We start from the raw sequence: 57671 nt of genomic DNA, 5'->3' as shown, positions 1-57671 counted from the left end.
CAAAAATTGTCATAAATTCTAACGAAATTATCATAGAGATAAAATCGCCTGAAAATAAGCAAATGAGAGATGAAAGGCAATATAAACTACCAATTAAACTTTCAAGTTTTCTATTTTGAGAAATCGCATATAAATTTGCAATAGCGGTGATTAGTAAAAATGCTACCGCTATTAATTGGTTTTGCGTGCTAAAGTCGAACACTAGCTCAAAATTAGCAAGAAAAAATGATAGTTTAGTGTTTTGAAACATTTTAATCTTTAAGTGCTGATGTCATTTTGTATGATTCCTATGTCATTCTTGTGTTAGGTTTGCGTACATAGATTAAAAAGCATCGTTGGTGTCATCCCGTGGCTTGTCCACGGGATCCAGTAAAAAATACAAATATAAAAGCTCGATTTATCTCGCTTTATTCTGGATCTAGTTCCCAAGCCACGGGATGACACTGATACTTAAGTTGGCACCTATATGCTTTTGCAACGATGACATAAAATTATTTTTTGATATTTTGTCTTGTACTTTTTCTTATTTCATTAACATCTTTTATATAATCATCAATATCATCGGCATCTAATATAGGTGCATGTTCAAAAAGCTCTTTCAAAGTTTTTTTAGGTTTATCAATTGGATGAGCAGGAGTAATCCTTGCCACAATATTATTACCTTTTTGAATATCAAAGCTTTCGCCTTTATAATAAACACGGTTAATAATATCGGAAAATGAACGTACAACTTCTGTTGCTCTAACAATCTGTGCCATATCTATATCCTAATAAAATTATCATACTTTATGTATTATACTATTTTATGTAATGTATGTAAATTATATTATGTCATCTAGTTGCTTGTCCACGGTAGTAACGCCAGTTTAGGATAAGAGTGTAAGGAATAAAGATAATAAAGCAGGGTATTTACAAGAGAGGAGTGTTGAGTTACATAGATTTTGAATCAAAAAAATATGCACTCAACAATGAAAAGATGTATCATAACTCTATTTTGTATAATAGATAATTATTGTAAAGTTTACGAAGAATGGGAAGAAAGCAAATTAATACCCAGCGTTAGGAAGCGTAGGAGATCAGGGAGTTTAAGGCTTTCAGAACTATATAACTATAGTATTATATTTTTATATATCTCCATGCAAAGATTTTAAGAATTATTATTTATATCATCTATCATGTAAATATAGAGGATATTTTAGTCTTCCTAGTTACAGTCGGATAATCCAGTTGTGGCCAAGATTAGTATTACCTTTAACTATAATGTTACAATTATTTACAGGAGATGAGACTGGTATATATTTTGTTGATTCAACCAAATTATCGATATGTCATGCAAAACGTACAAATAATAATAAAGTGTTTAGTGGCATTGCTAAAATAGGTATGAGTAGTTACGGATGGTTTATGGGATTTAAATTACATATTGTAATTAATAATAAAGGTCAGATTATGGCAATTAAAATAACAAAGGGTAATGCTAGTGATTTATCTGCTGTAGACTCAATTACCAAAGGATTATGGGGTAAATTATTTGGAGACAAGGCTTATATTTCTAAGGAAATGTCCGCTAAATTATTTAGTCGTGGGCTACGGTTATTTACTGGGATTCGCAAGGATATGAAAAATCATTTATTAGATATAGAAGATAAAATACTCTTAAAAAGCAGATCAATAATTGAATCAGTATTTAATGTACTAAAAAACAGCATGAACCTTGAACATTCAAGACATCGCTCCCCTATTAATTTCTTAGTTCATATACTTTCTTGCGTAAATGCTTTTAATTTCAATAAATCTAAAAAATTTCTAACACTACTTGCTTATCCTCAGACCTCCTTATCCTAAACTGGCGTTAGTAGAATAATGTGTAGTATAAAGACGTGCAGTTTCTCTTAAAGAACTAAGAACAGTAGGATTTAATGGCAAATGCAGTATTTCAGCTTTAACAGCTTCAATACGCATTAATGAGTTCATAACTTGAGGAGTTATTTTATAGTTTGGTTTAAATTTTAGATTTATCTGCATAATAACGGCATTTTATCTGCATAGTTCATTATTACATTATGCAGATAAAGTACAGATAAATCAAATATTTATTTCTCTAAAACCTTTAGCCCCTCTTTCAAACCATGTTTTATAAATGTAATTTTAGCTTGTTTACCATCAGCCGTTATAAACTCTAAATAATTATCATTTGATAAAATCATTTCAATATCATCTTGTGTAATAGTAGCTATAGCTTGGCAACTATTTATCGTACAATTTATATATATTCCTGGTGCAATATTTTTCTCGCCACTATTAATAGCTGTGCCGGCAGGAATTTGAACATTTGGCGGTAGTACTTTAATTAGCTTTAATTCTTTTTTGCTTTGATCACTATTGAAATAACCAATATGGTACATTGCTAATATTTCTGTCTCTTTATCTTTTTCGGTATTATTAATTTGTTGTGATAAAAAGCAAATTTGTTTTTGTTCATTATTAAGATTACAATTTAAATTCCAAGCTCCATATTTTTTAGGTGCTGTTGATGCATTAACATTTTCCACCCTAAATAATACAAAAACCCCAGCTATTACAAATAACCCGCTACAAACAAATATAATTTTCTTTATGTAATTTTTCATTTTACTTTTAACCTTTTTAAAATATTTTCTTTCCCTAAAATTTCAGCAATTTCAAATATGCTAGGTGAGCCAACCATACCCGTAATTAAAGCTCTCACAGGCTTCATAACTTCATTTAGCTTTAAACTATTTTCTGTTGCTATTTTCTTAAATTCAGACTGTACTGATTCTTTATCAAACTGCTCAAGTTTTTCTAGGCTTTCTATAACATTGCTAAGCAAATTTTTATCGCAATTTTCTATAATTTCCTTTGCATCATTTTCATAAGCAATAGGAGTATCTATTAAATAAATTTTTGCAAGATTTGCTAAATCTAGTAAGGTTTCGCTTCTAACTAATAAACCTTGTAGACCACATTTTATATAATTTACTTCCTGCTCGCTGACCTTATAATTTCGATTTAATATCTCTAAAATTTTAGTAATTAAACTATCTTCATCAAGCATTCTTAAATAATGGCTATTTAAACTATTCATTTTAGTAAAATCAAGTTTTGCAGGTGATTTACCAAGTGAATCTAGGTTAAACCATTCGATAGCTTGATCTATCTGGATAATCTCATCATCCCCATGACTCCAACCAAGACGCAATAGATAATTACATAAGCTTTCCGGCAAATACCCCATATCCTTATAAGCTTCAACACCTAAAGCCCCATGCCTTTTAGACAATTTAGCACCATCTGCTCCATGAATTAGCGGTATATGAGTCATGCTTGGAACGTGGTAACCAAAAGCGTTATATATAGCGATTTGCCTTGCAGCATTCGTTAAATGATCATCACCTCTAATAATATGAGTTATGCCCATATCGTGATCATCGACCACCACGGCTAACATGTAAGTAGCAGTGCCATCACTACGCAGCAGTACCATATCATCAATGTGAGAGTTCTCAATTACTACGTCACCCTGCAAAGTATCATTAATTGTTATACTGCCTGTGCGAGGAGTTTTTAAACGTATAACTGGCTTTATATCTTTGGGGTAAGTATCAGGAGTTTTATCTCGCCACCTACTATTAAAAATAAAATGCTGCTTATTTTCTAGAGCTTCTTGTCTTTGCTTTTCTATTTCTTCCTGAGGCGTAAAACAATAATATGCCTTACCCTCTGCAAGCAACTTTAATGCTGCTTCCTTATAAAGATCATTGCGTTTAGATTGGAATACAACTTCATCATCCCAATTAAGCCCTAGCCATTTCAGTCCTGAAAATATGGCTTCTACCGCTGCTTCTGTTGATCTTTCTTTATCAGTATCTTCAATACGTAATAGAAATTTGCTGTTATTATGCTTAGCAAATAAATAATTGAATAAAGCCGTTCTTGCTGAACCTATATGTAAAAACCCCGTCGGTGACGGAGCAAATCTAGTAATCACGTTGTTAGTCATTTTTTTATACATAGATGTCATTGCGAGAAGAAACTATAAGTTTTGTACGCGTGCAATCTAGGGATGTTTAATGAGATTGCTTCGTCGCTACGCTCCTCGCAATGACGGGTTATCATTTTTCTTCAAATACATAAAATAATTTACGTCTATATCATCGTCACTTAATACCCATTTGTCTTCTGCCATGTTATACACCAAGCCTTTTATTTCCTCAATTTCTATATTGGTATTTTCTAGCATCTCATAAATTTCAGATGGTTTTAGAAACTTACTATAATCATGGGTATTTTTCGGCACCCATCCAAGTATATACTCAGCTGCTATTATCCCAAGTAAATAAGCTTTTTTGGTGCGGTTAATCGTAGAAATTATAGCCATACCTTTTGGCTTAATACGCTTTACCAAATTAAGCATAAATTCTTGAACATTTTCCACATGCTCGATAACTTCAAGGCAAATCACTACATCATATTGCTTATCGTTTTCTAATTCTTCTATAGTGCTTTTTAAATAATTTACCTTAATATTATTTTCCGTCGCATAAGCCAAAGCAGTATCGATATTACTTTGCAAAGCATCAATAGCCGTAACCTTAAAACCTTGCATTGCAAGATTAGTAGCAATTAAACCGCCACCACAACCTACATCTAATATTTCCAAATCAGAAATATCGTTGTAATGCGATTTTATCTTCTCTATTATATAGTTAAGGCGAATAGGATTTATGCGGTGTAAAATACCGAACTCCCCATCCTTATTCCACCAACTATGAGAGATTTTCTCAAATTTTTCTAATTCGTTTTTATTAACTGAAGACATAGCTATAATATACTTATATGGTACTAATAATACTAGCCCTAATTTTAATTAGCTGCATATTTGCTCCCATTGGCTGCATAGCATTATGGAAAAGATACGTTTACTTTGGCGATGGGCTTGCTCATAGTAGCTTTCTTGCAGTCAGCATTAGTATTATCGCTCATTTTCCGTTAATATATTCAGGATTAATTGTTGCAATTCTTTTTTCAATTTTTGTATTTATCTTCCAAAATAATTCTGAAAAAAATGCAGTTATTAATTTAATTTCTAGCTCTATGCTGGCTATTGCTTTAATTATTAATTATTTTTCTTCTGCTCAAAACAATATAGTAAATTTACTGTTTGGCGATATTTTATCTGTAGCTTTTGATGATTTAATTGTGCTAGCAATAATGCTTATAGCTATTATATGCTTTATTGCATATTTTTATAATAAAATTCTTCTTATAATTATTAACAGAGATATTGCCGTAATTAAAGGCGTAAAAGTTAATATTATAGAACTACTATTTTTACTTATTTTATCTATCTCAGTATTTTCTGCAATTAAAATAGTTGGGGTTCTTATGGTGACAGCTGTGTTACTTATTCCTGCTATGATTGCAAGATTTATGGTAGGCAGCCCTGCTATGATGATTACAATATCAATTTTTATTTCGCTATTTATTAATTTCTGTGCTGCTACTGCCTCTTTTTATTTTGATCTACCTCTAACACCATTAGTTATAATAATTGGCTCGTTGATTTATGGAGGGGTGTATTTCTCTGTCATTGCGAGGAAAAGCTGCAAGCTTTGACGAAGCAATCCAGTTTAAAATACCGATAAATTAGTATTTTTTATTATTTTTTCTGGATTGCCATGCTCATTTCATTCGCTCGCAATGACGTTACACATAACAAAAAAGGCAAGCTATTTAACAATAACTTGCCTTTCATTTTATTTGAAACTAATTAGAAATTTTAATCTTCGTACATTCTTTTACGAGCAAACTTTCTTTTTCTTCGTACAGCTTCTTGTGCTTTACGAACACGCTTTACTGACTTCGGTTCGTAGTAACGCTGTTCTTTCATCTTACGAAAATAAAGCTCTCTTTGTAGCTTTTTCTTAAAATTCTTAAGCGTATTATCACAATTACCGGCGTGAACATTTACTAGTATCACTAAAATTACTCTCCTTAAAATAAATATATATTGGTAACAAGCTATATTATCTATATAATAAGTTATAATGTCAAGGTTAAAAATATGAATATTCAAGAAGAACACTACACAAAGAAAATAAGCTTCATGCAATCATTGCTAGAATTATTACCATTTAATGAATGGAATGACAAAATAATTAATGAAGCAGAAGAAAAATGTGGCTTTGCTAAGGGCTATAGTTTAATACTTTTTCCAGATGGATTAGCCGAAATAATAAAATTTTTTGAAAGCTATCTAGATAATATTACGTTAGAAAGTTTAAATGAGCAGAAAGTACCAAATAAAATTAGAGAAAAAATATCCTTAGCAGTAAAAACTAGAATTAAAGCTGTGTTACCTATTATTCATAGCAAGAATGCTGCATATTTCGCATTAAATCCTGTTCAAGGTACAGAAGTTGCATTCCACAGCTGTGATATTATTTGGCAATATGCTGGTGATAAATCGATTGATTATAATTATTATACTAAACGAGGCTTACTACTTTCAGTTTATGTATCATCTATTCTTTTTTATATTCAAGATGACTCAGAAAATTATATTAATACCGATAAATTTATTGATAGTTCTGTAGAAAATATTGTGCAAGCTTTCACGCAAATGAAAAAACTACTCGATCCTTCAAATATTCCAATAGTTAGGATGTTTACATAGAGGATATAATGAGAATTTATTTTATAACTATTATAGCTATATTACTAACAAACTGCACTTTACCATACAATCCATTAACCTCCAATATCATACTACGGCTTGTACCTTAGGTATCCTTTAGATACGAATTGCAACATAAAACCCTGCTACAACGCCACCATGTGGGGACATTGCCCGCATGGATCAGCTTTTCCGTCATTGCGAGCGAATAAAATGAGCGTGGCAATCCAGAAAAAATAATAAAAAATGCTATAAGTCAGCATTTTTTAGCTGGATTGCGTATGTACAATTACTTCGTAATTTCCTTAGCTCAGACGGAAAAACCGATCCATGTAACAAAGCCGGACAAGCACTTAGATGAGAGGAACGGAAATGATCCTCCCAACAATTATAATTACATTAAGCTTTAAAGTAATAAAATTTTATTTCATTATCTTTAAAAGCATCTCTTTTATTTTTGAAACCCTTTTTTAATGAGCCAGAAGAAAAGTTACTTGTACCAGCTTGTGCAATATCAGGACCTTCTAATTTTATCTTTTCTATATCTTTACTACTTGGAATAACAACTGCAATATGCCCTGCTCTTTTTGGGTTAGCATTCTTATATACCGATACAACAAAATGTCCTTGGTTAGCAAATTTTTGTGCTTGAACAAAACTATCATCACGATTTGCAGTCTTAATATAACTCCATCCATTTTTTACCCCTTCTGTTTCAAGCCATTCAGCTTGTTTATTTGACAAAGCAGGTATAAACTCCTTATCACCCTCAGGGTGAGGAAGTAGTGACTTATTCGGAAGACCTAATGCCTTAGAGGCAGCATATGCAAAACAACTACAATGTGATAAACGCTTTAACTTGGGAGAGTCGTATTTTTCTGTTTCTTCTAATAAAGTTTCACCTGTCCTACAGTTTATTACGCTACCTTTCTGCCATTTTCTTTCAACATTTAAGGAGTTAATTATCTCTAGATTCTTTTTGGCAGTTTCCGACATATTTTCAGCTTGTGCAGTAATATTAATACCAAGCAAACAAACTATACTTAGCTTAAAAATTTTATGCATTTTCTTTCTCTTATTAATTATGAAACTCTATATACAATATCTAAAATAGTAATTCAACTATTAATTGTAATTATTTTTATATTTTATTGTTTTTTAAGAAATGGAATTATAACATATATTCTTAATAAATGAAAAGTCAGTGGAGGAAGTTTTATTTGGAAAGATTGGGTATAAATCGTTAACCTGAAGTGTTTCTTGACAAACTATAAGCTTTTATATATGCTTCTTTAGGATTTAGCACCCGTAGCTCAATTGGATAGAGTATATGACTACGGATCATAAGGTTAGGGGTTCGACTCCTCTCGGGTGCGCCACTCTTCAGTTTTTGCTATCTGTACGAACGTATTGAACGGCGAACGCAAGGTATAATCAAGGTTTTGAGGTTTTAGCGTCAGGTTAGCAAATTTACTTCTTACTTTTATTTGAACACCTAATTATGCTGAATAAGGTATATCTCCAGTAAGCTTATATTCACTATCATCAACAGTATATATATGTATTTTATCAGATGTATTATTACTTAGTTCAATTTCAGGTTCTATAATTACTCTAGCATGCGGTTCTAAAATTATCTCGGATACATTTTCTTTCATACGCTGATGTATTCTAAGCTTATCATTTATTTTAACTTTGACTTTATATTTTATAGGTTCATCATCGCTTGTGTGTTGCATAATAAATTCTTTTAAATAGATTAGAAAATTAAAAATGTACTAATATATAAACATATAGAATAAATCAATCTAAAATTTAATAATAATTTTTCTATTTTGCACTGCTATAGTAGAAATAAGTGCCAGAATTATACTTACTACAAAGAAAATACCTAATATTAAAGGAGATTGATATTTCTGTAATAAATAGGAAACTATGATTGGAATAAAGCTTGCTACTGAATAAGCACTATTATAAATTAACGCTGTAGCCGTATAACGCATTTTAGTAGCAAATAAACGTGATAATATAGGCATATAACTAGTAAAAATTCACTTGAAGAACAGAATCTTTAACTTAATTATTCAATTCTAACGCCTAATCTTTTAAATATTGAAATATTAAATTTGATCCTATTTTCTTCTTCTATTTCTAATTTTGGCAATAACTTTGATTCATATGGATCATTAACATCTAATAATTTAGAAGAGCATTCAAAATGCACCCCCGAAAGAATAGCTATTCCTTTATCGCACTTAATTTCCACGATCGCCGGTAGATAATTATTATCTTTTTCAATATGATAATATGCTAATACATTTACATCTTTATAAGAATCAGCATTATAAAAGTATCCTCCTCCATTATAATAAACACTTATATTAGTGAAGTCATTATCATCAGGCATGTTTACTTTGAGTAGTGCCGCTCTAGCTCCACTATTTGTTTTATAGTCATATTTAGCAAGAATAGGACCGACAGATTTATCAGGGAAAAATGCTAACTCCCTTTCACCCAGAATCTCTAATGCACCATTTTTATCAAACTCAACAAAATTAGAACCATAATATGCTCCTGCACAAAATCCTAAATAACTTCCACCATTTTCTACATATTCTTTAATAATTTTATTTCCCTCACCATTAAGTTTTTTAGTATAAGGTATATCTGCACCACCAGGTATTACTAATAAAACAGCATTTTTAGCCCACTCTTTAGCTAAAATATCTTGTGCATTTATAAAACTAATTTTATAAGCAGTAGCGATTTTTGCTAAGGTATCAAGAACATACTTTATGGAATTTTCACCCGCCCCCTCATCATTATATATGTATATAATATTTGGCGTATATTCTGTATTATTTAAAACCGTTTGTTCTTGCTGCCTCGTGGCTTCTGGTTCTAACATAACTCATCATATTTATAGATACGACTTATAAAATATAAAATTCTGTTCAATAATTCAATTTGAATAAAATTTATACTTACTATATTTGCATCCTAATAAAAATCCTTTTTAATATTAAAGTTAATATAGTTAAAATATGTTGTTATAATTATAGATAGAAATTATTACTCATTATTAAAACTCTCTATTATTTCCTTTTATTCCTTATTAATCCTTATATTTCTCAAATTATACTTAGATTATTAATTTATATCTTTAGTTAAATTTCTATTGCATTCTTAAATCTTCTTATCTAGATTCTTTCCATAGCTCATTTTTAACAAAATATTAAAAATTATAGAATTTGATAGAGGATGTAATTCATGTTTACCCAATTAATAGAAGCAATAAATAAATATTATAATCCACTAAATAAAATAGAGGAAATAGAAAATCTAATCTCTCAAATGAGTGCTGCGGAATTAGATAAAGTTGATGGTAATAAATGTACGGCATTGCATTTAGCAGTTATTAGAGGGCAAGAAAAAAATTGTGAATTATTAATATCTAAAATGTCTGATGAAGCTATTAATGCTGTTGATAAAGACGGTTATACAGCTCTGCATTTAGCAGTTATTAGAGGGCAAGAAAAAAAATTGCGAACCATTACTATCCAAAATGTCTAAAGAAGCTATTAATGCTGTTGATGAATACGGTTATACAGCTTTGCATTACGTAGCTAGTAATGGAAATGAAAAAATTTGCAAATTATTACTATCCAACATGTCTAAAGAAGCTATTAATTCTATTGATGACGCAGGTCATACAGCTCTACATTTTGCAGCTATTAACCCACCAATTAAATACCTGACTTAAGAGGCATATTTAACATCATCGGCTTGGAACAATTTTTGTATATGTTTAGGATTGTTCTGTAAGCAACGTAAATAAGATTTAAGATTGTATTTTAACTCATCTTTTGTAAGAGGTATATGTTTTCTATTTACATTTCTTTTTAAGTCATTATTTAAGTATTCATCTGGATTATGTTGTGGAGTATAAGGAGGCAAAAAAAACAAAGAAATTTTATCTTTATGCTTATTTGTCCAGCTGTATACTTTTTTACTATGATGTACTTTTAAATTGTCTAATATTAAAAAGATCTTCCTTCTTGCAGATTTCACTAATCTTCTTAGAAATTCTATAAATATATCTGTTTTTAGTGTATCTTCATATAACATGAACCTTAGTTTACCATTGTTCGTAACAGTTGATATCATATTTATAGTAAATCGTTTTGATTTATGAATAACTACGGGTGTTTTGCCTTTTAAAGAATAGCTCTGTAACACCTGACATTCTGATTTTATACCCACTTCATCACACCAGTGTATTTCAGCTTGTTCCATTTGTGCTTGTTTTACTATTGCGGGATATTCTTCATCTAGCCATACTTGAACTTGTTTTGGCTGTTGCTCATAAGCTAATTTCTTTGGTTTTTGTGCAGTATATCCCCATCTTCTTAAATATTCTCCAATCGTACTTAATGGCAAAAAGAAACCACAGCATTTTTTAATCAGGGCATTAATAGCTTTTCTTGACCATAGTGCAGATTTGATATTGTGATCTTCTGGTCTAGAGTGATTTATATAGCTAACGCGACTAGCATTATTCCTTAGAATCATATAAGATAAAGCTTTTAATTATGGTAGAGATGAAAGCATACAGTCAGGATTTAAGAGATAGGGTAATCAGTCTGCACAATACTTCTAAATATAGAATAAAAGCAATATCAGACTTATTGGGTATAGAGCGTCATACGATATCAAATTGGATTAGACGTTATAAAGAAAATGGAGACTACAGCTCAAGACAACATATGCAAAGTGGACGTGATGCTAGGTTTACTAATAAGGAGCATATAATTGAATTTTTAGCAAAGAATCCTGATAGCCGAGCTATAGATATAAGAGATGTAGTAGCACCCGAGCTACCAATGAGCACATTTTATGACACGCTTCATAGAATGAAGATTACATATAAAAAAAAGAGCCAAAATACAAAGGCAGGAATGAAGAAGCCAGAAAACAATTTGTAGAATATATTGATAAAATAGCATCTGACAAACTTGTGTATTGTGATGAAATGGGGGTAAGTAATAATATAACCATGTTGTACGGATGGTCAGAGAGAGGAGCCAGATCTTACGCAGAGCAAGGAGGTTTTGCTACTGAGAGAGTAAATATAGTTGCTGGTTATAATGAGGGCACCAAAGAATTAATTGCTCCATTAGAGCATTCCGGTTATATTGATAAGCAATTATTTAATCAGTGGGTAGGTGAGCTATTATGCCCATCACTCAAACCTGGACAATTTGTAATAATGGATAATGCGAGTATTCATAAGTCACTGTTGGTAAAGGAATTAATAGAAAAAGCGGGTTGTACTCTTATTTATCTACCGGTCTATTCTCCAGATTTAAATTCTATCGAACACTGTTGGGCTAATTTTAAAAATTACCTGAGAAAAATTATTAAAAACTTTAAAGATTTTCGTGATGCAATAACAGCAGCAATGGTACAAACCTTCCCGTGTTAGCTATATAATCTTGTATTTTTTTACCCAGCATTTCATTTATTATTCTTTTCTCTCCTGTCTTTCTTCCTCTAGACTTGCCAGTTATTGCATATTTATCACCTCTTCTTCTTTTGTTAACCCAGTTACTAATAGTCTGACGTGTTACTCCTATAAGATTTGATACATCTGATTGTTTGAGGTGGTACCCTTTGTCTAGACAAATTTTTTAAATTTTAGAGGTGTAATTCTCCTGTATTAATGTATTGGTTTTTCAAAGTAAAGTTTGCATTTTCTATGTCATATAGCCTCTTGATAATTTTCTAGTTTTTCTGCAAAATGTATCATTTCAGGTGTCTTATATTCAAGCGATTGATGAGGTCTTTGCTGATTATAAAATTCTATATAATCTCTGATAGCTATCTTTGCTTCACGTACCGTTTCAAGATCAAAACGATAAATCTTCTCTTGTTTCAAAGATCGCCAAAAACGTTCAATAAATACATTATCTAAGGCTCTATCTTTGCCGTCCATACTAATAGCTATGCCTTGTTGCTCAAGTATTTGAGTAAAATCTTTTGATGTAAATTGTACTCCTTGATCCGTATTAAAAATGTCAGGCTTGCCATGTATAGATATTGCTTCATTTAGAGCTTCAATACAAAAATCATTTTCTAAACTAATCGACACCCGCCAACTCAAAATATAACGACTATACCAATCCATTATAGCAACCAAATATACAAAACCTTGCTTTAATCTTATGTAAGTAATATCTGCACAGTAAACTTGATTGGAGCAAACCACCTCTATATTATTTAATAGATATGGGTATACTTTATGAGCCTGATTCCTACGGCTTAAATTAATCTTTGGGTATACTGCTTCAATACCAAGTATTTTATAATATTTTCTTATCATCTTACGACTAACATTTAACCCTTCGGATTTTAGGACATGAGACATTCTTCTAGTACCATAATAGGGATGCTCTGTAAAAATCTCATCAATTCTGTTCAGTACTCTATACTCCTTATCATCTAAGGTATTCCTAGCTCGGTAGTAGTAACTTGAGCGGTTTAAATCTAAAAGTTTGCATTGTCTTGCTATGGTTAAATTTGAAGCATAACTTATCATTTTTTTCCTAACCTCTAAATCCAAAGATACTAGATTTTTTTTTAAGCCAGTCTCTTTCAACTGTTAACTGGCCTATTTGCTCAAATAATGATTTAATTAAATCTTCTTGGCCGGTATCTTGTTGTTTAGATTTCGATTTAAATCCAGAAACCATAAAATCTAAAGCTTCTTTCTTCCATTTATAAATCTGATTAGCGTGAACACCATATTTGCTGGTAATTTGAGCTATAGTCATTTCTCCAGATATTGCTTCAATTGCTATTTTTGCTTTTTCTTCTGCACTATATTTTTTAACTTGTTTTTTCATTTTTTGCTCCTTTTCCTAGGAGATATTATACCTACTTTTCTCTATTTTCTTGTCTAGTTTTTGGGTACCATTATAGATTTAATTAAATCATTATTTGAGCAAATAGGCCAGTTAACAGTTGAAAGAGACTGGCTTAAAAAAAAATCTAGTATCTTTGGATTTAGAGGTTAGGAAAAAAATGATAAGTTATGCTTCAAATTTAACCATAGCAAGACAATGCAAACTTTTAGATTTAAACCGCTCAAGTTACTACTACCGAGCTAGGAATACCTTAGATGATAAGGAGTATAGAGTACTGAACAGAATTGATGAGATTTTTACAGAGCATCCCTATTATGGTACTAGAAGAATGTCTCATGTCCTAAAATCCGAAGGGTTAAATGTTAGTCGTAAGATGATAAGAAAATATTATAAAATACTTGGTATTGAAGCAGTATACCCAAAGATTAATTTAAGCCGTAGGAATCAGGCTCATAAAGTATACCCATATCTATTAAATAATATAGAGGTGGTTTGCTCCAATCAAGTTTACTGTGCAGATATTACTTACATAAGATTAAAGCAAGGTTTTGTATATTTGGTTGCTATAATGGATTGGTATAGTCGTTATATTTTGAGTTGGCGGGTGTCGATTAGTTTAGAAAATGATTTTTGTATTGAAGCTCTAAATGAAGCAATATCTATACATGGCAAGCCTGACATTTTTAATACGGATCAAGGAGTACAATTTACATCAAAAGATTTTACTCAAATACTTGAGCAACAAGGCATAGCTATTAGTATGGACGGCAAAGATAGAGCCTTAGATAATGTATTTATTGAACGTTTTTGGCGATCTTTGAAACAAGAGAAGATTTATCGTTTTGATCTTGAAACGGTACGTGAAGCAAAGATAGCTATCAGAGATTATATAGAATTTTATAATCAGCAAAGACCTCATCAATCGCTTGAATATAAGACACCTGAAATGATACATTTTGCAGAAAAACTAGAAAATTATCAAGAGGCTATATGACATAGAAAATGCAAACTTTACTTTGAAAAACCAATACATTAATACAGGAGAATTACACCTCTAAAATTTAAAAAATTTGTCTAGACAAAGGGTACCACCTCAGGATTTGAGGCGTTAGTAAATGCTCCTGATAATAAAATCACTGATCTTAGTTTGTATAATTGTAGAGAAATAACAGGGGCTACAGTAGTGTTATGCTTTGAAAAGTCATCATTTAAAAATATTGAGTTTTCCCTATCAAAGGAACAAAAGCTTTATAATGCTTTAGTTAAAATAAGAGATAGTAAGGATAAACCAAACTTTAAAATAGAAAATACTGTAAAAGATTTGGTATTTGATTTAGCACCAGCTGATGAAGAAGGTAATGTAATCAGATATATAATAGAAAATTCAGCAAAATTTCCTTTTGCAATCAATTCAACAAGTACAGATGGTTATGATTTGGCACTTTTCTATACTCATTCTCCTAAGATGCAGGAGTTTCTGTTTAAACATGGCATGATTCCTCCAGAAATGAAAGATCAAACTTTAGAAGAGATAGCAAGAGATAATCAATCTGTGCATCAAAGTGAAGCTGTAAAGAAGACTAATTTTATAACAAATGAATTAATGGAATCGACCCAGTTACCGCCTGATAAACTCAAAGAAAGTGCTAAAGAATACCAAAATAAAATACTTCCTGAGCTATATAAAGATAATAACCCTCTAGCTATTAAACTTCTTGAATTAACTGACGGCGAAAAACACAGCGTAATGAAGAGGGTTTTAGGAAATAATAAAGCTCCAGATGATCAAAATTTTATTAAGGAGGTGAAAGAAAAATCAGAAAATATATTAAAAAATGAATATTTAAACGAAAACAGTTCCAAATATAAGGCTTTGATCCAATATGATTGGAGAGAGGGATCAGAAAAGAAAACTACTATTCCTGAATCAATTGGTCTAGTAAGTGAATTAATAGATAAAGCAGCTATCCCCACTAGGGATAAACAAGAATTATGTGTTACTCTTTTAGCAAAAAATCCTAAATTGACTGAAGCAAAATTTACTGAGGTTAAAAAAATCTTAAATGATCCAAATCTTACTTTAGAACAATTAAGTAGTAGAGAAAATCTTCATAAATTATTGAATAATATAGGTGATGATAAATTAAATAACTTATTTAACAATGTAAGTGGGTTTAATATAGATGAAATTTGGAAAGAACAAAAAAACTTTACTTTAGCTAAACAGCTCTACGTAGCAGCAACAACTTATGGAGAGAATACTAGTGCTTGTATTCAAGGAACATATTCACAAATTATAGATAGTGCTTCAGAAATAGACACAACATTACTTACTAAATTTGCAGATTATAAAGAAGAAGAAAAAAAACAAGCAAATAAAATAGGAGCTATTAACGACAATAACATTGCACCTTTTATAGAGACAGTGGTGAATAAATTAAAAGAAGATGAAACTATCATGAAAGATGCAGCATTAAAAGATGCTTTGGAGCGTTTAGATAGTGGGATGATAGATGTTAATGCTCCTAATAATATTACTATAGCTGAGCAAAAAATATTAGCAAAAATAAATCAGGAATTTGTTAATCATATAAAAGACTATATCCCTAATTATAAAGGAACAAATGAAAATTTAGTACCTACACGTGAAGACTATAAAGCGATTATGTATGGAATGTTTGATAAACTAGAACCAGTACAAACTACTCAGATAGGGCAGCCTCAAAAAAATGTAGATATACAAAAGGATACAAAGCAAAATATTATAAGTAATACAAAATCAGCTGATAATAAATCATTTGCTGACCGTGTTCAAAATAGTAGATCATCATCTCCTCAAGGTCGAGGTTTATAAAATATGATTCTAAAAAACAATAAAAAATTTAAAAAAAGATCCGTCATGGCAAGAAAGTTATGTAATAACTGACGAAGTACTCTAGTAAAAAAATACTAAAATCAGTACTTTTTTACTATTTTTTCTGGATTGCCACACTCACTTTGCTCGCTCGCAATGACGAGTTAGTATCTATACAGAACTCAAAAATTTCTCGGCTTCAAGGGCAGCCATACAGCCAGTACCTGCTGCGGTTATAGCCTGCCTATAGATTTTATCCTGAACATCACCAGCAGCAAAAACACCTTCTATATTAGTTTTAGTGCTATCAGGTGCAGTAATAATATAATTATCGCTGTCCATTGTAACTTGTCCTGCAAATAAAGCAGTATTTGGTTTATGCCCAATAGCTACAAATACGCCGTTACAATTTACTAAGCTTGTTTCTTTAGTATGAACATTTTGAATTTTAACTCCAATAACAGATTTTGGGTTATTATTACCAACTATCTCTTCTACTACATGATCCCAAATCACAGATATTTTAGGATTTTTAAATAGCCGCTCTTGTAATATTTTCTCAGCTCTAAAACTATCTCGTCTATGTACTATAGTAACTTTGCTTGCATGATTGGTCAGATATAAAGCCTCTTCAACAGCACTATTACCCCCACCAACTACTACTACTTCCTGATTCTTGAAAAAGAAACCATCACAAGTAGCACAAGCTGACACCCCAAATCCCATAAATTCTTGCTCTGTAGGAATACCAAGCCATCTTGCTTCCGCACCAGTACAAATAATTATGCTTTCAGCTTCGTACTCTGTCCTAGATCCTGTAGACACTTTAAAAGGTCTTTGTGACAAATCCACTTTCTCAACATAATCATTAACAATTTTAGTGCCGACATTTTCAGCCTGCATACGCATCTGTTCCATTAGCCAAGGTCCTTGTACGCTTTCTGCAAATCCTGGATAATTCTCAACATCGGTAGTAATAGTAAGCTGACCGCCAGGCTGAATACCATTAATTAATATTGGATTTAAAGACGCCCTTGCTGCATAAATAGCCGCACTTAAACCGGCAGGACCTGAGCCGATTATCAGTACTTTAGTAGTAATTTTCATAATTTAATTTATTTTTTTATAATTTTTCTAACCAAGATTTTATATGTTCAATTTCATTAGAATTTGTTAAGGAGGGAGTATGACCTGCATATTTAATTTCGTAAAGATCAAAATCTTTTGTTTTTTGCATTTTTTCAACAGTAGATTTTGTTAGAACTTGAGATTTAATGCCGTGAATCAGTAATATTTTACATTCTATTTTATTCCATACAGACCATAAATCTACATCTTTTTGGCTTTTGACATTTCTTATGCCTTTTGTTATAGCAGGATCATAATTCATTTTATATTTTCCGCCAAACGTAGAAATGACACTATACTTTGTTAAATAATCCCAATCTTCTTCATTTTTAATCCCTGATTGTCCATAAATAAGCTTTAAATGCTCTTTTGCACTTTCTAGATCATCTAATATGACAGTTTTTTTAGCATAAGCTGCAATTTTGACTAAAGTAGCAGAATCTATAAACGCCCCTATATCATTTAATATTAAACCTTTAAAAATATTTTTAAATTTACTGGCAAGAACCATACCTATAATTCCGCCCATTGAAGTACCTAGCCAAATAGGTTTTTTTATCTTTAACTTATTTAAAAACAGCAACGTATCTTTAATATCAAGTAGTATAGTTATAATTGCTGGTTTTTTTAAAATTTTCACTATCCCCGCGTCCGGGATAGCTTAGAGAAATTACTCTATAATCTTTACTTAATTCCTTAGCTATTTTATCAAAATCATGAGCATTTCTTGTTAAGCCATGAGCACATATTACTACGTTTTTATTTTGGGGATCACCAAATTCTACATAAGAAATTTTATGTTCTGGTATATATTGAAGAGGAAGAAAGTTAATATATGGACCAACTTTAATTGAGTTAATTTTCATATAAACCTACTAATTTAAATCACTTAAAAATATACTGACCATTGTCGGCATATATACTACTACAAAAAGTAGCGATAAAAACACGGTGGCAGCGACCTTTTCAGGATAAAATTTTTGTAAATTTGCTATAACTATGGTATTTGCAGCTAAGGGAGCTGTAGAAAGTAGCTTTAACGCATTATAATAATCATTATTATACCATTTTGTTACAAAATGATCAAACATGATAAATAGCCCTACCCCTAAAGGATAAAATAAGAATTTAGCAGCAAAAGTAGCAAGAGTAAATTTTATATCCACTTCAAATTTTTGAAGTGATGAAAGAGCAAGTCCTACCATAACCATACCAAGTATAGAAAAAGAACCTTTCATATTATATATAAAATCATCCAAGAAATCAGGTAAAGTAAAACCACAAAAACTAAATAAGCAACCTAGAAAAAATGCATTTAAAATTGGCAATTTTACTACTTTCAATATACTATCAGTAGTATTTGCAAAGCTTCGCATGCAAATATAAAAGCCTACCGAACACTCGTAAATATTAACGCCTATCACTGCCATCATATAAATACTTAGCGTATAATCATCAAAAAGTGCAGCAGCTATAGGCAACATGAAATATCCCCCATTTGCTGTACCAGCAGACAAAGCTATAATATTACGTGTATGATCCTGCCAAAATTTACCGAAAAAATAGTAAGAAAATAATGACAACAATGTCGCAATTACAAAGGTTACAACTGTAACACTTAATGCTGAAAATGTCAAAGTTGTGCTAGCAGGAATAGTAAAGAATACTATAGGTGATATAAAATAGAATAATAAAGAAGAGATACTGTCCCTTTCAACATTTGAGTATTTACCCGCTAAAAACCCGATTACTACACTTAATAACACTGAAACGGTTTTAAAAAAAACTATACTAAAAATTACCATGTAATGAGCTAAAGATATAATTATCTATAATATATTAGATTTTATCTTTTTTCACTAAATTTTGTAAAGATTTTTAATATTAAGTTTTAAGAGGATTTTATTTAACTTTTAATTGAAAAATTATAAATATTATGATATTAATAATGTACGGATATCAATTTATAAAAAATAATCTTACCTATTCCCTCCCCGATCTAATTCACTAAGGTTTTCATATGTTTATAAAAAACTTATTATACTTTATTATCGTATTTTTATCCTTAAACTCTTACTCTAACCCTACTCCGCTTGGGCTTGAGCTAAATAAAGCTACCACTTCAGATTTAATAAAAAAATATAAAATTACTGGAGAGGAACTTAATTATTGGCAAGGGCATAATTATTTTATAGAACCTAATGAAAAATACATATCTAAAGCTTTAGTAATATGTAATGATTTTAATATAATAGAAGCAGTAATTTTAACTATAGATAAAAATAAATTTGAAGAATTTTATGAGATTTTGAAAGATAAATATATTTTGGTAGATAATGTAATAGAACAAGAAAGTGGAAAAATGGCTACTTTTAGAAATGATGATTGCTTAGTAATACTTGAATCATCTGAAGATAACTCGAACATGGAGCTAGTATATGTTACGAATAATTTCTATAAGGATTTTTTAAATAAGCTAGAAAAAGAAGAAAAATTAGAACAAACCCAAATAAAAAATTTATTGTGATGTATACCTTTGATACTTCAAAATTTGGTACGTCGAACTTCGGGATTTGCCTTTGCTAACCTAGTTATCTACTACCACTTATTTGACTTCCAGCTTTTAAAGTATCTGTAGTATACTACAAATAAATGAGAAATTTGGAATGGTGGAAGCAAGTAGTAAGATTTGCTAACCAATACCACTCACAGAAGCCAAATTAGTGACGCTTTTTTTATGCAACAAAATTCACAAGCAGCATAAGAATTTAAGGGAACAAATTATCCCCTTTTTTATTCGTTATTTCCTGCAACTTTAACTTCACATCCCCAAGGCGTATCATCTAAATAAGATACTATATGATCTAATATTTCGGGATATAAGTCAGAGATATGTTTAACATCACCAGAAATGCTGGACGTTAATTTTTTACATACACCTTTAATAGTAAAAATGTTTGTTTTAATAAAATTATTTAGTTCTTGCAGCTTATCTTCAATATCATCAACCTCAGGTCTCATAGGATTATCACTTACCTTTTTCATCAAATCCTTTTTTAATAATTGTTTGTTAACTATTTGATAATATTTATGAGCATTTAAAACTTTAAAAATTTTATTACTATCATTTTTAAAAAAATAATCGTATAATAACGAACTGAATTTTTTAAATAACTTACAATTTAATTCAATTTTTTTTGTTATTTCCTCAATGCCTATTGGATTTACTTCATAAGTATAGTTACTTTCATAGTCGTGTTCTATGCGATAAATATGAAGCGAAGTAATAGTAGAATTATCCTTTAATCCTCTAGCGATTCCTGTCGCAAATTCTATATTATTTTCACTAAGATCAAGAGAAGTAAGAGAATTATTATTTACTAGATATTCACCGATTTTTGTTGCTCCATCATCTGCTATAAAATTGCCTCTAAGTGTAAGAGAAGTAAGGGAAGTATTACCATTTAGAGCTTCAACAATTATTGCGGATCCTGTATCTGTTATAGAATTGTTATCAAGACTAAGCGACTTAAGAGTATTAAGCTTTAGAAATTCACCGATTTTTGCTACTCCTTCCTCTGTAATATTATTACTACTAAGGTCAAGAGAAGCAAGGGTATTATTACCATTTAAAGCTTTAATTTTTAAAACTTTAATAACTTCTTCAATTTCTATGTTCCCTATATCGTTCCTTATAATATTGAGAGAGGTAATAGTATTATTATTTTTTAAAGCTTTAGTAAAATTTTTTATGTTTTTATTATATAGTACTGTTTCGCTATCATCAGGACCACCATTAACGTTAAGAGTAGTTAAACGGTTAACTTCTTCGATAAACTTATGCTTTTTTAAAAATTCTATTAATTCTTCTATATTGTCTTTTTGATAAAATTTTTCAATATTAAGGTTAAGGGGGGCAGTTAAACGATTAACTTCTTCCTTAACTTCTTCAATAGATTCGTGTTTTTTTAAAAACCCTATTAATTCTTTCATACATTTACTCCTTAATTAAATTCTATAATTTTTAATATTTTGTTAAAAATGAGCTATGAAAAAAATCTAGATAAAAAGATTTAATAATGCAATAGAAATTTAACCAAGGATATAAATTAATAACTTAGGAATAATTTGTGAAATATAAATATTAGTAAGGGATACATGGAAATAATAAGAAGTTTAATAATTAGCAATGATTACTACTTGTGATTATAACAGAATATTTAAAGAATTTTTATTAAGATGTAAATGTAGAGAGTATTTTAGGCAGAACTAACAACCGCTGCTGTAGCTGCTTCACTCAAAAACAAAGACCGCTCTATTTCTCTACGTTTAACGAGTCCTTGCAGCTTCACACCGCCTTTAGCTTTTACCCATCTAAGGAGCTCATCGGCGGCATTATCGTATTCACTTCGGTTAAGTTTCTGCCGCAAGGTTGATGCTTGAAATGCCCCGTAACAGCAGTTGAAGATAAATGAAATTAAAATGGATTATTGGCTTTAGTTAATAGTAAGTTAGTACTATTAAGAAATATATCATCTCAATATTAAAATTAAGTATTTTGGAACATATAAGGAACATATGTTTTTTTAGAAGATTTAAGAAAGGCTAAAAAGCCTTAAAGTAACTGGTGGAGCCAGGGGGAATCGAACCCCCGACCTTTTGAATGCCATTCAAACGCTCTACCAACTGAGCTATGACCCCTAATAGAAAGATAATTGTTTATACTCTAATAATAGTATTAAATCTATAAGTTTTTTTATGTGTTGTGTTAAGATACTGTCATTGCGAGGAGATTCGGGAGTTGTCGCATGGCTCGTTTATGTCATTGAGAACGAATAAAATGAGTGCGGCAATCCAGAAAAAATACTAATATTATTAGTATTTTTAACTGGATCCCGTGAATAAATCTATAGTACCGGACTTAATTATTATATGTCATTCTTAGCAATGGCGGGAATCCAGTAAAATAAACATAAAAGCAGCAAGTTTTTTAAATTAAAAGCTCGATTTATCTCGCTTTATGCTGGATTCCCGCCATTGCTAAGAATGACATATAAGGTCACCTATACCTGAAAAAAATATAATATTTTTTTTAAACTGTCCGGTACTATAGAATAAATCACGGGATGACAATTGGAAAACCGATCCACGCAACAACTTCGGAGATGCAAAGCATTGACACGGCAATCTCGTCAAACATCCTAAGATTGCTTCGTCGAAACTTTCATCTCCTCGCAATGAAGATTTGCTACTGGCTTTATTCCTTATCTTTTAATAACTTAATATCTCTGTGCGTAATTATTTTGTCGATTATGCCGAATTTTTTTGCTTCTTCAGGTGACATAAAATTATCACGCTCCATACTTTTCTCAACATATTTCACATCTTGCCCAGTATGTTTACTATATAAGCTATTAAGGATTTTTTTGATTTTCAATGTTTCTTGAGCATGAATTTCTATATCTGTTGCCTGACCTCGATAACCTCCGGATGGTTGGTGGATCATAACACGGCTATGCGGCAGGCTGTATCTCATTCCTTTTTCACCACCACAAAGTAAAAATGACCCCATAGAACAAGCTTGACCGATACAAAGAGTAGCTACTTTAGGCTTGATATATTGCATCGTGTCATAAATTGCAAGACCAGCTGTTACGACTCCTCCAGGAGAATTTATATACATATATATATCTTTTTCCGGATTTTCTGCCTCAAGGAACAATAATTGAGCAGTAATCAAATTTGCCATATGGTCTTCAATAGGACCACATACAAAGATTATGCGTTCTTTTAATAACCTTGAATATATATCATAAGCACGCTCACCCCTAGAGGTTTGTTCAATTACTATCGGTACGTAGGACATTGGATATTTTTCCTTAAAGTTTTTGTTGGAAGGATATGTGTCACCCCGTGGTGGCATTGCCCGCGTGGATTAGTTTTTCGGTCATTGCAAGGAAATTACGAAGTAATTGACGAAGCAATCCAGTATAAAAATGCTAACTTATAGCATTTTTATTATTTTTTCTGGATTGCCACGCTCATTTCATTCGCTCGCAATGACGACTTAGTATCCACGCAACAATGCATCCCGTGGATAAGCCACGGGATGACACACCGAGGAGATTGACTAACAATCCTACTTCTTACTATCTTCTAAAGCATTAGCAAGTATGTCACCCATATTGGTTGTATTATCGCTAGAGCCATATTCTTTAAGAGCTTTTTGACGCTCTGCTATTTTATGGGCTTTTATTGATAATAAAATTTTATTGGTTGACTTTTCGATAGAAACAACTTTTGCTTCGATTTCTTGATCTACTGCAAACATTTCAGGCTTTTGTTCTTCTTTTTCATCTGATAAATCAGATTTTTTAACAAATCCTGCGGCTTTATCGTTTACTAATACTTCCAATCCATCGTCTTTGATTGCTGTCACAACAGCTTTAACTACTGTTCCTTTTTTATATTCATCAGCAATTCCTTGATATGGATTAGGAGTTAATTGCTTGATACCTAGACTAATTTGTTCTTTTTCAATATTGATTGTTAGAACTTTACAATCTACTTCGTCACCTTTTTTGTATGTTTTGAGTAACTCATTGCCATTATCTTCCCAAGTAATATCACCCTCATGAATCATACCGTCTAAATTGTCGCTAAGTGCAACAAAGATTCCAAAATCAGTAATGTTTCTAATTGGAGCTTTAATCACTGTTCCAACAGGATTAGTTTCAGCAAATTTTATTAAAGGATTTTGCTGGCATTGCTTAATACTTAAAGAAACACGATGTTTTTCTGTATCAACTTCTAACACCATGAATTCTACTTCTTGACCTATGGTCAGAGTCTTTCTAGGATTTTGATTAGATTTAAGCCAACTAATTTCACTTGAGTGGACAAGCCCTTCTAAACCATCCTTTAATTCAATAAACACACCATAATCAGCAAAATTTGTGACTTTTCCAGTCATTTTTTTACCGACAGGGAATTCTTCTTTAATTTTTTCCCATGGGTTATAATCAAGTTGTTTCATACCAAGAGATATTCTTTTTGTCTCTTCGTTAAACTTAATAACCATTACTTTAACTTTCTGATTAAATTCTAGCACTTCTGATGGGTGGTTAACTCTACCCCAAGAAATATCAGTTAAGTGTAATAAGCCGTCAACACTACCAAGATCAATGAATGCACCATAATCTGTAATATTCTTTACTGTTCCCTCAAGGATCATTCCTTCTTTGATTTTAGATAGCATCTCGTCTCTAGCTTCAGAACGTGATTCTTCTAATATAGCTCTTCTTGAAACAACTATATTACCAAGCTTTTTATCCATGCTTAGGATCTTAAATGGCTGTCTAATATTCATTATAGAGCTAGGATCTTTGATTGGTCTAACATCAACTTGGCTTCCTGGTAAAAACGCTACAACACCGGATAAATCAACAGTGAACCCACCTTTTACACGACCAAAAATTGTACCATCAACAAACTCACCTTTGCTACACATGAGTTCTAACTGACCCCATAATTCTTCTTTTATCGCTTTCTCACGGCTTAGGGTTTTGCCGCTATGTCCTTCAGTTTTTTCAATATAAACATCAACTAAATCACCAATCTCAGGTAATTTATGTGCCGGTGATAATAAAAATTCAGATTTAGGTATTCTACCTTCATTTTTTAATCCAACGTCAACAACCACTACTTCATTAATATCAACTACTTGACCTTTTACTACTGTTCCAGGTTTTATATGACTCGTATCAACAGTTTCAAGCATTTTAGAAAAATCATCTTCAAATTCATGATTAACTGCTGCAAGTTGTGGAACGAATCTTTGTTTTAATTTTGTTGTCATATTTTTCTCGTAAATATTAGCAGTGCTGAACTAATAGATAATCTTTTTAAAGGGTTAATAAAAAAGATATTTTCCAAATATCACTGTCATCCCGTGGTGGCATTGCCTGGGTGGATCAGTTTTTCCGTCATTGCGAGGAAATTACGAAGTAATTGACGAAGCAATCCAGTAAAAAATGCTAACTTATAGCATTTTTTATTATTTTTTCTGGATTGCCACGTTCATTTCATTCGCGTAGCTCAGACGACTCTCGATCCACGCGGGCAATCTCTCCCGTGGTCAAGCAACTAGATGACATTTCTATCTATAAGCGAGTTTGGAAAAATATCCTCTAAATAAAATAAACTATAAGCACCAAGTTATTTTATTCTTTTAATATAAATTGCGTTATTTGTTCTACAACCGATAAGGGTGAAAGCTTGGAAGTATCAATAATTAAAGCATCCAAAGCCGGTAATAAAGGTGCTACTTCTCGCTCTTTATCTCTTTTATCACGCAGAATTATCTGTTGTAAAATCTCGTCAAGTATACATGCTTTCCCTTTAGCTTGCAACTGTTTATATCGCCTCTCAGCTCTAACCTTAGGGTTTGCGGTTATAAATATTTTAAAATCGGCATTAGGTGCAACTATTGTCCCTATATCTCTACCCTCCATAAGAATTCGAGGTGTAATATTAATTAACTTTACTAAATGCTTATTTAGATTATCTCTTACCTCAGCTATTACGGCAATTTGCGAAGCAACGCCTCCTATATTTTCATCCTCTAAGTCAAACTTATCTGTAATATCTATTTCTTTAGATAAGGAGATTACTTTATTGATATCTGTAATGTCTATTTTTTCTTTAATACAATTAAAAGCAAGCTGCCTATAAACAATACTAGATTGAACATATTTTAAAGAAAATTTTTCAGCAAGCATAAGCCCAATAGTACCTTTACCGGAAGCAGCAGGACCATCAAGTGCAATAACAAAATTTTGTGAAAAGTCTAAAGCTTTAGATTTTAAGTTTGTCATAAAAAATTTGTAGAATAGATAATAAAATAATGTAAATAAAGCTTGAAATCTACTATATTATACAATAAATATAGAACTTAATATTTATAAGGGTGATTAGCTCAGTTGGTTAGAGCATTACGTTGACATCGTAAAGGTCGGGGGTTCAACTCCCCCATCGCCCACCACCTTACCTCCTAGCTTTTCTTAATCTGCTAATTTTATCTCCATACTCCGTATGCTGCTTATATGCTCCTCGCATTTTTAAAAATGGTGTTATTATCCCCTTGATTGCCTCTTCTAAACTGATGTTTAAGTTGAGGTCTTATGCACACTATATGCTGCTCACATTTCACTCCTGATTGTGTAATCCATAATGAGAGTGATAATAATCCCACTATCTTCTACAATTTTGTCGGTAATTTTATTCCACCTGAATGGAGTACTCTTTCCTCTCGTAATGGTAAAATTTTAAGTAAAACCTCAAGACAACTCCTATCTCTTATAGTCTTCCGCTTGCAAATCTACTATAACAACAGTATTGACGAACTTCAGGAAACCTATCATTTCTTTGAGGATTCTCTAGGAGTATGTCAAGAGCGTGTAAGACAATGCTTACTTGAATTAAAAAAGAGTGGCTTTATCGAATTTTATAAAGCAACAATAGTTAAATATGGCATTAAATGCCGTAATACTCCTTGTATTAAGCTGGCTAGAAATTTCCAACCTACTTCTAGCAAAATACCATCTGAAAATGAAAAAAATTTTACATCAACTCCAAAAAACTTTGGGGTCAAACCCAAAGAAATTTTGCCTCAACCCCAAAAAAGTTTGGATGAGACAATATATATAGATAATAATAAAAATATATCTAATAAATCTAGATATAGCGAATCTATCCTTTTTCAAAATGAACAAAATGAAACTGTTCAAAATCAGCAATTATTACAATATTCACAAAAACAAAATCTTGCACAAGAGTTAAAATTTGTAACAACAAGATCAGCAAATAATCAGCAAGAGAGTGAAAATGATAAAACATCTGAAAGTAATTTTATCATTGATCCATTACGGGTTAATAAGGCATTGCAAGCAGTTCTTGATAAGGTTGATAAGGCAAGATGTCAGCAAATAGTATCATCAGCTGATAATGCTTCAGCAGTAAAATCTGTGAAGAATCAAGGCTGGTTCAAAAGAAAAAAATTAACAGATTTCCATCCCTTAACCCAAGAAGAGGCTGATTTATTACAGGTAAAATCAAATCGAGAATTTAATCTCACTTTTATTAACAAGCTCTTATTGAAATTAGCAGCACAATACCCAGAACATCATTTTGGTCATAAAAAAGTGTTTTTAAATTACATGGCTAAAGCTTTAGCTCATGAGTTACGTGAAACTACTAAAGCTAATAATGCTACATTTCAGTTTAAATCTAGTGACTTAAACAACACTAAAGAGCGATATCTAGATAAGATAGAAAGTAGCATTGATACTAGCAAACAAGCTCAGATAAAACGTAAAATCATTGGTATTTTTGATCCTGATTCAGCTTATGAATTACTAAGCTCCTGCTTATTTATTGGGGTAGTAGGTAATAGTTATCAAATAAAACTGCTTAAAAATATTACGCTTTCAGAAAATGTACAAGATAAAATACTACAGCAAGTACAAATGATCTATGGCAGTAGTATTAAGAAGTTGAAAATCATACAATTTGCTGAGCTTGAAGCGAAGCAGAATAATACTGAAGATGAAAAACAAGATTATTTACGGCAATTAAGTAAACAATTAAATCCTGATTCAGTATGGTATAAAGTGAGGAAATTTCTTATTGAACGTTATAACCAATATATTGATTTTGGGGTATTAAATAAATTAGTAGTGGTAGAGGAAGATATAGTCAACAAAAAGGTAATCCTTAAATCAACAACGGCTTTTAATGATTACTATATTAGAAATCGTCATATGCAAGATCTAGAAGAAGCTTTTAAGACGCAAGATTATTGCTTTGAATTAATCAAGTTTGAATATAACTAAGCTATTAACCCACCAATTAAATACCTGACTTAAGAGGCATATTTAACATCATCGGCTTGGAACAATTTTTGTATATGTTTAGGATTGTTCTGTAAGCAACGTAAATAAGATTTAAGATTGTATTTTAACTCATCTTTTGTAAGAGGTATATGTTTTCTATTTACATTTCTTTTTAAGTCATTATTTAAGTATTCATCTGGATTATGTTGTGGAGTATAAGGAGGCAAAAAAAACAAAGAAATTTTATCTTTATGCTTATTTGTCCAGCTGTATACTTTTTTACTATGATGTACTTTTAAATTGTCTAATATTAAAAAGATCTTCCTTCTTGCAGATTTCACTAATCTTCTTAGAAATTCTATAAATATATCTGTTTTTAGTGTATCTTCATATAACATGAACCTTAGTTTACCATTGTTCGTAACAGTTGATATCATATTTATAGTAAATCGTTTTGATTTATGAATAACTACGGGTGTTTTGCCTTTTAAAGAATAGCTCTGTAACACCTGACATTCTGATTTTATACCCACTTCATCACACCAGTGTATTTCAGCTTGTTCCATTTGTGCTTGTTTTACTATTGCGGGATATTCTTCATCTAGCCATACTTGAACTTGTTTTGGCTGTTGCTCATAAGCTAATTTCTTTGGTTTTTGTGCAGTATATCCCCATCTTCTTAAATATTCTCCAATCGTACTTAATGGCAAAAAGAAACCACAGCATTTTTTAATCAGGGCATTAATAGCTTTTCTTGACCATAGTGCAGATTTGATATTGTGATCTTCTGGTCTAGAGTGATTTATATAATCTTGTATTTTTTTACCCAGCATTTCATTTATTATTCTTTTCTCTCCTGTCTTTCTTCCTCTAGACTTGCCAGTTATTGCATATTTATCACCTCTTCTTCTTTTGTTAACCCAGTTACTAATAGTCTGACGTGTTACTCCTATAAGATTTGATACATCTGATTGTTTTTCTCCTTTATCAATTGCTCTTAATGCAACTTTTCTTAAAGCTGCTTGTGCACTCGTTGATAATGTCCTAAAATCTTCTTTTTTTAGCATTATTTCATTCTAACATTATATTTTAGTATTTGCAACTATTATGTCAGGTATTTAATTGGTGGGTTAATATTGTGGTAATTGATAATTTGTAATAACTACTTCATCAGATATTTTATTGTGCTCGGGCATGGAATATTTAACCTTAATAATACTAATATTAAAATTTTTGTATAAGTTTCTAATAAAGGGAGTATTACTATTAGAAATCATCATTTTAACATTTTTATCATTGAGTTCTGTAGCAAAATCTTTAAGTCTCGTTTGCTCATTTTCATCAAAGGGTAATCTGGTATAAAATTTCTCACCTGATTTATGATAAGGAGGATCAAAATAAACAAAATCACCTTTTTGTGGTTCAATGAAAGAAAAATCCATAGCATAAATAGATGTGCCAGCTAAAAGCTGACTACACTGTTTTAATCTAAAGGCAAAATCAGATTTACTATAATTCCTACCAGAGAAAGTTTGAGCTGGTTTGCCATCAATATTAATCCGGTAAATGCCTTTAAATGAATATCTATTAAGATAGATAAATCTTGCAGTAATCTTTGCTGGGTCGTTACTGTCATTATTACTTCTAACTTGATAATAATGTTCTTTAGAGTGTTTTTCTTTATGAGAGTCTAATAGTTTACTGACCTTATCTGGATTCTTCTTTATTGCGTTATAGCTAGTTACTAGCTCTAGATTAATATCAGATAGGAAGCAATGTTTAAATTTATCTCTAATTTGAAAAAATAAAGCCCCACCACCAAGGAATGGTTCATAGTAGTTATTCAGTGTTGATGGAAGAAACTTAATTAATTGATCGGCAATTTTTCTTTTACCACCAACCCATTGTAGGAATGGTTGTGGTTTATCTGAGTTCTTTACTGACATGAAATTATTATTAAAATATTTATACTAAATTATAGTATAAAATAGGCTTAAATGCCAGCAAAATACTGTATTACAAGGGATTTTCAAGGAATTCTTGATGTTTTCTGTAGCATCATTAATACTAGTTTTGATTTGTGTTTAATAGACAAAGAGCTGAGCTAACACACAATAGAAATTTAGCGGTGTCTCATTTATGCAGCTCTTTGCCTAATGGTGCAAAAATCTGTCAAAAAAGCTCTTAAATCCTCTGTACTTCGTAGAATTGTGGTGATATCTGTCCTTGTTAAGAGCGGCCATGGTGCAACTCTAGTTCAGAGGTTAAATTAAAATCGACAAAATTTTTGCACTTTAACCTCTGAGCTGTTTTCTTAACTTTAACAGCAAGGAAATGCTATGACAATTAATAATCAAAATCAACCAAAAGATAATCATAATATTACTAAAACAAATTGGAATCTTCAATTATCTCCCATATCTGTCACATTAATACCATATCAGCAAGAAGAGAATATCATTAACTCGACGATCACAAATTATACTGATATAATTAAATATAAATTAGAATTACAAGAAGCAAATAATAAATTGAAAGAATCTGGGTTATTTAAAAGAGATGTGGTGCAAAATATGGTACATGGATTAAAGATTCCATGTAATGGGATTTTTTCATTAGTAACAGCTCTTTATGAAATAGAAGATAATCCTGAAAAAAAGGATTATCTAGCTAGTGTAGTAAATTGTGCTGAAGAATTACTAGATTATTATAATAATATACTTAGTTATCTACAGAATAATTCTGGATTACCTCCTATAGTTTTAAATAAGTTTGATCCAAAACAGTTGGTAAATAAGATTATTGATAAAGCGATGCCAATAGCTCAACGTAAGGGATTAAATTTATCTTGTAATTTTCAGTATGATTTAACAAATGCTATAATTAGTGATACTTATCGAATAGGAGTAATATTAGAGCAGTTAATAGATAATTCTATTAACTTTACTAAAGAAGGTAAAGTTGTGGTAACAGTGAACATGTTTGCTATTAGTCCAGCCGTTTCAGAATCAGAACAACAACACAGAGAAATGGTATTCCAATTTATGGTGCATGATAGTGGTGTTGGTTTGTCTAAAGAAATCAGGCAACATCTTCATGAAAAGATTGATAAATTTGATGTTGCTATGCAATATAAGGGACTTGGATCAGGATTAAGTTTTGTAAAACGTCTAATTGGTGAGCTAAATGGAGAGATTGAAGTAACAAGTGAAAAAGGTAAAAGTACTACTATCGTCTGTAATATACCAATTAAGTTACCTCTTCTTGATGATCTGATTTATGATACATAATGTTGATATTGATAAGGTTTTGATTATTATGCATTAACTAATAATGATGATTTTCTTGATTATTGTGCTTCACTTGTTACACTTAAGTAAATTATAGTAAGGAAGGATATATGGCAAGAAGTCAAGAAAATCATCAAAAAACTATAGATCCTATTATAGGAAAGTTAAATTTACCTAAAGGTATAGATCTTGAGCTAGACAAAATAAAAATTACAGATCTATCAAATTGTCGATATAGTAAAAGGCTATTAACGAAGATCATGCTTATTAATAAGATTTCTAGAAACAAAGTTGATCTTAATAAAATTAAAAAAGCAATTTATTTTGCTAAAAAATATCATGGCAGGCAAAGAAGAGAAACAGGAGAATTTTATTATTCACATCCTTTAGAAGTAGCATATATGGTTTCTGATTATTTATTTAGAACAGATATCATAGTAACCAGCATATTGCACGATTGTATTGAAGATACATTACTTACTAAAGAAATGATTATACAAGAATTCGGTCATAAAATTGCCAATCAGGTTGAAGATTTAACACGAGTTAAAAATGATAAAAAAATTAATTCAGCAGAAATAGTTAAAATATTATATCAGCAGAAGAAAAAAGAGTTGCTATTAATTAAATTATGTGACCGATTACATAATATACAAACAGTAGGAGCTAAAATTCCTGAGAAAGGATGTAGAATAATTTTAGAAACTTTACAATCTTTCCTGACTATTGCTACTTACTTAAAGATACCAAGAGTTGCAAGACAATTACACGCACATTGTTTTAATATAACTACAAATTACAAAAAATCAAATTTATATAATAACACAGTACCATTTTCTTCTCTTACTGATCATTTTAATAGATTATTATTAATAAGTACGTATTACTAAATTAGATAAATATTTTTTACTTTACGTAAAATGATAATACTCCTTTATTATTTTCGTTTGACTTAATTAAGTTAACCATCTTTAATAAATAATCTAAACTTCTACCTACAATGCAAGAAATGCTGAAGAACAAAAATTTAAGAAAGCTTATAGAGTGGATGTTTAATTTAATTGAGCAAAATGGTCACAATAAAACGTTAGTGGTCATAGCATTATTGGTAATGCAAATAGTAAATTAATATAAGTTCAATTATTCCCTTAATTTAAAAGATATTTTAGCTTCAAAAAGCCTAATATATCATCAAAACTTACGCTATGTTTTATGATAAATGGCTTACTGGGGTTATCCTCTAATATGAATAAACAGCTTACAGTCAAGCTTTTTAGTTACATTTGAGATAACATAGCATAAGTTTTGTCATAAAAAAATAAATGAAGATTATTATGCAAACGGAAAAAAGTTTCACAAATAAAACTCGTAAGAGAAAAGGAAATTTTACTGGAAATGAAGAATTATCCAAAAAACCCCGCAAGGATATAGATAACAAAACTCATACTCCAGTTAATAACAGTAATCAATCAGAAAATTATAATGATGTTTTTGAAGATAAGAATATATTAAATGTTAACAATAATAGTGATACTAGTAGCGATGATTGTGAAATCGTATCCGTTTCATTGAATAATAATGGTCAATTATTACCTAATAAGTATAGAAAAATTGATGTACCAGGTGATGACAGTTGTTTATTTTGGGCTGTTGCTTTAGCTTATTTAACTCCTGTTAAAGATGACCACAATGTATTTAAAACAAGATTTAGAAAATTATTTGGACATCAAAATCAATTGAGTACAATACAAAAGTGCATACAAAAATATGATCATAATATACCAAACAATGACATTTTTAAAAACTTAATGTCATCCTTAGTAACTCAAGATTTTCGTAAAATGGTATGTGATTACATATCGGACAATAAGAAAAGGTTCAACTTTCAAGATCCATTATTTAATAAAAGTAGTAATGACGAACTCAATTATAAAGAGCTTGAATCTCACATACAGCAGATGAGAAAGACAACAACATGGGGTACTTGTCTTGAACAAGAAGCAATGGCTTTAATGTTAGCATGTAATATTCACACATATTCTCATGCTCAAACTCCCCAAGTTTATCCAATAGTGAATAAAAATACATACGGTGATAAATTAATATTACATTTTGTTAATGCAGAGACTAAAAATTATGATACTAAATCTGCTAATCATTTTATGTTTAGCCTACTAAATAATAGTTATGTATTAGAACATATTAATGATAATAGCGATGATGCTGTATCAAGTGTTATTGAAGTGGATTTAGAAAGTAGTAATAGTGAAATAAAGAGTCAGTTAGGTAATGATAATGAATCTAAAGCAAGTAATATAGTCCCACTGTTGTTTCCAGAACCCACAAATGAATGTGATGTGTTTGATATACACAATCATAGTATATTTAAATATTATTCAAAACTAGCTATCAATGCTAAAGTTAGTAATCTTAGTAGTCTTGGTACTACTTCTAGACCTTACTACTCTAAAGATTATATTACATTAATTAAGCATTATTTAAAGCTAGGTTTTTTAGATAGTGCTTTTGAATTATACTCGGTATTAGGAAAATATTATACTGACTTTAATTCAGAAGACATCGAGCTCAGCATTGGTAAAATGTATGCACGTATAGGTAAGTATTCTAAAGCACGAGAGTGTTACAGTAAAATCACAAATTCTGATCTTATTGATAAAGCTAGAATCCTTATAGGCAATAGTTTTTTTCAAGAAGGTAAATATGATGCAGCTATAGAATATTATAAGCAAGTATCAGAATTATGCGGCATATCACAATCCATGTTAGATTTAAAACGTTACTGTCAAAGTCGTCTCAATATAGGAAACTCCTATCTTAAAAAAGCTAATTATAAAGCAGCTAGATATTATTATGATATAGTATCGGATATGCTAGAAGAAGATTATTATTATAATATGTATAATAAAGCTCAAATAGGAATTGCATATACATGGTTAAAAGAAGGTCAAAATGACAGATCTGAAACCCATTATAATAAAATAAAACAAATAGATTGCGATGATACTAATAAAGTATTTGTTGGAAATATCTTAATAAAAAATAAGGAATATGCACAAGCCAAAAAATGGTTAGAACAAATTAATAAATATAGTCCTTATTATTCGCAATCTCAAATATGCATAGGTAATATCTGTTGTCATGAAGGTAAATATTCTGAGGCTAGAGAACATTATAACAAGGTAAGAGAAGAAAGAAAAGGAGCATATTATTATAGTATGGCTCAAATTAATATAGGGCATAGTTTTAGAAAAGAGGCTAAAAAACATTATAATAATATAGATGAAAATAGTTACTTTTATGAATTAACTTCAGGTTATGAAAGTAGTGAAGTGCTTGATATTGGTAGATCAGACTATGAGTCATATTGCATATTTAGATCTTACAAAAAAGAAATCAAGAATAAATTATTATGTGATCAAGTAGTAGAGTTTATAAAGAGGGATAAGAGTAATGACATAGGAGGTATGAGTGATAGTAGTGATAAGATATATGATAATTATGCATCATTACATTATGCAGAAAATAATGGTCAAAAAGAAGTAGAATTATTCAATGATCAAGCAATTGTCGCAGAAAAATCTAAAAGAAGAATATTAAAATTTAAAGAGGAATTAGCAGTTAATAAAACTACTTATCTTACGGAATCATCAGAAAAAATAGAAAATAATTTAAAGCAAGATATAAATTCTGTTACTATTAATGGTAATAGTAATACAACTTCTAACATAGATAAATCCCATACTATAAGTAGTATACAGAATGATTATAAATTATCTTCTGATAATTTAACACAGCAAGAATGTAAACTACAACCTAGCACAAAGTTTAATGTACCTGATGATGGTCATTGTTTATTTTGGGCTGTTGCTTTAGCTTATTTAATACCTTCAATTAAAAATGAGAATGAATTTATAAATAAATTTAAAAAATTGTTTGGCGAAAATAACAGTGATAATATTAAATTAAAAGAACAATTAATAAGAAACGCCCGCACCTTAGATTATAGTTCCTTAAAGCAGAATGCTAAAATTAGCAAATTAATCAAGTGCTGGGTTAAGTGTGTCACCAAAGAATATGATCATAATGATGCTGTTAAGGTACTTTTGAGTCCTGAAAAAGCAAAAAATACACAAAAAATACAAGAATATGCAACACAAATTCAAGATGGAAAAATATGGGGTGGTAGTGCTGAAATTAAGGCCATGTCTTCGATCTTAGACATTAACATTGTGGTATATAGAAATGATAATAATTCTCCAGAACTATATTCAACAGAAAAAGATATAAGAAGTGATGATAAAATTGTATTACATTATATCAATAGTATAACTAAAGAATATTGTGACGCTAACCACTATATGTTTAGTATAAATGATAATATATCACTGCATGATGAATTAAGTACTGATCAAGAAAATCATTTAGATCAAATTATTTCTGAAGATTATATTCAATCTTCAGAAGACATAATAAGCAATATAGATAGTGAATTAGAAAGCGATTATGATCCGTCTCCTGATGATTTAGATAGCAACAGTGATAAGCGTTCTCAAGTTCAGACACGGTCATATATACAAAATTCAACACAGCAAGATCAAGAAAAAGATATTAATATAATAGAAACGTATAGAAGAGATAGATTTAATATCTCAGTTGAAGTAGCACATGATGGTAGTAAAAATACTTTAGATGACTATAAAATAACTGATATAGTTATTAAAAGACATTCACAATACAATAATAATCACACTGTTCCTTTATCTTTTTTTTCTTATTCTTTGAGCTACTTGTTAGTAGATACGTCCATACCTAATGCTATAAGTGATATAGATCAAAAATATATTAATCAAGATCGATATGACAATAATGTATTTGATAAATATTGGTATAGATTATTAAAACAATATAATGATCACAAATCGGAATGGGAAAAATGTAACTCTAATAGAATATGTAAAGACTCAATCCAGGTATTTTTTCAGGAAAAAATTGTGCCTTATATTGTATATCGTTGGAATACAAGGATAATGTCGGTATTTAAAGAAAAAAGATTACCTTCAGAATATGGTAAAGAAGGTAGTAAAATCAAAAAGTTTATTAAGAAAATTTTTTCTGAATCAAAAAAAGAACCAGAAAATATATTGAATGATGATGATAACTTAACAGAGATTGAAAATAACATCCAAAATCTATTGAAGGAGTTTCTGCAGTGTATAGATCTTCCTAAGGATTCAACGGAAGGCATTGCTATTATATTAAGTGATGCTAGGGAGCTATTTTCTATATTATTATTTATTATAGAAAGATCATCAAGTAATGGTAATATATACAATAATGAAGGTATTTTTACAAATGAATATGAACAGTTACGTAACACTATTCTTGATAAAAAGAATTTTGAACAAAAGTTTAGAATAATTGTAGATAAATATAATTATTCTTCAGAAAAATTACAACATGAATTGAAAATATTCTTAATGCCAAAATCATTGAGTATTATTACTAAATTTACTGATACTACCCCTTCTTCTGATCCAGAACTATTTTCTCCTAATACTCAAATTTCTTCTAACGTAGCTGAAGAACCAAAAAATATTGATTATATTGCTAAGGCAGAAGATAATCAGAATGACAATCTTAATGAGATACAATACAGTTATTATGATAATATAAACTTAAAATATCTTTTATTAGAAGAAGAGGTATTTCATATTACCCATGTAACTATAGATACTGATAAAAAGTTGGGTTCACAATTAAATCATATTTTTAATGATTGGAAACTACAAAACCAAGTAATCTCGTATGTCCTGATAGGAAGGGGCACTAATTTTATTATTAGTACAGCAATGATAGTCGTTTTTAAAAAGCAAGAATTAACAATAATTTCTATATTAAATAGGCAATTTGCTTTAACAGTTGAAAATTATTTATTAAATAAATTCATCAATATAAAACGCAAGACAATGATGTTTGATTCAGAATTAAATAACAATGTTGATGTTATCATTGTTACAAAATATATCAAAGAACTACGACAAAAATTTTTGGAGGACAACATCTGTAAAGAAGTAAGTAAGATCAGAGTCAATTATGATAACAACAAGTCTCATAACATTTATGATTTATATAAAAACGACAAGAAGAAAATAGATAGTGCATATTATATTAGTATAGAAAAACTACAAAAAGTAACTAACCTTAAAAATTTTGAGCAGATTATAAATGGAATAAAAACTGATCAATATCGTACATTTGAATCATATTTTCATATGGAGCAGTTACAATATAAGAAAATAAAGATAATAAGATTTATTATCCAAAGTAATAATATGGCACTAATAGAAAGTGTATCTAAGATTAAGATAAATGATGATTTAATATATAAATGGTATATTAATAATGATGAGAATTTTATAGACACACTAACTAAGTGCCAATCTCTTAAAAAAAGCAATATACTTACAGAACAAATATTAGATCCTTGTCTTAATAAAATAAATAAATTTCGAGAATATATAAACAAAGAACAAGATCGTATACTTACAAGGTCAAAAGCAAATTCAACAGAAATAAATATACAATTATGGTTGTTAAACGAAATTTCAAAGCACGAAAATATACAGTATATAAAACAAGCTTTAGATACAAATGATAAAGTTTCACTATTACAATATTGTATCATCAAGTGTAATAATATGTTTAGTATTATAGATACTATTATATTAAAATTACACAAATTAGATATAAAATATATTCAACTTCTATTAGATATAACAGTTAAAGAGAATGATACAGAAATACCATTGTTACAATTTTGGTTTAATAATAGAAAGGATAATTTAGTTCAGTTGGATTTCATGTATACGATGTTGCCATTAATACCTGAATTAGGTAATCAATCTATTACAAAGCTATTAGATATGACAGTTAAAGAGAATGATACAGAAATACCATTGTTACAATTTTGGTACAACATAAGCAATATGTTAACGCGAGGTCTTAACTTCAATAATAATTGGGAATTTTTTTTCCCTGAACAAATTAATAAAAAAACTTTAGATAAAATGCAAACCTATTATGAGTCAAATGATAGGTTACTTGATGTTATTAAGTATTGTCTTTTACAAGACAGTCTTTTCAAAAAATATAAGGATCAATTCTTAAACTTAAAGATTTTTATGGGACCACCAATGGGAGAAGACATTATAAAAAATTTCGACTATATAATTAAGGATTTACAAATATATGTATTACATAGTAATACAATCTTTAAAAAAAAAAGCAAAAATAATTTTCTCTTTAGAACCAAAAAAGTCTAACGTATTAGGCTTAATAGGAGAAAAAAACTCAAGAGACAAAACTGAAATAATTTTAGAGAATATTAGAAAGTGTTGCGAACAAAAAAAATGATTGACAAGATATTTAATAATTGCGACGAGAATACTTTAGCATGTTCTTGTCCTAAACAAAGTAAACCAATACTTGAGCATAGTAATACAGAAATAAATACTGAAACAGAGCATAGCATAGAATTAGTAGGAGAACATTAGATGTGTGGAAGGAGAACGTTCATAGAACCATACGCGTCAAGTTAAAGATGGTAGGGAGATAAAAGTAAGGATAAGAAGGTAGCAATAATTTTGATTATGATATAAAACAGAGAAAGATTAAAGTATAAGTTCCAATAAGTAAGCAAACTAAATTAAGGGACTTATACTATGAATAAAGTAGAGAAACTATCAAGAATATGCAAAGAATTTTTTATCCAAAAAGCAAATGATTTATCAAAAATAACGGGTTTCATCAAAAGAAAGAGGAAAATTACAGGATCTTCGTTTATCAAAATATTGGTTTTAGGAAATATGGTAGATGAGCATTGCAGTATAGAAAGAATGTGTCAGTTACTCCAGGAAGATTCTATAGATATTAGCAAGCAAGGTTTAGATTTAAGGTTTACTGAAAGTGCAGTAGCTTTTATGAAAATAATGTATGAAGAATGCTTAAGCATATTTAAAAGCAATCTGCGACTTGATTGTAAAATTCTTCAACAGTTTAATAGCGTAAAACTGCTTGATAGCAGCCAAGTTAGTTTACCTAACAGTATGGAAAGTATTTACAAGGGATGTGGATCTAGTTATAAAGGACGAAGTAATAAGGCAAAATCTGCGGTTAAGCTACAGGTAGTATTTAATTACCTAAATCAAACATTAGATAGATTGGATTTAACTGAAGCTATTAGGTCAGATCAGGGGTATAGAAACCACTTGGAAGATATAAAAAGTAACGATTTACTAGTAGCAGACTTGGGATATTTTGTACCCCATAGTTTTCAGAAAATTAGTGAAACAGGAGCGTATTTTATTAGTCGCTATAAATCTGACACTAACATCTATGATATTCATACCGGTGAGAAACTAAATTTACTAACATTATTAGAGCAGCAGATTTTTTTAGAAAAAGAGGTACTTTTAGGTAAAGAGATAAAGCTCCCGGTAAGAATTATCTGTCATAAATTAACATAGGAACAATCTGCGGCAAGGCGAAGAAAAGCTAATATTTTAGCTCAAAGTCATGGATATACCTCTTCCCAAAAGAACCAAAGATTACTGAGTTGGACAATAGTTATTACCAATATTCCAAGCAGTAAGGTTGCTGCTGAACATGTATGGTCAATTTATCGAGCTAGGTGGCAAATTGAGTTGTTATTTAAGCTATATAAAAGTCATGTTAGAATTGAAATTATTAAAGGTAGAAGCAACTCTGCAAGAATATTATGTGAGTTATATGCCAAATTGTGTGTAGTAGTTATTTTTCACGGGATAATGAGTTGTATAGAATTAGAACCTGACAGGGAAATTAGTTTAACAAAAGCATTAATTGAACTGAAGAAAAGGAGTAGAGAACTGCTTATGATTTTAAATAAAACGGTTGATCATTTAAAACAATTTTTTGCCAAATTAGTTTGGGACTGGTCAAAATTTTGCCTGAAAGACAAATATAGAAAAACAAGAATTTCTAGCCTCAATATGCTGAAATCACTCTCTGTTTATCCTTAACTTGACGCGTATGGTTCTATGAACGTTCTCTCTTTGCTATTAAAATGTTATTTTTTTCTTGCATTATTAGGGAGGTCCATACATGGGGCGAAGCCATGGCCCATTTTCTGATAAAATTTGAGGGCCGAATTTAGTGCCTATTTTTGAATTTACACAGTTAAAAATCCAGAGCCGTTCCTTCATCATGTCTAATATATTCTGTCATCACTTAACCATATTAAATACCCTAATATTAGGATATCAGATTCTATGCAATTTATCTACCCCTTTTAAAATATCAAAGATTTTATATATTATATTTGATACAATATCTTAATTCTTAAGATTATCAAAAATATTTTTACCGATTTGAGTCCACTGATCTTGGATATTAGGATTTTGTATTAATTCCTCTTTCAAAGAAACCAAAGCTCCGAGTAAGCTATTAGTAGATAAATCATCTAGTTTAGCTTTAGCAACTAAGCCACCAATTTGGATCAAGTGGCGAGTACGAGCTTTTCGTTCTTGAATTTTCAGCTTTGCTTCTGCAGTTATAATTTTGGCTTTTTTTTGTTCTAATTTTAATCTTTGTTTTATGACATTTCCCATAGATGTTAACATAATTCTACAATTATTGTAATAAACATATTCTTACATGTCATGAATGCTCAAAAAATTTCAGAAGTCAAATGATTTATATTTACCGATGTCATTGATAAAAAATCTGTAAAATTTTTCTCTGAACCAGTTAATTCATTGATACAAATGTGAAATTTTAGAGTCCAACATAATCATAAAAATATTAAAATAATGCCCAAACCTAACCGAACCAGCAAAAACTAACAAAAAAAAAGCAAAGGAAGATTATCACTGTTGTTCAAGATCAATACGAAACAGCGGAGGAAGAGGTTTAGCCTTAGTTCAAGGAAACAAAGGCTAACGCAATATATAAACCTTACGGTTTATTTTTGCTTTCTGGTTCATGTGTTATAATGGACTAAAAAATCAAGACAAAATTTTGAGGAAAATGCTTGGTAATTTTGTTTAAAATTAAGCTGCCATTTGTGTATAATGTTGTATACTGTTAGCAACGGAAGTAAAATGATACAGAGCAACGGATAAAAATTGATACAGTATTAAAGTAGAATCCTCTGGATAAGGAGGTAATGAATAATGATAATACTGGAGCAAATAATGGAAATAAAAATATTGAATAAACATGGTAAAAGTCTAAGAACAATAGCCGGAGAAGTAGGTGTATCAGTAAATACAGTACGTAAATATTTAAAATATGATGGTAGCCCTAAATATAAGGATAGGCCGAAGTTAGTAACAAAGCTTGCCCCATATAAAGACTACTTGAGTGACAGAATAAAATCAGCCCACCCTGTACCTCTACCTGGTACTGTACTGTTTCAGGAGATAAAGGAGTTGGGTTACACAGGCGGGATGACCCAACTCAGAGATTATCTAAGAAGTATAAAGCCGGCAGCTAAACAGGAGGATATGATAAGATTTGAGACTGCTTCTGGCAAACAGATGCAAGTTGACTGGATAGAATTTCGTAAGGGGAAAAATCCTCTATCAGCTTTTGTGGCTACATTAGGATTTAGTAGAGCAAGCTATGTAGAATTTGTTAGCAATGAGAAGCTGGTAACATTAATAGAATGCCATAAGCGGGCATTTGATTATTTTGGTGGAGTACCGGAAGAAGTACTTTATGACAATATGAAGACAGTAATACTGGATAGAGATACATATGGTCTTGGCATACACCGTTTTAATAAAGGTATGCTGGATTTTGCAAAACATTATAGTTTTCGATTAAAAGTGTGTAGACCTTATCGAGCAAAAACTAAGGGCAAGGTTGAGCGATTTAACAGATATATAAGAGAAAGCTTTTATAACCCATTAGCGACAAAATTAAAAACTGCAGAGTTAGTGTTGGATGTGGATACTGCAAATTCGGAGGTGCTAAAATGGTTGCGTGATACTGCGAATCGGCGTGTGCATGGCACAACAGGCGAAATACCTGCAGAAAGATTAAAGTTTGAAAGGAGCAATCTTCAGCCACTACCATTGGATTATAGCGGTAGTCATCCTGCAGTACTAGAGATTATGGAAGATAAAAGGAAACGATTTTCTACAGTTTCCTTACAACATTCCCTCTGCATATACCAAAGTATACTGGAGGCATTATGAACCTGCAGCACCAACGTATAGAAGAGCTATGCCGCTCTTTAAACCTTATTCAGATAGCTGAAGATTATTTTGATATTGCACAATCCTCTAGTAAAGAAGACTCAAGTTATACGGATTTCCTTGAGTCAATATTAAAAACAGAGCTGTTGGCACGACAGAATAGAAGTAAATCAATACTCACCAGAATGGCAGGCTTTCCTGCTATTAAAACGCTGGATAATTTTGATTATGATTTTGCTACAGGAATAAAACGCAAGATTCTAGAAGGTCTAAGGTCTCTGTCTTTTGTAGAAAGACAGGAAAATATTATTCTGCTTGGTCCTTCTGGAGTAGGGAAAACCCATATAGCTATTGCCCTTGGTTATGCAGCTACACAATGTGGAATCAAGACTAAATTTACAACAGCTGCAGATTTGATGCTTGTACTTAATGCTGGGCTAAATCAGGGAAACCTGGACTCCATATTCAAAAGAGTCATACTACCATATAAATTACTTATAATAGACGAATTTGGGTATCTGCCGTTAAAACAGGAACAAGCTAATCTGTTATTTCAAGTTATAGCAAAGCGTTATGAGAAGGGTAGCATAATTCTTACAAGTAATCTGCCATTTGGGCAATGGCATAATAGTCTTGCTCAGGATAGTGCTCTTACAGCTGCTATCTTAGATCGTCTGCTTCACCACTCCACTATACTCAATATCAAAGGTGATAGTTTCAGGCTTAAGGATAAAAAGAAAGCTGGTCTTGTGCCAATAGAAATTATTAATAAACAGGAGGATAATTTTATGACTTAAATATCAGATTTTTTTTTATGATACTGTATCAATTTTCAGCCGGCACATATTTAAAATCTGTATCATTTTTCGACCGCTGTTGACAGTATACTATCGAGATATACATTCATGGGTTTTTGATACCCAATACTTGAATGAAATCTGTGATAATTATATTTACTGATATAATCATTGATACCCTCTTTAAGCTCTCCTATATTTTGATAATCATTAATAAATATACAATTATATTTCAGTGTCCTAAAGAAACGCTCAATAACAATATTGTCAATACTTTTGCCCTTACCATTCATTGATATCTGAATATTATGCTCTTTGAGAATCCGTATATGATCATTGCTGGTATATTGACTACCCTGATCACTATTAAAGATCTGTGGAGCTTGATACTTACTTAATGCTTCCTTCAATACATCAGTAACTAATAGACCATCCATACTATTCGACAGTTTATAGCTTAATATGGCTTTGCTATGCCAATCTATAATAGCTGCTAGATACATAAAGCCGCCTTTAGTGCGAATATATGTAATATCTCCGCTCCAAACCTCATTGGCAGTAGGCACAATTATTTTCTTAGTCTTATCTGTTTTGACCCAGTATTTATCAAGCAAATAGCTGTATATTTTATGCTCACTATCTTTTATAGTAGCCAGCTTATTTTTATGAGGGTATATCGCTTCAATACCAATTAATCTCATATATTTTAGTACTCGATCTCGACCTATCTTATATCCATCTTCTAATAATTGCTGGTACATATAACGATATCCAAATTCTGGATTATCTGTATATATCTCATCTATTCTATTTAATATATTTAAATTATAGCTGCTAAGTGCTTGTTCTTTATAATATGTTGAAGCACGGTTAACTCCTAATAATTCACATTGTCTTGTCTTTGGTAATTGTTCTAGCTTGGACTGTACAAGACTCTTTCTATTTAATAAATCCAAGCTTCTTAGCTTTCCCACTGCCCAATCCCTCTCGATTGTAGTTTTGCCCAAAGCCTTCGCTAGTTCGTCATTCTGCTCCTTAAGTCTATTAATTTGCTCTTGATATTCACTAACTACCTTGGCTGGCTCAAATGCTATCGCTGCATTTGATAAAAATTGCTTCTTCCAATGAGATATGCTATTGCTGCTAACCTCATATTTAGACGATAATCGCGATATTGTTACTTCTTCTTTTAATAATTCTAATACTATCTTAGTCTTCTCCTCAGCACTGAAATTCCGAACCTGTTTTCTTGTCATTTTTACCTCTTAAGTTATTTTTTGCATTCTAACTTATTACCAAGATATTCCGACTCTTTTTTTGTCCAATTTTTTCAGTCCATTATATGTTTCTGGATTTCTGTGGATGATTTTAAGATTGCATGGTAATGTCAATGATGGATTGAACATTGTTAGAATTAATAAACCATGGCGATACAGTTTGCAAGAATAGAAATAGTAAGTAGGAGTGAAGGTAAAAATGCTTGCCTTAAAGCTGCCTATAATGCCAGGCTGATTATTAAAGATGAGAGAACTAACATTACTTATAATTTTAGCAAAAAAGGCGATAATGTTTATCATGCAGTATTATTACCTAGCCACGTAGATCAGAAATTCAAAAATCCAAGTATCTTGATGAACGAAGTGGAAAGGAGTGAGAAAAGAAAAAATAGTCAATTATTAAAAGATATAGTTATAGCACTGCCTGATGATAAAGAATTGGATTTAGATGATAGAATAGCAATTACTCATGAAATCATTGAAGAGATGGGATGGGTAAAGAATGGGCTTGGAGTTCAGGTTGATATTCATAAGCCACAGACGTACGAAAAGAATTGGCATGCCCACGTGCTTGTTACTACCAGAAGATTTGCAAAAGACGGAAAAACATTAGGAGCTAAGGCAGTAGATTTAAATCCTAAATTTGCCAAAGTTCAGGGCAAAGCGTTCATTATCCCAGAAGGGGAAATAATTCATGAGAGAGCTAAAGAAGTAATCAATAAATATTTTGCTAAATTAGGTTTAGAAATCCGAGTAGATCCAATAAGTTTTATGCCACAGCAGCATGTTGGCCCTACTAGAATGAGAAGTATTATCAATGAAATAGCAGAGCAAAATAACATATGCAGGCTTGCCCATCTTGAAATTATCAAAGGAGTGGATGGGGTACTTGATCGTATTATTCGTCATCAATCTATTTTTACTAAATTGGATATAGAAAAAGCAGTAAAAGAGATTAAAGAAGAAGCAGAAAAGCAAAAACTAATAAGGGAAATATTAAATTCAGATAGATTAATCAAACTATATAATGAAGATGGCACGGATACTAAATACTATACTACTCAAGACATAAGGGATGAAGAATTAAGGATAGTTAGAATAGCAGATAAGATCAATAGTCAGATTCATTTTAATAACGTTATTAAGCTTAAGAGTGATATCGATAATCTTGCAAGTGTTAATGAAGCACAAAGAGCAAGCCTGCATCATATATTAATTAATAGTCAAGGTATTAGAATCCTTCAAGGTAGGGCCGGTACCGGTAAGTCACAAGTACTTGCTGAAGGCTATAAAATTGCCACTAACTATGGGCAAAATGTCATAGGACTCGCTCCTACTCATAAAGCAGCATCGGAGCTTAAAAGTAAAGGTTACCAGAAGTGTCATACAGTCAAAGGGTTTTTATTTAAATTGTATAATGGTAAAGCTAATCTACCAAGAAATACTACGCTAGTAGTAGATGAAGCAGGAATGGTAGGTAATAGTGATTATTTAGAATTACTAAAAGTAGCAAGGAGTAACAATTGTAATCTGATACTGGCTGGAGATGAGAGACAACTCACTTCCGTTGAGCGAGGAGGAATGTTTGCAGTATTGGCTAGTAAATTTGGCTCATATGAGTTAAGTAGCATTAGAAGACAAAATAAAGTATGGGCAAGAGAAATGGCTTCATGCTTTGCAAAATCAGATATTGCCGGTGGTCTGCGTTTACTTGCACAGCATAAATGTTTAAAGATTGATCATACACTAGAAGAATCAATGGCAAGATTAATTAATGATTGGAGTAACAGCAAATTTGCTCTAAATGAGCGTTTAATAATTACCATGCGTAATGCTGAAGTAGATAGTATTAATCAAGGGATCAGGGAGTTATTAAAAGCTAAAGGCTTGCTTACCGGTAAAGAATATAGACACTATCTATCATCTAAAAAGCACGAAGATTATATGGCAGGAGATCGTATTTTGTTTAAAAGTACTAATAAAGATTTACAAATAGAAAATGGGGAATTTGCAACGATAACTTCAGTAAGTAACGATAGATTGATAGCTAAAACAGATAGCGGGAAAGAAATAGAATTTAATCCTCAAGATGTAAGCTTTAAACATGGTTATGCTTCTACAGTGTATAAAGCACAAGGAGCCTCAATTAAAGATGTCTATGTATTACATAATCTAGCAGGAAATAGCAGAAATTCTTATGTAGCCATGACTAGACATATAGAAGAGGTAAAACTTTACTATAATAGGAAGGCTACCAGAAATATGGCCAGTTTAATATCGCAACTTAGTAAAATAGATAATAGGCTATCTAGCATTAATTTTAAAACTTTAGAAGGATTGGTAGCGATTCAAGATCAAAAAAATAAGAGTCCTAATATTATAGATAAAGTAGGTAATTGGTTTAAAGGGGTAGTAGAAGATATTAAGGATAGATTACACAGTAATGATAACTATTACCACTTAAGAGTGAGATCAAGATCATCTGCTAAAGTAGCAGAAATCCTAAGCAGCACTAGCACAAATTTTGCCACAAGCCATAAAGCCCAAGAAGAGCGAAAAAGCTCTTCTTATAACCTTACGAATTGTAATAAACAAGATACAACAATAAGTGTTAAATTACAAGAGGATATTATGGCAAAGAATAAAATAGATTATAATTCTATTAATAAACAAAAAGCAGTAGAATTAAAGCAACGATTATCATTTAAAGCGGAAGAAATAGGTAGAAATTTGCTAGGCAGTCCAAACAAGCATTTATCAAATAGTCAAGTGTTACGCTGGGAGAAAGATGGCAAAATAGTGATGAGGATAGGTGGCAGTAAAGCTGGCAGATGGTATGATTTTAGTAAAGGAGAGGGAGGAGATTTATTTACCTTAGTACAAAGAGAAAAAAATTGTGATTTTATAGAAGCTAAGAAATATTTACAAGATATGGTTGGTATATCAAACAATAGCAAGTTATTAGAAGATAAGATAAAAGAGCAATTTGACCAAAAAGTTAAGAATCAAGATCAACAAGCGAAATATGCTGAAATATCTAAGATAAAGAGAGCTATAAGCTTATATGAAAAATCAGATTCTATAATCTATATGACGCCAAATAATATAGCAAAAAAATATTTATTAGAACATCGTGGAATTAAAAAAATATTAACAGGATATCAACTAAATAATGATCTTAGAACCAATATGATGTGGGACAGTAATAGCAAACAATATTATCCTGCATTAATTGCTTTTGCTAGAAATCAATCACTTTCATCTGAGAGATGAAAGTTTGTCTATAGCGACTAGAAGTCGAGAATCAAGCTAAAGCTTATTCCAGTCTTATATTAGTAGTCATTGCTGGTTCATGAGCATCAGTATGTCTATTAATATATTCATTAATCATGTCATCAGTCACATTGCCACTAGTCGAACTAAAGTATCCTCTTGCCCATAAATGTCTACCCCAATACTTTTTTCTTAATATTGGAAATTCTTCTTGTATCTTTTTTGACGATCTTCCTTTAGCTTTTTGCACAAATTCACTTACTTTAATATGAGGTGGTATATTGGCAAATATATGTATATGTTCGCTTGATATTACTCCATTTTCTATTTTAATATTGAGCTCTTCTGCAACTAATGCAATAATTTCTCTCACTCGCTTTTTGATATCATAGGTTAACACCTTGTATCGATATTTTGTAATCCACACTATATGATAGCGATGATAGTAAACTGTGTGTGATTTGTTGCTGTATTGAGTCATGGTGCTTATGATGCTAACGCATCATGGCGCACATGGCAAGCTAAAGCTTTTCCATCTGGAAGATGGAGGTTTTAACCACCAAAGGGACTATAAAGATGGTAATATTACCGGTGGACAATCAATTTATTTAAACAAAGACACAAATAATAAAGCTGATATTGAGGTTAATAAACGTTCTTTTGGCAGAATCAGAGGTTCTTTTGTTGAGATTAGTAAAAATAATGAACAGCAGAACGTACAAAGCAGTAAAGATGGCAACAATTCAGCAAGTAATGTAACGATTATAGCAGAAGGGCTCGAGACAACTTTAAGCATTGCAGAAGCTGGTATTAAGGGCAAAATGCTTTGTAGTTTAGGTGTAAGTAACATCAGGAACTATGAGCCTATCAAAGGAGAAAGAATAATAATTGCTGCTGATAATGATGGCAAAGACGCAGTATCAGTTAATACTGTAATGAAAGCTCAGGAAGAATTAATTAGCAAAGGAGCTGTGGTATCAATAATACGACCACCAGAAAAAGGCGATTTTACGATATGTTAAAATCCCAAGGAGCAGAATCTATAAACAAGCTTATAGAGCCTGAAATAGCAAAATTAACAGTAGCTAGTAAAATAACTCAACAGTCATCCTTAAAAGCAAGTGATGATAGCAAATCACAATTTCAGTCTATAGAATTATTATTGTCAAAATTGGCAAATAACGATAATAACGAACTAAATAATTTGCAGCAACAGCAAATAACAGCTCTAGCAAAGTTTGGCACAGCAGAAAATATCAATACTGCCTTACAAATCTACAGAGAAAAAGGCATAGATTCTTGTATTTTCTATAGTAACAAGATTTGCATAGCAGCAATAGAGCAGAAGATACAGAAAGATTTACAAATTATGAAGAATAAATTTGATCCTAATTATAATCTTGGTGATAAAAAATTTTGTGATATAGTAGTACATGATTTTCAAGGCAAAAGTCATGAAATAGCAGAAGATTACTTAAATGCCATAGGAAGAGATAAACAAGTAATGCAATATATAAGTCCAAGCTTCCGAAATAGCTAAAGAAATAAGAAGTGCAGTAAAGCAAGTATCTGAGATCAAGTTAAATCAAGGAATAAGAGTTTAGAGTGTAGTGTAATAATATTTTATCAAGTTAAAAAATATAAATATATGAGTGAACAAGGAAACCTGCTGGGTGATCCAGATAAGGATAAGAAGAAAGCTAAGCATGATAAGATATTTCGTAAGGCACTCGAGAATCCTCTAGTTGCTAATGAGTTCTTTAATGCACATTTACCCCCAAATATTAAAAGTTTAATAGATTTTCCTAGTTTAGCAATGGAAAATACCACTTTTGTAGAAAGCTCTTTAAAAGATTCTATCTCTGATGTTTTATTCTCATGCAAATTTGATAAACAAGATGGATATTTATTTTTGCTTGTCGAACATCAATCAAAAGCAGATCATTTTATGGCTTTTAGGCTATTTAAATATATGATTAATATTTGTGAGCGATATTTAATACAAAATCCTAAAGCTAAGACTTTACCATTAATATACCCGATGATATTTTTCAATGGTCAGGAGAAATACAATGTTGCAAGGAATTTATGGGATTTATTTGCTAATAACAAATTAGCAAAAGAATTATGGATTAATGATTACCAGTTAGTGAATGTCCATGAAATTCCTGACGAAGAGTTTAAACAAAGAATATGGTCAGGGATATTAGAATTTTTTCTCAAACATATACATGAGAGAGAATTATTAAAAAGATGGCAAGAAATATCGGATATATTACCAGAATTAACTAAAATAACGATAGGCTATGATTATCTAGAAATGATATTATATTATACATTGACGAAGATAGAGCAAGCTGATAAAATAAAACTAGAGAATTTATTATCAACAAAGTTAAATCCAGAAACAGGGACAAGGCTTATGAGAAGTTTAGCAGAGCATTGGCAACAAGAAGGGAAAGAAATAGGTATTCTTGAAGGCTTACAAGTTGGTGAAGCTAAAGGTATCCAAATTGGAAAAGCTGAAGGAAAAGCTGAAGGAAAAGCTGAAGGAAAAGCTGAGGAAAGAGTTGAAATAGCAAAAAAACTATTATCCCAAGGTTGTAATATTACTTTAATCTCTAGTGTAACCGGTCTTGATGAAGCTTTTATTAGTTCTTTGGAGTAAATATATTTCTTGTAAAATTTACTCTATAAAAATTCTGAAATAATGAAAAAGTTTTTTTATACACGGCTTACCTCTAAAATTCATAATATTAAATTAGCGATTTACAGGGGCATTATAATAGGATTTTTCTTTATAAGGTATTCCCCTCCATCAAACAATTGAAATCTTTTAAAAATGCCATTAAAATGGTTTGATATTTTTAGATTTAAATCAAGTTTGTAAATTCATTTGTAATTTAGTAATAGGGAAATTACCCGCAAATTTTACATAACAGGTAAGATCTTCTAGATTCATAATTTCAGAAGGCATTACTAATAATTTTCTTTTCTCTAAATGATTCATATTAACTCCATCCCGCATAGAGTTAGCTCCGTATGAGAGACTTTCTTGAGTTTCAATAATTTCTTGCTCACCAAGCATTAAAGCTGATTTATGTGCTGTTTGCCAGTCACTTACTCGAAAAATAAATTTGCTACCAAATAGATCAAGCATTGAAGCTGCTCCTGCATGACCATATATTTCCTCTAATTGATGAATATTCTGCATGCCTGCAACAACGCAGCCACCATATTTCCGGCTTTCAGCTAAAGCTATAGGGAGTGAAGATATCTTTTGTAAAGCTGGTAGCTCATCAATCACAAACCACATATTACTATGAGTATTATTGATGTTCCTATTCATTAATGCTTTTATCGCTATGCTAATCCATGCAGCAATAAGTGGTCGAAGCATTACTCTCTGATTAGGAGTACTAGTTATAAATAACCAACCTTTGTCCGCAGTAAACCACTTTCTAATACTAAAACTACCATCAGGCTTTAAATGTTGCAGAGCTTCAATATTTTTACTAACAGTTGCTTGAATACCTGAAGATGTCTCAGGTGCACTACTGCTAATGATACCGGCTACTGCACTATTTTTAAAGATCCTAACAAATTCTTTATTATTTGCATAAAGAATAGTATTTATTAGCTTTTTGATGTCTTTACTATCCTGATATAATCTTAATCCTTCAGCCAGTACCAACTCAGCACTTTTAGCAAAAAAATCATCTAATTTTGGATTATAATTACTAAAGTTACTTGCCATATCATTAAAATCCCAAATTTCATGACAATCATTCCATGGTAACCATGCTGAACTATTCTCTTGCAAAGGATTAAGTATCTTATCACATTTGGGATCACAAAATCTATCAGTAAAGCTACCTGTTAAATCAACAATAATTGCTCTACCTCGCTCTTTTCTAATCTGAGGTAATAGCTCATTTAACATATTAGTTTTACCGCTACCTGTAGTACCGGTAATAAGAATATGTCTTCTCTCACTATCTTTAACTAATGGCAACCCAGAAAAGCAAATATTAGCAGCTTGTTTGTTTTTATAAAGCATTTTTGCTAAAATACCTGCTTCGACAAAATCTGCTCCTCTGATCTTATCTTGAATAACAGCTTTTTTACCTCGATACATAAAAAAGATGATAGCAGTAAATATTCCAACAGTAAAAGTAATGATACCTTCTTGCCAAGCTGAATGCAATAAAAATTGCCCAAATTGATTGATATTATGCGAATGTGGTGTAATATGCCAGAATTTATGCACAAATTCTTCAGCATTACGGTAAACCCAAGCTTTTTGCTCTAAATAATAGAATTTAATACCTATTTGATCTATAGGATAAAAATGTTCTCCTATAGCAAGTTTTAATTGTACGTATCGCTCTATGATAAAATAATATAGACTTATCAAGGATAATTTCTGATATATACGCCACATTAGCCAAGATACAGTAAATACCAATCCAACTATTAAAGCATTAATACTGCCTTGCCCAAGCATTCTCATCTGATGAGCAAAAATTTGTGAACCACGAGTAAAATTATTTTGATTTTGGTAGCTCATAAATAAATTATTTGTGTTTTAGGTTTACACTCATGAGATCCATATTACATAACTTCAAGTTTATAAATTATTTTTGAGTATTTGTAATTTTTCTTCCAAATAATCGGCCATACTACTATTACCTAGTTTTCTTAAACCTTTAATTATTTTTTCATATTCCTCTATAAGATTAGGCCTATATTTAAGAGCCAAGTTAAAGTTCTTTGTAGCTTCTTTGTGTTTACCTAAATTAACTAAAACAATGCCTTTTTCTAAGTAACTTTCAGAATAATCCGATTGATACTTAATAGCTAAATCATAGTTTTTAATTGCTTCTTCATATTGGCCTAATTTTCTAAAAGATGCACCTTTATTACAATATGCTGCCGCATGATTTAATTTATGATTAATCGCTAAATCATAATTTTTAATAGCTTCTTCATACTTACCTAACATACTTAATGTATAGCCTTTCAAATTATATGTTGCTTCATCATCAAGCTTATATTTGATAGCCAAGTCAAAACTTTTAATTGCTTCATGATATTTCCCTAAATGCATTAAAGACGTAGCTTTATTATAATAAGCGTTTGCATAATCAGGTTTATATTTAATGGCTAGATTACAGTTTTCTACTGCTTCATGATATTTCCCTAAATTTATCAAAGATATTCCCTTATTATAATATGCTTCTGGATATTTTAAGTCATATTTAAGTGCGAGATTATAATATTCAATTGCTTCTTGATATTTTCTTAAGTTATTTAATACACTACCTTTATTATTATAAGCTACTGCAAAATATGGATTATACTTCAGAGCAAGGTCAAAATTTTCTATTGCTTCTTGGTATCTACCTAACTTATTTAAAGAATTGCCTTTATTATTATAGGCCTCTGTGAAATCAAACTCGTATTTAATAGCTAAATCGTAATTTTTTATTGCTTCTTGATATTTACCTAAATTAGCTAAAACCATTCCTTTATAATTATAAGCATCTGCATAGTCAGGTTTATATTTGATTGCCAACTCATAATTTTTGATAGCTTCTTGATATTTACCTAATTTATATAAAGATCTACCAATATTAAAATATTCTTCTGCTAAAATATTTGGATCCTGAATGTGACCTTGTTGATCCATTTGTTGTGGTTTTTTATTAACAGAGTTAGTTGAGCTTTCTGCTAAAACAATGTTAAACAGCATTAATGGCAAGATAAAAAATATGAGTACTAATTTTTTAATATTTTGCATAAACTTATCCTTAATTATTTTTATTTTTGTAATCTAATAATTTTCTATTTCTTTTCTTTATTGCCTTATCACTAATGCCAATATTATCTGCTATTTGCTCACCAGTTCTGATAATTGTTGATTCAGGGGTTTTATTAAATTCATCTTCAATTTGTTCCTTCTTATTTTTTACTTTATCAGATAACTGCTCAAGAATCTTTACTTTTTCTACTTCATTATTATCTACATTGTTAATTAGTATTTGTTCTATGCTTTTATCATAAATATCATTTTTTTTGTTACCAATATCACTAGCCTGGTCATTTAATTGTTTGGTATTTTTATCAAAATCTGAGCGTAAGTTTTCTTTAGTTGGAATATTGATGTTACTTACTGAGCTTAAGTTTTGCGGTATAGTATTGTTAATTTTAGCTATAGAGAGTGCTATTTGTTCAGCTTCTTGTTGGTGAGTACTTGCCCACGCTGCTGCTTGCTCTTTACTACTTACGCCAGGAATATTCTTTGCAATTATGCTGTTCAATACTGGTTCATTTAAATTGCGATCAATAGCAGCGGAGTTTTGAGACACGTAATTCATATTATAGCTTAATTGCTCGATATTTTGTTTAGTTCTGGCTATTTCTTGCCCTACAGACTGTTGCTCAGAAAAATTACTATTAAGATTATTACTAAGCGACTGCAGATCACTATTTGTGTAACCTAATCTGCCATCTTTAGTAGCACTCTTAATCTTAGATAATGCTTCATTATATGATTGCTGTTGATTTACTGATTTTCCTCGTTCTTTTCCTTGCTCATTAGTTGATGTAACTTTACTCATTGCATTACCAACCACAGTATTCAATCCTATACTTCCTTCAGCACTAGTACTAGTGCCTTTTTTATTGCTACTACCGGTATGATCAGTAGCAGATGTGCTGTCTGAATTCATCTGCTGCAGAGCTAAATACTGGCTATCAGTAATACCGATGGATTTTGCTTCTTCATAGCTTAATCTCTTGCCTATTTCAGTTGCTATAGAATTTCCTGTAGTAGTTAAATCACTATATCTATCATTTAATGAGTCAAGATAACTTTGTGAACTCATAAACTGAGATTGATAACTATCCTGCAATAATTTAGAAGAGCGGTAGTTATTAACCAGTGAGTCTACTGCTTGAGTCAGCACTTGTCTGCCACTATCAGTACTGGTCACTCTCATTCCTCCATCATCAATAATTCCTCCTGCCAATTGCAGAGTTGGGGTAAGATTTTGCTGGGCAATTGTTCTATTACCGATGTTGTAATTATCCATAGAGAGGTTATTATCAGCAATATTAGCCCCAATGCTACTCGCAACCGGTACCGGAGAAAATTGATTAGCTAATGTTGTTGTTGCATGGGCACACGCCTTTAATACTGCCCAGGATAACATCGGAACTGAAGCTGCTAGCATCTGAAACGTTGCAAACTCATGCAGCACCATTTCTGAAAAACTCCCCTGTGATAAGATATTTAAACCAGTAAGGTGATTTGCACTTTTACCAGCTAGGCTAATCATCCCTAAACAATGAATTACGGTAAAAAATACTGGCCAGCTAGTTACCCAAATAATCAAGGTTATCCAGGTCTTAAAGATAGTATAACCGCCCGGCAGCATCGACATTGGAAATACTACGAAAATGAGACAAATCACCAAGGCAAAAAATACTGACTGTAAGATGGGCATGATATTTGCTGCCATTTCTCCTGCAACTAGGTAAGAAAATGATTGCTGAAATAATCCACGGGTAGCATTCATACTAACTAACTGAGGATATATTCTAGCAAGTGAGAATTTTTCCCGCAAGTCATCATAAGCTTCACGATTAGCATTAAGTAACATTGCTTGCCTCATCCACTGATGAATATCTGTTTGTTCTTTTTTAAGATATTTTAGAGTGTCAGAGGTCATAGTTTTTAATCTGCTAGATAATATCTCTTGCCTATCAGAGCTAATGCCTATAATATTTGCAAATTTAGTTAATAACCCATCATTTAATTCTTTATTAATAGCTGCCTTAATTAAAGGAGTTACCTGCCTGCAGGTTTTAAAAGAAATAGCAGAATTACTTGGATCTTTATAGTAAATGCCAAAATTATTAGGCATATTTTGTTCGATAAAAGCAATTATATCAGTGGCTCTTTGTGCTTCGGCTTTTTTACCTAAAATATTACCAATTATATAAGGTTTCATAAAACATTGTCTTAAAAATTCTTTTGCGTTGGTTAAAGTTACTGGATCTTCTATTTGAATATCCTTGATTTTACCAATAGCTTTTGCCCCAAACATAATACCATTCTTCCTGCTTGATAACCCTTCATCAGGTGGTAGTAAATGTTTTTCTAGCGTTTCTGATAAGGAATAACTTATTTTTGATGATATAGAGGCAAAAAAAGCAACACCTATTGGGATATTATCAATTTTCACAGGAGCCTGCATTGATATTTCATCCTTAAGCCATACATTTGCTTTTGGAGCAAATAAAAAGATAAAAATAAATAAGGATGGAAAAAACCACTCCATGGCAAAAATACCAATATTACCTCTAAAAATAGCACGAGTTGCTGCCCAAATTCCACCAATTGTCAAAGCAAATTTACCTACTGGTGTAAAATACTCACTGTGGGATGCAAATACTCTTCCTATACCATTAAAAATTTGCCATAATATATCTCCTCCACCAAATGTATGTATTACGTAATCTGCCATATGCTTTTTATATTTTTATCTTCTTTGCTTATTTTTGTACCTGCTTATCTTCTTACTCATCTAATTTTAATTTATAATTAATTTTTTAAGCCCTCTCTTTAGCTATTAAATGTTGTTCTATTAATCTTGCTCTTCTATCAATTTGATCACTACTTGTTAGCATATTACTCCATTTCTCCTGAGCAAAAAGTTGTACCCGATCTAAAGCTTTTAAGTAGGCAGTTAAATGATGATCTGCTACTTGCTTGGATTTTAGCATAGTTACTGCTTTTCTGACCTCAGAGACTACCTCCTTTAAATGCTGCAACAAGCTGTAACTAGCCACTAATTCTGAGGAGCTATCTAAAATAGTTACCCCAGATATTGCTTCTAAAGTAATATAATCATATATTGGCAATGCTTCCCCTATTGAGGATAGGAAAGTAATATCGGCATTACTAAACTCATTGTTACTTGCCAGTTTACTCTTTAATTCATCTAGCTTGGTTTTAGCCTTGCCTTGATATGATTGATCTGGAGCAATAGTAATATTGCGTCTTATTACTGGATTTAAACAATGAATATTATCACAAGTATAAATTGAGGCAGATTCACCGCCTTTTAAATGAGTAATCCAGCTCTTTTCATCTTGAGCAAGTGATGCAAAGAAATAGACATTATTATCTCGAACTATTATAGTTCCCGTCATTGACATAATGGCATTTCTCATATTTTCAGGAATCCCTGCTTTTTCTGCTGCTTT

51 protein-coding genes, 3 tRNA genes and 3 pseudogenes (2 of these 57 running past the window's edge) are annotated in these 57671 nt (G+C 30.9%); 24 read left to right on the top strand and 33 right to left on the bottom strand.

Annotation, left to right across the window (positions count from 1 at the left end; genetic code table 11):
• Positions 1-250 carry the 5' portion of a proton-conducting transporter membrane subunit gene (locus tag AAGD54_RS06485; protein WP_341794423.1) on the bottom strand. Its footprint begins 1298 nt before the window's first position, so the window shows 250 of its 1548 coding nt (coding positions 1-250); its start codon is at positions 248-250; its stop codon lies off the left edge, out of view.
• A gap of 241 nt (positions 251-491) precedes the next feature.
• Entirely contained in the window at positions 492-758 is a 267-nt protein-coding gene (locus AAGD54_RS06480; protein ID WP_341788266.1) for an antitoxin, read from the bottom strand.
• Positions 759-1104: 346 nt separating this feature from the next.
• On the opposite strand from AAGD54_RS06480, the gene AAGD54_RS06475 reads away from it, so the two are divergent.
• Positions 1105-1845, top strand: a complete 741-nt coding sequence (locus AAGD54_RS06475; protein WP_341795150.1) for an IS982 family transposase — start codon at positions 1105-1107, stop codon at positions 1843-1845.
• Here the strand turns inward: AAGD54_RS06475 and AAGD54_RS06470 are convergent.
• The 4 genes from AAGD54_RS06470 to ubiG form a co-directional block, all read right to left on the bottom strand.
• Positions 1837-2025 carry a hypothetical protein gene (locus AAGD54_RS06470; protein ID WP_341794422.1) on the bottom strand — a complete coding sequence of 63 codons (189 nt, stop codon included), beginning with the start codon at positions 2023-2025 and terminating at the stop codon, positions 1837-1839. The genes AAGD54_RS06475 and AAGD54_RS06470 overlap by 9 nt on opposite strands.
• A gap of 68 nt (positions 2026-2093) precedes the next feature.
• A complete protein-coding gene (locus AAGD54_RS06465; RefSeq protein WP_341794421.1) occupies positions 2094-2630 on the bottom strand; it encodes an invasion associated locus B family protein in 537 nt (178 codons plus the stop codon).
• Complete coding sequence (gene gltX, locus AAGD54_RS06460) at positions 2627-4021, bottom strand: glutamate--tRNA ligase (RefSeq protein WP_341794420.1); 1395 nt, start codon at positions 4019-4021, stop codon at positions 2627-2629. Before gltX ends, AAGD54_RS06465 begins: the two co-directional genes overlap by 4 nt.
• Positions 4022-4108: 87 nt before the next feature.
• A complete protein-coding gene (gene ubiG / locus AAGD54_RS06455; RefSeq protein ID WP_341788991.1) occupies positions 4109-4840 on the bottom strand; it encodes a bifunctional 2-polyprenyl-6-hydroxyphenol methylase/3-demethylubiquinol 3-O-methyltransferase UbiG in 732 nt (243 codons plus the stop codon).
• Positions 4841-4857: 17 nt separating this feature from the next.
• Here ubiG and AAGD54_RS06450 point away from each other — a divergent pair, with 17 nt between their 5' ends.
• Positions 4858-5637, top strand: a complete 780-nt coding sequence (locus AAGD54_RS06450) for a metal ABC transporter permease (protein WP_341794419.1) — start codon at positions 4858-4860, stop codon at positions 5635-5637.
• Between the two features lie 163 nt (positions 5638-5800).
• Here AAGD54_RS06450 and rpsU read toward each other — a convergent pair whose 3' ends face one another.
• Positions 5801-6001 (bottom strand): 30S ribosomal protein S21, encoded by a 201-nt coding sequence (rpsU, locus tag AAGD54_RS06445; protein ID WP_341794418.1) that lies wholly within the window; start codon positions 5999-6001, stop codon positions 5801-5803.
• Between the two features lie 84 nt (positions 6002-6085).
• Here rpsU and AAGD54_RS06440 point away from each other — a divergent pair, with 84 nt between their 5' ends.
• Positions 6086-6697, top strand: a complete 612-nt coding sequence (locus AAGD54_RS06440) for a COQ9 family protein (protein ID WP_341788988.1) — start codon at positions 6086-6088, stop codon at positions 6695-6697.
• A 399-nt stretch (positions 6698-7096) separates the two neighbouring features.
• On the opposite strand, the gene AAGD54_RS06435 is transcribed toward AAGD54_RS06440, so the two are convergent.
• Complete coding sequence (locus AAGD54_RS06435; RefSeq protein WP_341794417.1) at positions 7097-7762, bottom strand: hypothetical protein; 666 nt, start codon at positions 7760-7762, stop codon at positions 7097-7099.
• 237 nt (positions 7763-7999) lie between these two features.
• Here AAGD54_RS06435 and AAGD54_RS06430 point away from each other — a divergent pair.
• Positions 8000-8076, top strand: a tRNA-Arg gene (locus AAGD54_RS06430).
• 120 nt (positions 8077-8196) lie between these two features.
• On the opposite strand, the gene AAGD54_RS06425 is transcribed toward AAGD54_RS06430, so the two are convergent.
• The 3 genes from AAGD54_RS06425 to AAGD54_RS06415 all read right to left on the bottom strand — a co-directional run bounded on the left by AAGD54_RS06425 (position 8197) and on the right by AAGD54_RS06415 (position 9605).
• Entirely contained in the window at positions 8197-8436 is a 240-nt protein-coding gene (locus AAGD54_RS06425; protein ID WP_341788986.1) for a hypothetical protein, read from the bottom strand.
• A 69-nt stretch (positions 8437-8505) separates the two neighbouring features.
• Positions 8506-8733, bottom strand: a complete 228-nt coding sequence (locus tag AAGD54_RS06420; protein ID WP_341794416.1) for a hypothetical protein — start codon at positions 8731-8733, stop codon at positions 8506-8508.
• Between the two features lie 44 nt (positions 8734-8777).
• Entirely contained in the window at positions 8778-9605 is an 828-nt protein-coding gene (locus tag AAGD54_RS06415) for a BPL-N domain-containing protein (RefSeq protein WP_341788984.1), read from the bottom strand.
• Positions 9606-9967: 362 nt separating this feature from the next.
• On the opposite strand from AAGD54_RS06415, the gene AAGD54_RS06410 reads away from it, so the two are divergent.
• Together AAGD54_RS06410 and AAGD54_RS06405 are read left to right on the top strand one after the other, a co-directional pair.
• Positions 9968-10270, top strand: coding sequence for an ankyrin repeat domain-containing protein (locus AAGD54_RS06410; RefSeq protein WP_341794415.1), 303 nt, complete (start codon positions 9968-9970; stop codon positions 10268-10270).
• Positions 10263-10460 (top strand): ankyrin repeat domain-containing protein, encoded by a 198-nt coding sequence (locus tag AAGD54_RS06405; protein ID WP_341794414.1) that lies wholly within the window; start codon positions 10263-10265, stop codon positions 10458-10460. Before AAGD54_RS06410 ends, AAGD54_RS06405 begins: the two co-directional genes overlap by 8 nt.
• Here AAGD54_RS06405 and AAGD54_RS06400 read toward each other — a convergent pair.
• Positions 10457-11269 (bottom strand): IS630 family transposase, encoded by an 813-nt coding sequence (locus AAGD54_RS06400; RefSeq protein WP_341794413.1) that lies wholly within the window; start codon positions 11267-11269, stop codon positions 10457-10459. The two genes, AAGD54_RS06405 and AAGD54_RS06400, sit on opposite strands and share 4 nt — an antisense overlap.
• A gap of 20 nt (positions 11270-11289) precedes the next feature.
• On the opposite strand from AAGD54_RS06400, the gene AAGD54_RS06395 reads away from it, so the two are divergent.
• A complete protein-coding gene (locus AAGD54_RS06395; protein WP_341794381.1) occupies positions 11290-11682 on the top strand; it encodes an IS630 transposase-related protein in 393 nt (130 codons plus the stop codon).
• 5 nt (positions 11683-11687) lie between these two features.
• Positions 11688-12182 (top strand): IS630 family transposase, encoded by a 495-nt coding sequence (locus AAGD54_RS06390; protein ID WP_341795144.1) that lies wholly within the window; start codon positions 11688-11690, stop codon positions 12180-12182.
• Here the strand turns inward: AAGD54_RS06390 and AAGD54_RS09470 are convergent.
• From AAGD54_RS09470 to AAGD54_RS06380, 3 genes are all read right to left on the bottom strand, one after another.
• Positions 12127-12312, bottom strand: a complete 186-nt coding sequence (locus AAGD54_RS09470; protein ID WP_410526061.1) for a hypothetical protein — start codon at positions 12310-12312, stop codon at positions 12127-12129. The two genes, AAGD54_RS06390 and AAGD54_RS09470, sit on opposite strands and share 56 nt — an antisense overlap.
• Positions 12313-12458: 146 nt before the next feature.
• Complete coding sequence (locus AAGD54_RS06385) at positions 12459-13295, bottom strand: IS3 family transposase (protein ID WP_341794232.1); 837 nt, start codon at positions 13293-13295, stop codon at positions 12459-12461.
• Positions 13296-13302: 7 nt separating this feature from the next.
• Positions 13303-13602: a transposase gene (locus AAGD54_RS06380; RefSeq protein WP_045812944.1), complete on the bottom strand. Its 300-nt coding sequence runs from the start codon at positions 13600-13602 to the stop codon at positions 13303-13305.
• Positions 13603-13780: 178 nt separating this feature from the next.
• On the opposite strand from AAGD54_RS06380, the gene AAGD54_RS06375 reads away from it, so the two are divergent.
• Together AAGD54_RS06375 and AAGD54_RS06370 are read left to right on the top strand one after the other, a co-directional pair.
• Positions 13781-14617: an IS3 family transposase gene (locus AAGD54_RS06375; RefSeq protein WP_341794232.1), complete on the top strand. Its 837-nt coding sequence runs from the start codon at positions 13781-13783 to the stop codon at positions 14615-14617.
• Positions 14618-14770: 153 nt separating this feature from the next.
• Positions 14771-16477: a hypothetical protein gene (locus tag AAGD54_RS06370; protein WP_341794412.1), complete on the top strand. Its 1707-nt coding sequence runs from the start codon at positions 14771-14773 to the stop codon at positions 16475-16477.
• Positions 16478-16648: 171 nt separating this feature from the next.
• Here AAGD54_RS06370 and trxB read toward each other — a convergent pair whose 3' ends face one another.
• From trxB to AAGD54_RS06355, 3 genes and pseudogenes are all read right to left on the bottom strand, one after another.
• Positions 16649-17584, bottom strand: coding sequence for a thioredoxin-disulfide reductase (trxB, locus tag AAGD54_RS06365; RefSeq protein WP_341794411.1), 936 nt, complete (start codon positions 17582-17584; stop codon positions 16649-16651).
• A 16-nt stretch (positions 17585-17600) separates the two neighbouring features.
• Positions 17601-18471 (bottom strand): annotated as a pseudogene (locus AAGD54_RS06360) (alpha/beta fold hydrolase).
• Between the two features lie 9 nt (positions 18472-18480).
• Positions 18481-19410, bottom strand: coding sequence for an AEC family transporter (locus AAGD54_RS06355; protein WP_011477117.1), 930 nt, complete (start codon positions 19408-19410; stop codon positions 18481-18483).
• Positions 19411-19625: 215 nt separating this feature from the next.
• On the opposite strand from AAGD54_RS06355, the gene AAGD54_RS06350 reads away from it, so the two are divergent.
• Entirely contained in the window at positions 19626-20132 is a 507-nt protein-coding gene (locus AAGD54_RS06350) for a hypothetical protein (RefSeq protein WP_341788976.1), read from the top strand.
• Between the two features lie 266 nt (positions 20133-20398).
• On the opposite strand, the gene AAGD54_RS06345 is transcribed toward AAGD54_RS06350, so the two are convergent.
• The 6 genes from AAGD54_RS06345 to cmk form a co-directional block, all read right to left on the bottom strand.
• Complete coding sequence (locus AAGD54_RS06345; RefSeq protein ID WP_341794410.1) at positions 20399-21598, bottom strand: hypothetical protein; 1200 nt, start codon at positions 21596-21598, stop codon at positions 20399-20401.
• A gap of 266 nt (positions 21599-21864) precedes the next feature.
• Complete coding sequence (locus tag AAGD54_RS06340) at positions 21865-22089, bottom strand: lysozyme (RefSeq protein ID WP_410525916.1); 225 nt, start codon at positions 22087-22089, stop codon at positions 21865-21867.
• 141 nt (positions 22090-22230) lie between these two features.
• Positions 22231-22306: transfer RNA gene (locus tag AAGD54_RS06335), tRNA-Ala, on the bottom strand.
• Positions 22307-22862: 556 nt separating this feature from the next.
• Positions 22863-23471: an ATP-dependent Clp endopeptidase proteolytic subunit ClpP gene (gene clpP / locus AAGD54_RS06330; protein ID WP_341795198.1), complete on the bottom strand. Its 609-nt coding sequence runs from the start codon at positions 23469-23471 to the stop codon at positions 22863-22865.
• A 273-nt stretch (positions 23472-23744) separates the two neighbouring features.
• Entirely contained in the window at positions 23745-25463 is a 1719-nt protein-coding gene (locus tag AAGD54_RS06325; protein WP_341794409.1) for a 30S ribosomal protein S1, read from the bottom strand.
• Between the two features lie 364 nt (positions 25464-25827).
• Positions 25828-26481 carry a (d)CMP kinase gene (gene cmk / locus AAGD54_RS06320; RefSeq protein WP_341788971.1) on the bottom strand — a complete coding sequence of 218 codons (654 nt, stop codon included), beginning with the start codon at positions 26479-26481 and terminating at the stop codon, positions 25828-25830.
• A gap of 90 nt (positions 26482-26571) precedes the next feature.
• On the opposite strand from cmk, the gene AAGD54_RS06315 reads away from it, so the two are divergent.
• Positions 26572-26648, top strand: a tRNA-Val gene (locus AAGD54_RS06315).
• A 139-nt stretch (positions 26649-26787) separates the two neighbouring features.
• Positions 26788-28497: a hypothetical protein gene (locus tag AAGD54_RS06310; RefSeq protein ID WP_341794408.1), complete on the top strand. Its 1710-nt coding sequence runs from the start codon at positions 26788-26790 to the stop codon at positions 28495-28497.
• Positions 28498-28526: 29 nt separating this feature from the next.
• On the opposite strand, the gene AAGD54_RS06305 is transcribed toward AAGD54_RS06310, so the two are convergent.
• Together AAGD54_RS06305 and AAGD54_RS06300 are read right to left on the bottom strand one after the other, a co-directional pair.
• Entirely contained in the window at positions 28527-29564 is a 1038-nt protein-coding gene (locus tag AAGD54_RS06305) for an IS630 family transposase (protein WP_341794233.1), read from the bottom strand.
• 63 nt (positions 29565-29627) lie between these two features.
• Positions 29628-30443: a Dam family site-specific DNA-(adenine-N6)-methyltransferase gene (locus AAGD54_RS06300; protein WP_341794407.1), complete on the bottom strand. Its 816-nt coding sequence runs from the start codon at positions 30441-30443 to the stop codon at positions 29628-29630.
• Positions 30444-30836: 393 nt separating this feature from the next.
• On the opposite strand from AAGD54_RS06300, the gene AAGD54_RS06295 reads away from it, so the two are divergent.
• The 6 genes and pseudogenes from AAGD54_RS06295 to AAGD54_RS06270 all read left to right on the top strand — a co-directional run bounded on the left by AAGD54_RS06295 (position 30837) and on the right by AAGD54_RS06270 (position 40867).
• Positions 30837-31787 carry a HAMP domain-containing sensor histidine kinase gene (locus AAGD54_RS06295; RefSeq protein ID WP_341794406.1) on the top strand — a complete coding sequence of 317 codons (951 nt, stop codon included), beginning with the start codon at positions 30837-30839 and terminating at the stop codon, positions 31785-31787.
• Positions 31788-31897: 110 nt separating this feature from the next.
• Positions 31898-32677 (top strand): HD domain-containing protein, encoded by a 780-nt coding sequence (locus tag AAGD54_RS06290; RefSeq protein ID WP_341794405.1) that lies wholly within the window; start codon positions 31898-31900, stop codon positions 32675-32677.
• Between the two features lie 110 nt (positions 32678-32787).
• On the top strand, positions 32788-32916 hold the full coding sequence (locus AAGD54_RS06285) for a hypothetical protein (protein ID WP_341794404.1): 129 nt from the start codon (positions 32788-32790) through the stop codon (positions 32914-32916).
• Between the two features lie 205 nt (positions 32917-33121).
• Positions 33122-39130 (top strand): hypothetical protein, encoded by a 6009-nt coding sequence (locus AAGD54_RS06280; protein ID WP_341794403.1) that lies wholly within the window; start codon positions 33122-33124, stop codon positions 39128-39130.
• Positions 39131-39199: 69 nt separating this feature from the next.
• Positions 39200-39361 carry a hypothetical protein gene (locus AAGD54_RS06275; protein ID WP_341794402.1) on the top strand — a complete coding sequence of 54 codons (162 nt, stop codon included), beginning with the start codon at positions 39200-39202 and terminating at the stop codon, positions 39359-39361.
• Positions 39362-39529: 168 nt separating this feature from the next.
• Positions 39530-40867: pseudogene (locus AAGD54_RS06270) on the top strand (IS4 family transposase).
• Between the two features lie 312 nt (positions 40868-41179).
• Here the strand turns inward: AAGD54_RS06270 and AAGD54_RS06265 are convergent.
• Positions 41180-41455 carry a conjugal transfer protein TraD gene (locus AAGD54_RS06265; protein WP_341795197.1) on the bottom strand — a complete coding sequence of 92 codons (276 nt, stop codon included), beginning with the start codon at positions 41453-41455 and terminating at the stop codon, positions 41180-41182.
• 564 nt (positions 41456-42019) lie between these two features.
• Here AAGD54_RS06265 and istA point away from each other — a divergent pair.
• Both istA and istB read left to right on the top strand, forming a co-directional pair.
• A complete protein-coding gene (gene istA, locus AAGD54_RS06260; RefSeq protein ID WP_410526048.1) occupies positions 42020-43048 on the top strand; it encodes an IS21 family transposase in 1029 nt (342 codons plus the stop codon).
• Complete coding sequence (gene istB, locus AAGD54_RS06255; protein WP_341794400.1) at positions 43045-43845, top strand: IS21-like element helper ATPase IstB; 801 nt, start codon at positions 43045-43047, stop codon at positions 43843-43845. The genes istA and istB overlap by 4 nt, the downstream gene beginning before the upstream one ends.
• A 62-nt stretch (positions 43846-43907) precedes the next feature.
• Here istB and AAGD54_RS06250 read toward each other — a convergent pair whose 3' ends face one another.
• Positions 43908-45101: an IS3 family transposase gene (locus AAGD54_RS06250; protein ID WP_341794399.1), complete on the bottom strand. Its 1194-nt coding sequence runs from the start codon at positions 45099-45101 to the stop codon at positions 43908-43910.
• A 168-nt stretch (positions 45102-45269) separates the two neighbouring features.
• On the opposite strand from AAGD54_RS06250, the gene AAGD54_RS06245 reads away from it, so the two are divergent.
• The gene (locus AAGD54_RS06245; RefSeq protein WP_341794398.1) at positions 45270-48395 is read left to right on the top strand and encodes an AAA family ATPase; all 3126 of its coding nucleotides are present in this window, start codon (positions 45270-45272) and stop codon (positions 48393-48395) included.
• Between the two features lie 43 nt (positions 48396-48438).
• Here the strand turns inward: AAGD54_RS06245 and tnpA are convergent, their stop codons facing one another.
• A complete protein-coding gene (tnpA, locus tag AAGD54_RS06240) occupies positions 48439-48876 on the bottom strand; it encodes an IS200/IS605 family transposase (RefSeq protein ID WP_341794397.1) in 438 nt (145 codons plus the stop codon).
• A 91-nt stretch (positions 48877-48967) separates the two neighbouring features.
• On the opposite strand from tnpA, the pseudogene AAGD54_RS06235 reads away from it, so the two are divergent.
• Together AAGD54_RS06235 and AAGD54_RS06230 are read left to right on the top strand one after the other, a co-directional pair.
• Positions 48968-49999, top strand: a pseudogene (locus AAGD54_RS06235) (toprim domain-containing protein); the annotation flags it as partial.
• A gap of 44 nt (positions 50000-50043) precedes the next feature.
• Entirely contained in the window at positions 50044-51063 is a 1020-nt protein-coding gene (locus AAGD54_RS06230) for an Rpn family recombination-promoting nuclease/putative transposase (protein ID WP_341794396.1), read from the top strand.
• 210 nt (positions 51064-51273) lie between these two features.
• Here AAGD54_RS06230 and AAGD54_RS06225 read toward each other — a convergent pair whose 3' ends face one another.
• The 4 genes from AAGD54_RS06225 to AAGD54_RS06210 all read right to left on the bottom strand — a co-directional run.
• Complete coding sequence (locus tag AAGD54_RS06225; RefSeq protein ID WP_341794395.1) at positions 51274-52965, bottom strand: type IV secretion system DNA-binding domain-containing protein; 1692 nt, start codon at positions 52963-52965, stop codon at positions 51274-51276.
• Between the two features lie 60 nt (positions 52966-53025).
• Positions 53026-54198, bottom strand: a complete 1173-nt coding sequence (locus AAGD54_RS06220) for a tetratricopeptide repeat protein (RefSeq protein ID WP_341794394.1) — start codon at positions 54196-54198, stop codon at positions 53026-53028.
• 10 nt (positions 54199-54208) lie between these two features.
• Positions 54209-56929 (bottom strand): conjugal transfer protein TraG N-terminal domain-containing protein, encoded by a 2721-nt coding sequence (locus tag AAGD54_RS06215; RefSeq protein ID WP_341794393.1) that lies wholly within the window; start codon positions 56927-56929, stop codon positions 54209-54211.
• An 85-nt stretch (positions 56930-57014) separates the two neighbouring features.
• Positions 57015-57671, bottom strand: the end of a protein-coding gene (locus AAGD54_RS06210; RefSeq protein WP_341794392.1) for a conjugal transfer protein TraH. It continues 672 nt past the right edge of the window; the window shows 657 of its 1329 coding nt (coding positions 673-1329); its start codon lies off the right edge, out of view — the gene reads right to left on this strand; it ends in the stop codon at positions 57015-57017.

The sequence above is a fragment of the Rickettsia endosymbiont of Rhinocyllus conicus genome, from assembly GCF_964026465.1.
Classification (GTDB): domain Bacteria; phylum Pseudomonadota; class Alphaproteobacteria; order Rickettsiales; family Rickettsiaceae; genus Rickettsia.
This window is presented reverse-complemented; position numbering and strand designations above follow the sequence as displayed.

Excerpts from the sequence above, each read along its gene's own strand:
- AAGD54_RS06285 (WP_341794404.1), top strand. The coding sequence starts at position 32,788 with ATGCAAGAAATGCTGAAGAACAAAAATTTAAGAAAGCTTATAGAGTGG.
- AAGD54_RS06220 (WP_341794394.1), bottom strand. The coding sequence starts at position 54,198 with ATGCAAAATATTAAAAAATTAGTACTCATATTTTTTATCTTGCCATTA.
- AAGD54_RS06215 (WP_341794393.1), bottom strand. The coding sequence starts at position 56,929 with ATGGCAGATTACGTAATACATACATTTGGTGGAGGAGATATATTATGG.
- AAGD54_RS06350 (WP_341788976.1), top strand. The coding sequence starts at position 19,626 with ATGTTTATAAAAAACTTATTATACTTTATTATCGTATTTTTATCCTTA.
- AAGD54_RS06355 (WP_011477117.1), bottom strand. The coding sequence starts at position 19,410 with ATGGTAATTTTTAGTATAGTTTTTTTTAAAACCGTTTCAGTGTTATTA.
- AAGD54_RS06230 (WP_341794396.1), top strand. The coding sequence starts at position 50,044 with ATGAGTGAACAAGGAAACCTGCTGGGTGATCCAGATAAGGATAAGAAG.
- AAGD54_RS06395 (WP_341794381.1), top strand. The coding sequence starts at position 11,290 with ATGGTAGAGATGAAAGCATACAGTCAGGATTTAAGAGATAGGGTAATC.
- AAGD54_RS06425 (WP_341788986.1), bottom strand. The coding sequence starts at position 8,436 with ATGCAACACACAAGCGATGATGAACCTATAAAATATAAAGTCAAAGTT.
- AAGD54_RS06435 (WP_341794417.1), bottom strand. The coding sequence starts at position 7,762 with ATGCATAAAATTTTTAAGCTAAGTATAGTTTGTTTGCTTGGTATTAAT.
- AAGD54_RS06290 (WP_341794405.1), top strand. The coding sequence starts at position 31,898 with ATGGCAAGAAGTCAAGAAAATCATCAAAAAACTATAGATCCTATTATA.
- AAGD54_RS06325 (WP_341794409.1), bottom strand. The coding sequence starts at position 25,463 with ATGACAACAAAATTAAAACAAAGATTCGTTCCACAACTTGCAGCAGTT.
- gltX (WP_341794420.1), bottom strand. The coding sequence starts at position 4,021 with ATGACTAACAACGTGATTACTAGATTTGCTCCGTCACCGACGGGGTTT.
- AAGD54_RS06305 (WP_341794233.1), bottom strand. The coding sequence starts at position 29,564 with ATGCTAAAAAAAGAAGATTTTAGGACATTATCAACGAGTGCACAAGCA.
- AAGD54_RS06470 (WP_341794422.1), bottom strand. The coding sequence starts at position 2,025 with ATGCAGATAAATCTAAAATTTAAACCAAACTATAAAATAACTCCTCAA.
- ubiG (WP_341788991.1), bottom strand. The coding sequence starts at position 4,840 with ATGTCTTCAGTTAATAAAAACGAATTAGAAAAATTTGAGAAAATCTCT.
- AAGD54_RS06400 (WP_341794413.1), bottom strand. The coding sequence starts at position 11,269 with ATGATTCTAAGGAATAATGCTAGTCGCGTTAGCTATATAAATCACTCT.
- AAGD54_RS06480 (WP_341788266.1), bottom strand. The coding sequence starts at position 758 with ATGGCACAGATTGTTAGAGCAACAGAAGTTGTACGTTCATTTTCCGAT.
- AAGD54_RS06265 (WP_341795197.1), bottom strand. The coding sequence starts at position 41,455 with ATGGGAAATGTCATAAAACAAAGATTAAAATTAGAACAAAAAAAAGCC.
- AAGD54_RS06225 (WP_341794395.1), bottom strand. The coding sequence starts at position 52,965 with ATGAGCTACCAAAATCAAAATAATTTTACTCGTGGTTCACAAATTTTT.
- istB (WP_341794400.1), top strand. The coding sequence starts at position 43,045 with ATGAACCTGCAGCACCAACGTATAGAAGAGCTATGCCGCTCTTTAAAC.
- tnpA (WP_341794397.1), bottom strand. The coding sequence starts at position 48,876 with ATGACTCAATACAGCAACAAATCACACACAGTTTACTATCATCGCTAT.
- cmk (WP_341788971.1), bottom strand. The coding sequence starts at position 26,481 with ATGACAAACTTAAAATCTAAAGCTTTAGACTTTTCACAAAATTTTGTT.
- AAGD54_RS06385 (WP_341794232.1), bottom strand. The coding sequence starts at position 13,295 with ATGATAAGTTATGCTTCAAATTTAACCATAGCAAGACAATGCAAACTT.
- AAGD54_RS06245 (WP_341794398.1), top strand. The coding sequence starts at position 45,270 with ATGGCGATACAGTTTGCAAGAATAGAAATAGTAAGTAGGAGTGAAGGT.
- trxB (WP_341794411.1), bottom strand. The coding sequence starts at position 17,584 with ATGAAAATTACTACTAAAGTACTGATAATCGGCTCAGGTCCTGCCGGT.
- AAGD54_RS06345 (WP_341794410.1), bottom strand. The coding sequence starts at position 21,598 with ATGAAAGAATTAATAGGGTTTTTAAAAAAACACGAATCTATTGAAGAA.
- AAGD54_RS06295 (WP_341794406.1), top strand. The coding sequence starts at position 30,837 with ATGACAATTAATAATCAAAATCAACCAAAAGATAATCATAATATTACT.
- AAGD54_RS06300 (WP_341794407.1), bottom strand. The coding sequence starts at position 30,443 with ATGTCAGTAAAGAACTCAGATAAACCACAACCATTCCTACAATGGGTT.
- AAGD54_RS06465 (WP_341794421.1), bottom strand. The coding sequence starts at position 2,630 with ATGAAAAATTACATAAAGAAAATTATATTTGTTTGTAGCGGGTTATTT.
- AAGD54_RS06440 (WP_341788988.1), top strand. The coding sequence starts at position 6,086 with ATGAATATTCAAGAAGAACACTACACAAAGAAAATAAGCTTCATGCAA.
- AAGD54_RS06250 (WP_341794399.1), bottom strand. The coding sequence starts at position 45,101 with ATGACAAGAAAACAGGTTCGGAATTTCAGTGCTGAGGAGAAGACTAAG.
- AAGD54_RS06450 (WP_341794419.1), top strand. The coding sequence starts at position 4,858 with ATGGTACTAATAATACTAGCCCTAATTTTAATTAGCTGCATATTTGCT.
- clpP (WP_341795198.1), bottom strand. The coding sequence starts at position 23,471 with ATGTCCTACGTACCGATAGTAATTGAACAAACCTCTAGGGGTGAGCGT.
- AAGD54_RS06415 (WP_341788984.1), bottom strand. The coding sequence starts at position 9,605 with ATGTTAGAACCAGAAGCCACGAGGCAGCAAGAACAAACGGTTTTAAAT.
- AAGD54_RS06410 (WP_341794415.1), top strand. The coding sequence starts at position 9,968 with ATGTTTACCCAATTAATAGAAGCAATAAATAAATATTATAATCCACTA.
- AAGD54_RS06280 (WP_341794403.1), top strand. The coding sequence starts at position 33,122 with ATGCAAACGGAAAAAAGTTTCACAAATAAAACTCGTAAGAGAAAAGGA.
- AAGD54_RS06380 (WP_045812944.1), bottom strand. The coding sequence starts at position 13,602 with ATGAAAAAACAAGTTAAAAAATATAGTGCAGAAGAAAAAGCAAAAATA.
- istA (WP_410526048.1), top strand. The coding sequence starts at position 42,020 with ATGATAATACTGGAGCAAATAATGGAAATAAAAATATTGAATAAACAT.
- AAGD54_RS06420 (WP_341794416.1), bottom strand. The coding sequence starts at position 8,733 with ATGCCTATATTATCACGTTTATTTGCTACTAAAATGCGTTATACGGCT.
- AAGD54_RS06375 (WP_341794232.1), top strand. The coding sequence starts at position 13,781 with ATGATAAGTTATGCTTCAAATTTAACCATAGCAAGACAATGCAAACTT.
- AAGD54_RS06310 (WP_341794408.1), top strand. The coding sequence starts at position 26,788 with ATGCACACTATATGCTGCTCACATTTCACTCCTGATTGTGTAATCCAT.
- AAGD54_RS06405 (WP_341794414.1), top strand. The coding sequence starts at position 10,263 with ATGTCTAAAGAAGCTATTAATGCTGTTGATGAATACGGTTATACAGCT.